This is a genomic window from Viscerimonas tarda (assembly GCF_054601255.1).
Window position 1 is genome coordinate 1 of sequence record NZ_BAAHWV010000018.1, and the last position, 57,671, is coordinate 57,671.

Annotated in this window: 50 protein-coding genes, 1 tRNA gene and 1 pseudogene; 35 read left to right on the forward strand and 17 right to left on the reverse strand. The window is 43.1% G+C overall.

Features of this window, described 5'->3' with window-relative positions:
* A partial coding sequence (locus ACYPWY_RS09190; protein WP_459685233.1) for a hypothetical protein occupies positions 1-227 on the forward strand: 227 nt, incomplete at its 5' end.
* 965 nt (positions 228-1,192) lie between these two features.
* On the opposite strand, the gene ACYPWY_RS09195 is transcribed toward ACYPWY_RS09190, so the two are convergent.
* Positions 1,193-2,011 carry an enoyl-ACP reductase FabI gene (locus tag ACYPWY_RS09195; protein WP_459685234.1) on the reverse strand — a complete coding sequence of 273 codons (819 nt, stop codon included), beginning with the start codon at positions 2,009-2,011 and terminating at the stop codon, positions 1,193-1,195.
* Between the two features lie 288 nt (positions 2,012-2,299).
* Here ACYPWY_RS09195 and tig point away from each other — a divergent pair, with 288 nt between their 5' ends.
* From tig to ACYPWY_RS09225, 6 genes are all read left to right on the forward strand, one after another.
* Complete coding sequence (gene tig, locus ACYPWY_RS09200; RefSeq protein ID WP_459685235.1) at positions 2,300-3,664, forward strand: trigger factor; 1,365 nt, start codon at positions 2,300-2,302, stop codon at positions 3,662-3,664.
* A gap of 198 nt (positions 3,665-3,862) precedes the next feature.
* On the forward strand, positions 3,863-4,525 hold the full coding sequence (gene clpP, locus ACYPWY_RS09205) for an ATP-dependent Clp endopeptidase proteolytic subunit ClpP (protein WP_459685236.1): 663 nt from the start codon (positions 3,863-3,865) through the stop codon (positions 4,523-4,525).
* A 3-nt stretch (positions 4,526-4,528) separates the two neighbouring features.
* The gene (clpX, locus tag ACYPWY_RS09210) at positions 4,529-5,761 is read left to right on the forward strand and encodes an ATP-dependent Clp protease ATP-binding subunit ClpX (RefSeq protein ID WP_459685237.1); all 1,233 of its coding nucleotides are present in this window, start codon (positions 4,529-4,531) and stop codon (positions 5,759-5,761) included.
* Between the two features lie 130 nt (positions 5,762-5,891).
* Positions 5,892-8,075 (forward strand): DNA helicase RecQ, encoded by a 2,184-nt coding sequence (gene recQ, locus ACYPWY_RS09215; RefSeq protein ID WP_459685238.1) that lies wholly within the window; start codon positions 5,892-5,894, stop codon positions 8,073-8,075.
* A gap of 1 nt (position 8,076) precedes the next feature.
* Positions 8,077-8,532, forward strand: coding sequence for a pantetheine-phosphate adenylyltransferase (coaD, locus tag ACYPWY_RS09220; protein ID WP_459685239.1), 456 nt, complete (start codon positions 8,077-8,079; stop codon positions 8,530-8,532).
* A gap of 101 nt (positions 8,533-8,633) precedes the next feature.
* Positions 8,634-10,238: a S41 family peptidase gene (locus ACYPWY_RS09225; RefSeq protein ID WP_459685240.1), complete on the forward strand. Its 1,605-nt coding sequence runs from the start codon at positions 8,634-8,636 to the stop codon at positions 10,236-10,238.
* Between the two features lie 204 nt (positions 10,239-10,442).
* Here ACYPWY_RS09225 and ACYPWY_RS09230 read toward each other — a convergent pair whose 3' ends face one another.
* The 7 genes and pseudogenes from ACYPWY_RS09230 to ACYPWY_RS09260 form a co-directional block, all read right to left on the reverse strand.
* Positions 10,443-10,835, reverse strand: a complete 393-nt coding sequence (locus ACYPWY_RS09230; protein ID WP_459685241.1) for a type II toxin-antitoxin system VapC family toxin — start codon at positions 10,833-10,835, stop codon at positions 10,443-10,445.
* Positions 10,817-11,035: a hypothetical protein gene (locus ACYPWY_RS09235; RefSeq protein WP_459685242.1), complete on the reverse strand. Its 219-nt coding sequence runs from the start codon at positions 11,033-11,035 to the stop codon at positions 10,817-10,819. Before ACYPWY_RS09235 ends, ACYPWY_RS09230 begins: the two co-directional genes overlap by 19 nt.
* A gap of 93 nt (positions 11,036-11,128) precedes the next feature.
* Entirely contained in the window at positions 11,129-12,304 is a 1,176-nt protein-coding gene (locus ACYPWY_RS09240; protein ID WP_459685243.1) for an ABC transporter permease, read from the reverse strand.
* Positions 12,301-12,945 carry an ATP-binding cassette domain-containing protein gene (locus tag ACYPWY_RS09245; RefSeq protein ID WP_459685295.1) on the reverse strand — a complete coding sequence of 215 codons (645 nt, stop codon included), beginning with the start codon at positions 12,943-12,945 and terminating at the stop codon, positions 12,301-12,303. Before ACYPWY_RS09245 ends, ACYPWY_RS09240 begins: the two co-directional genes overlap by 4 nt.
* Before the next feature lie 17 nt (positions 12,946-12,962).
* The gene (locus ACYPWY_RS09250) at positions 12,963-14,591 is read right to left on the reverse strand and encodes a DUF4836 family protein (protein WP_459685244.1); all 1,629 of its coding nucleotides are present in this window, start codon (positions 14,589-14,591) and stop codon (positions 12,963-12,965) included.
* A gap of 21 nt (positions 14,592-14,612) precedes the next feature.
* Positions 14,613-15,770 (reverse strand): annotated as a pseudogene (locus tag ACYPWY_RS09255) (THUMP domain-containing class I SAM-dependent RNA methyltransferase); the annotation flags it as partial.
* A gap of 46 nt (positions 15,771-15,816) precedes the next feature.
* On the reverse strand, positions 15,817-17,349 hold the full coding sequence (locus ACYPWY_RS09260; protein ID WP_459685245.1) for a glycoside hydrolase family 10 protein: 1,533 nt from the start codon (positions 17,347-17,349) through the stop codon (positions 15,817-15,819).
* A 237-nt stretch (positions 17,350-17,586) separates the two neighbouring features.
* On the opposite strand from ACYPWY_RS09260, the gene ACYPWY_RS09265 reads away from it, so the two are divergent.
* The 12 genes from ACYPWY_RS09265 (at position 17,587) to ACYPWY_RS09320 (ending at position 30,304) form a co-directional block, all read left to right on the forward strand.
* Positions 17,587-18,834 carry a metallophosphoesterase family protein gene (locus tag ACYPWY_RS09265; RefSeq protein ID WP_459685246.1) on the forward strand — a complete coding sequence of 416 codons (1,248 nt, stop codon included), beginning with the start codon at positions 17,587-17,589 and terminating at the stop codon, positions 18,832-18,834.
* A 101-nt stretch (positions 18,835-18,935) separates the two neighbouring features.
* Positions 18,936-19,253, forward strand: a complete 318-nt coding sequence (locus ACYPWY_RS09270; RefSeq protein WP_459685247.1) for a type II toxin-antitoxin system RelE/ParE family toxin — start codon at positions 18,936-18,938, stop codon at positions 19,251-19,253.
* Positions 19,254-19,260: 7 nt separating this feature from the next.
* On the forward strand, positions 19,261-19,572 hold the full coding sequence (locus tag ACYPWY_RS09275) for a HigA family addiction module antitoxin (protein ID WP_459685248.1): 312 nt from the start codon (positions 19,261-19,263) through the stop codon (positions 19,570-19,572).
* Between the two features lie 191 nt (positions 19,573-19,763).
* The gene (locus ACYPWY_RS09280) at positions 19,764-20,903 is read left to right on the forward strand and encodes a putative phage abortive infection protein (protein ID WP_459685249.1); all 1,140 of its coding nucleotides are present in this window, start codon (positions 19,764-19,766) and stop codon (positions 20,901-20,903) included.
* Between the two features lie 160 nt (positions 20,904-21,063).
* Positions 21,064-22,083, forward strand: a complete 1,020-nt coding sequence (locus ACYPWY_RS09285; RefSeq protein WP_459685250.1) for a Fic family protein — start codon at positions 21,064-21,066, stop codon at positions 22,081-22,083.
* A 104-nt stretch (positions 22,084-22,187) separates the two neighbouring features.
* A complete protein-coding gene (locus ACYPWY_RS09290) occupies positions 22,188-23,438 on the forward strand; it encodes a hypothetical protein (RefSeq protein WP_459685251.1) in 1,251 nt (416 codons plus the stop codon).
* A gap of 11 nt (positions 23,439-23,449) precedes the next feature.
* Positions 23,450-24,100: an acylneuraminate cytidylyltransferase family protein gene (locus tag ACYPWY_RS09295; RefSeq protein WP_459685252.1), complete on the forward strand. Its 651-nt coding sequence runs from the start codon at positions 23,450-23,452 to the stop codon at positions 24,098-24,100.
* A gap of 182 nt (positions 24,101-24,282) precedes the next feature.
* The gene (locus ACYPWY_RS09300) at positions 24,283-25,209 is read left to right on the forward strand and encodes a glycosyltransferase family 2 protein (protein WP_459685253.1); all 927 of its coding nucleotides are present in this window, start codon (positions 24,283-24,285) and stop codon (positions 25,207-25,209) included.
* A gap of 93 nt (positions 25,210-25,302) precedes the next feature.
* The gene (locus tag ACYPWY_RS09305) at positions 25,303-25,806 is read left to right on the forward strand and encodes a hypothetical protein (RefSeq protein ID WP_459685254.1); all 504 of its coding nucleotides are present in this window, start codon (positions 25,303-25,305) and stop codon (positions 25,804-25,806) included.
* Positions 25,807-25,919: 113 nt separating this feature from the next.
* On the forward strand, positions 25,920-27,254 hold the full coding sequence (locus tag ACYPWY_RS09310; RefSeq protein ID WP_459685255.1) for a DUF3329 domain-containing protein: 1,335 nt from the start codon (positions 25,920-25,922) through the stop codon (positions 27,252-27,254).
* Positions 27,255-27,537: 283 nt separating this feature from the next.
* Positions 27,538-28,953 (forward strand): DUF3329 domain-containing protein, encoded by a 1,416-nt coding sequence (locus ACYPWY_RS09315; RefSeq protein WP_459685256.1) that lies wholly within the window; start codon positions 27,538-27,540, stop codon positions 28,951-28,953.
* Positions 28,954-28,966: 13 nt separating this feature from the next.
* A complete protein-coding gene (locus ACYPWY_RS09320) occupies positions 28,967-30,304 on the forward strand; it encodes a dihydroorotase (protein WP_459685257.1) in 1,338 nt (445 codons plus the stop codon).
* A gap of 104 nt (positions 30,305-30,408) precedes the next feature.
* Here ACYPWY_RS09320 and ACYPWY_RS09325 read toward each other — a convergent pair whose 3' ends face one another.
* Entirely contained in the window at positions 30,409-30,906 is a 498-nt protein-coding gene (locus ACYPWY_RS09325; RefSeq protein ID WP_459685258.1) for a DUF4251 domain-containing protein, read from the reverse strand.
* A gap of 271 nt (positions 30,907-31,177) precedes the next feature.
* Between ACYPWY_RS09325 and ACYPWY_RS09330 the strand changes: the two genes are divergently transcribed.
* The 8 genes from ACYPWY_RS09330 (at position 31,178) to mtgA (ending at position 39,875) form a co-directional block, all read left to right on the forward strand.
* A complete protein-coding gene (locus ACYPWY_RS09330) occupies positions 31,178-32,593 on the forward strand; it encodes a DUF6242 domain-containing protein (RefSeq protein ID WP_459685259.1) in 1,416 nt (471 codons plus the stop codon).
* Positions 32,594-32,667: 74 nt separating this feature from the next.
* Positions 32,668-33,369 carry a type IX secretion system protein PorG gene (gene porG / locus ACYPWY_RS09335; RefSeq protein WP_459685260.1) on the forward strand — a complete coding sequence of 234 codons (702 nt, stop codon included), beginning with the start codon at positions 32,668-32,670 and terminating at the stop codon, positions 33,367-33,369.
* Positions 33,370-33,395: 26 nt separating this feature from the next.
* The gene (locus ACYPWY_RS09340; protein WP_459685261.1) at positions 33,396-34,136 is read left to right on the forward strand and encodes an isoprenyl transferase; all 741 of its coding nucleotides are present in this window, start codon (positions 33,396-33,398) and stop codon (positions 34,134-34,136) included.
* Between the two features lie 59 nt (positions 34,137-34,195).
* A complete protein-coding gene (locus ACYPWY_RS09345) occupies positions 34,196-36,829 on the forward strand; it encodes a BamA/OMP85 family outer membrane protein (RefSeq protein WP_459685262.1) in 2,634 nt (877 codons plus the stop codon).
* Positions 36,830-36,913: 84 nt separating this feature from the next.
* Entirely contained in the window at positions 36,914-37,429 is a 516-nt protein-coding gene (locus tag ACYPWY_RS09350; protein WP_459685263.1) for an OmpH/Skp family outer membrane protein, read from the forward strand.
* 54 nt (positions 37,430-37,483) lie between these two features.
* Positions 37,484-37,981 (forward strand): OmpH/Skp family outer membrane protein, encoded by a 498-nt coding sequence (locus ACYPWY_RS09355; protein ID WP_459685264.1) that lies wholly within the window; start codon positions 37,484-37,486, stop codon positions 37,979-37,981.
* A 130-nt stretch (positions 37,982-38,111) separates the two neighbouring features.
* A complete protein-coding gene (locus ACYPWY_RS09360) occupies positions 38,112-39,110 on the forward strand; it encodes an FKBP-type peptidyl-prolyl cis-trans isomerase (protein WP_459685265.1) in 999 nt (332 codons plus the stop codon).
* Positions 39,111-39,185: 75 nt separating this feature from the next.
* A complete protein-coding gene (gene mtgA / locus ACYPWY_RS09365; RefSeq protein WP_459685266.1) occupies positions 39,186-39,875 on the forward strand; it encodes a monofunctional biosynthetic peptidoglycan transglycosylase in 690 nt (229 codons plus the stop codon).
* Here mtgA and ACYPWY_RS09370 read toward each other — a convergent pair.
* Positions 39,862-40,671 (reverse strand): TrmH family RNA methyltransferase, encoded by an 810-nt coding sequence (locus ACYPWY_RS09370; RefSeq protein ID WP_459685267.1) that lies wholly within the window; start codon positions 40,669-40,671, stop codon positions 39,862-39,864. The genes mtgA and ACYPWY_RS09370 overlap by 14 nt on opposite strands.
* Before the next feature lie 1,210 nt (positions 40,672-41,881).
* Between ACYPWY_RS09370 and nspC the strand changes: the two genes are divergently transcribed.
* Complete coding sequence (gene nspC, locus ACYPWY_RS09375; protein ID WP_459685268.1) at positions 41,882-43,024, forward strand: carboxynorspermidine decarboxylase; 1,143 nt, start codon at positions 41,882-41,884, stop codon at positions 43,022-43,024.
* An 86-nt stretch (positions 43,025-43,110) separates the two neighbouring features.
* Here nspC and ACYPWY_RS09380 read toward each other — a convergent pair whose 3' ends face one another.
* Complete coding sequence (locus tag ACYPWY_RS09380) at positions 43,111-43,941, reverse strand: RsiV family protein (protein WP_459685269.1); 831 nt, start codon at positions 43,939-43,941, stop codon at positions 43,111-43,113.
* A gap of 287 nt (positions 43,942-44,228) precedes the next feature.
* Complete coding sequence (locus ACYPWY_RS09385; protein ID WP_459685270.1) at positions 44,229-44,432, reverse strand: hypothetical protein; 204 nt, start codon at positions 44,430-44,432, stop codon at positions 44,229-44,231.
* A gap of 85 nt (positions 44,433-44,517) precedes the next feature.
* On the opposite strand from ACYPWY_RS09385, the gene rpe reads away from it, so the two are divergent.
* From rpe to ACYPWY_RS09420, 7 genes are all read left to right on the forward strand, one after another.
* Positions 44,518-45,171 carry a ribulose-phosphate 3-epimerase gene (rpe, locus tag ACYPWY_RS09390; protein WP_459685271.1) on the forward strand — a complete coding sequence of 218 codons (654 nt, stop codon included), beginning with the start codon at positions 44,518-44,520 and terminating at the stop codon, positions 45,169-45,171.
* A 19-nt stretch (positions 45,172-45,190) separates the two neighbouring features.
* A complete protein-coding gene (locus ACYPWY_RS09395) occupies positions 45,191-47,152 on the forward strand; it encodes a ComEC/Rec2 family competence protein (protein WP_459685272.1) in 1,962 nt (653 codons plus the stop codon).
* A 43-nt stretch (positions 47,153-47,195) separates the two neighbouring features.
* On the forward strand, positions 47,196-48,236 hold the full coding sequence (locus tag ACYPWY_RS09400; protein ID WP_459685273.1) for a DHH family phosphoesterase: 1,041 nt from the start codon (positions 47,196-47,198) through the stop codon (positions 48,234-48,236).
* Entirely contained in the window at positions 48,237-48,845 is a 609-nt protein-coding gene (locus tag ACYPWY_RS09405) for a DUF4827 family protein (RefSeq protein WP_459685274.1), read from the forward strand.
* Between the two features lie 76 nt (positions 48,846-48,921).
* Positions 48,922-50,307 carry a phosphoglucosamine mutase gene (gene glmM, locus ACYPWY_RS09410; RefSeq protein ID WP_459685275.1) on the forward strand — a complete coding sequence of 462 codons (1,386 nt, stop codon included), beginning with the start codon at positions 48,922-48,924 and terminating at the stop codon, positions 50,305-50,307.
* 554 nt (positions 50,308-50,861) lie between these two features.
* Complete coding sequence (locus ACYPWY_RS09415) at positions 50,862-53,495, forward strand: rhamnogalacturonan lyase (protein WP_459685276.1); 2,634 nt, start codon at positions 50,862-50,864, stop codon at positions 53,493-53,495.
* Positions 53,496-54,073: 578 nt separating this feature from the next.
* Positions 54,074-54,301, forward strand: a complete 228-nt coding sequence (locus tag ACYPWY_RS09420) for a hypothetical protein (protein WP_459685277.1) — start codon at positions 54,074-54,076, stop codon at positions 54,299-54,301.
* Positions 54,302-54,348: 47 nt separating this feature from the next.
* Here the strand turns inward: ACYPWY_RS09420 and ACYPWY_RS09425 are convergent, their stop codons facing one another.
* The 5 genes from ACYPWY_RS09425 to ACYPWY_RS09445 form a co-directional block, all read right to left on the reverse strand.
* Positions 54,349-54,927 (reverse strand): C40 family peptidase, encoded by a 579-nt coding sequence (locus ACYPWY_RS09425; RefSeq protein WP_459685278.1) that lies wholly within the window; start codon positions 54,925-54,927, stop codon positions 54,349-54,351.
* A gap of 1 nt (position 54,928) precedes the next feature.
* On the reverse strand, positions 54,929-56,131 hold the full coding sequence (locus ACYPWY_RS09430) for a hypothetical protein (RefSeq protein ID WP_459685279.1): 1,203 nt from the start codon (positions 56,129-56,131) through the stop codon (positions 54,929-54,931).
* A 52-nt stretch (positions 56,132-56,183) separates the two neighbouring features.
* Complete coding sequence (locus ACYPWY_RS09435; RefSeq protein WP_459685280.1) at positions 56,184-56,897, reverse strand: tRNA1(Val) (adenine(37)-N6)-methyltransferase; 714 nt, start codon at positions 56,895-56,897, stop codon at positions 56,184-56,186.
* A 368-nt stretch (positions 56,898-57,265) separates the two neighbouring features.
* Positions 57,266-57,517, reverse strand: a complete 252-nt coding sequence (rpsT, locus tag ACYPWY_RS09440) for a 30S ribosomal protein S20 (protein ID WP_459685281.1) — start codon at positions 57,515-57,517, stop codon at positions 57,266-57,268.
* Between the two features lie 44 nt (positions 57,518-57,561).
* A tRNA-Glu gene (locus ACYPWY_RS09445) sits at positions 57,562-57,633 on the reverse strand.
* Positions 57,634-57,671: the final 38 nt, after the last annotated feature.

Sequence of the window (57,671 nt, forward strand, 5' to 3'; positions counted from 1 at the left end):
GCAGCAAAGAAACTTACGAGGGTGCAGATGAATGGAAGAATTTCACCCATATACAAGATGATATTGTATCGTCCGTTGAGGCTATCATTTCCAACGATCCCGTTATTTCCGCGCAATATTACAATCTGCTTGGCGCAAAGGTATTGCATCCGCAGCAAGGCCGTATTTATACCGTGAAAAAATCGCACCAATCTGGTAACCAATTAATTAGAAAATTGATATATTAGTAGAGACGTGGCGTGCCACGTCCGTTATTTACTTCTGACGCACAGGCTTGCAGCTTGTGCTCCAGCAACGAATTGGCAAAAACACGAACAATATTTCCAAGCCTAAAAATGTAACCTGTTGATTTACAGAATACTGCAAATATTAGTAAAATTGTATCTTATAATTATAGATAAATGAATATCTATAATTATAAGATTTTTTGCAGCTAAATAATATGCTGTAATCACTCTGATAAATTATATATGATATATAGTTACACCTGTTTCTATAATTATTTGTAATAAATTGATAATAATATTATTACAGCAATATAAAATGTTGATTTTAGAAGAAAATTAAATTACATAAATTGTATATATCTACTTATAGGAATATATAGAATAATAAGAGAAAAAAGGTTTTTGAAGATACATCGTTTAAACCCGCATAAATCCCTACAAGTTCATTGGCGATTTTAAATATTAAAACCTCAGATGATTAAAAACAGGGGATAATCCTTTATCGGATTGGCCTAGCGTATTTATTGTAAGTGGGTTATCTATGTGAAAGCAGGTGATAATTCAACAGCAAATTGCCATATAGAACATGGGCAAGAGTGGCTGTATTGAAAGTATTTTTGAACGCTAATTACGCAGATTACGCAAATTATCGCAATTTATTTATTGTTGAAATTCAATTAGATAAGAAAAAGATATAGTAGTTTATTTGCGTAAATTTGTGTAATCTGCGTAATTAGCGTTCTTTTGCGCGCAGCTTTTGTGCAAAAAATAAAAAAAAGGCTGTCTCAAAAGTCTTTTTCTGAGCTTGTCATTGGCTCAGGCCGATTTACGCTCCGCTCCAATTGCGGGCTCCGACCCGCAATCTCCTGACATTCAGCTGATGTTTGTTAGGAGATCCCGTGTCAAGCACGGGATGACAGACTTATGAGACAGCCCCTTCGCTATTTTGTAGCGATATAGTTGCCTTATTGTTTTTCGATATAATCGGTAACAACTGCCGATGTTAGCCCCATGTTGGAGAACCCTCCATCGTGGAACAGGTTCTGCATGGTTACTTTGCGCGTGAGGTCGGAGAACATGACGATGCAATAATCGGCACATTCTTCGGCGTTGGCATTACCCAGCGGCGACATTTTTTCGGCAAAATCGAAGAATGCGTTCATGCCTCCAATACCTTGTCCGGCAGTGGTGAGCGTAGGCGATTGCGAAATGGTGTTCACCCGCACGCCCTTGTCGCGTCCGTAAACATAGCCGAAGCTACGTCCGATTGATTCCAACAGCGCCTTGGCATCGGCCATGTCGTTGTATCCGGTAAATGTGCGTTGAGCGGCAATGTGCGTTAAAGCCAATACCGATCCACCATCGGCAATGGCATCCAGTTTTTTGGCTACCTGCATCATCTTGTGGAAAGAGACAGCCGAGATATTCAGGGTTTTATCATAAAATCCATAATCAAGGTCGTCGTAGTTGCGTCCTTTACGCACATTCGGAGACATTCCGATGGAGTGAAGCACGAAATCAATTTTTCCACCTAATATTTCCTGCGACTGAATAAAAACTTGTTCCAAATCTTCCACGCTGGTTGCATCGGCAGCTATAACCTGCGCATTCAACTTTTCGGACAAAGCGTTTGTTTCACCCATTCTCACAGCTATTGCCGTATTGGACAATGTTATTATAGCGCCCTGTTCAACGGCCTTTTCAGCAACCTTCCATGCGATTGATTTATCATTCAAGGCGCCGAAAATAATTCCTCTTTTTCCCTTTAATAAATTGTAACTCATTTCTTTGTATCCTTTTAATGTGAATAATACCTTTATCTTTTTGAAATAAAATCAGCACAAAAGTAGTAAAAATGTGCAATAATTTATCTTCTTTGGAAAAATATCCGTGTTTTGCAGATTCAACTTCTAAATTTTGTTTATATCTACAGTCATTCAAAAAACACCAAATAAATTTGAATATTGCAGGAATAAGGTTATTTTTGCAGCCTGTAAAAATTTACAGTCGGAAAGCGAAAGCTCTGATAATCAAATTTGGAATAATAATTATACAATTAATATATAACGAAGATGAATACATCTCTTACTAATGTAGATAGTGTTAATGCTATCATTCAAATCACCATTAACAAGCCCGACTACGAAGAAAAAGTAGAAAAATCATTGAAAACATTCCGTCAGAAAGCAACTGTTCCGGGTTTCCGTCAGGGACATGTTCCGGCGGGAATGGTCAAAAAGATGTATGGAAAATCTATTTTGTCGGAAGAAATAAACAACCTGGTCGGCGAAACTTTATACAAATATATTCAAGACAACAAATTGAATGTTTTGGGCGAGCCGCTTCCCAACCTGGAAAAGCAACAGCCAATTGATTTTGAAGCAGGCGAAGATTTCGATTTCTTTTTCGATTTGGCTTTGGCTCCCGAAATAAAATTGGCTCTCAGCAAAAAAGATAAGGTCGATTTCTATAAGATTGCTGTTGATGATGAGTTGATTGACAAACAAATAGGCTCATTCAAAGCGAACTATGGAAAATACGAAACCATAACAGACGAAGCTGCCGCAGAAACCGATTTGCTGAAAGGTGAAATCCGTGAACTGGAAGATGGACAAGTTAAGGAAGGCGGCATTTTTGTGGACAATGGCGTGCTGATGCCCTCGTATGTGAAAGAAGAAACCGAAAAAGCCAAGTTTGCAAATGTCAAGCTGGGCGATGTTGTGGTTATCAACCCCGGAAAAGCATACAATGGAAACGAAGCCGAAATAGCCTCGTTCCTGCACATCGAAAAAGACAAAGTAGAATCTATCGCTCCCGAATTTTCTTTTACCGTGAAAGAAATTACACGTTACAAAGAAGCTGAATTGGGACAAGAATTGTACGACAAGGTGTTTGGCGAAGGCATTGTTACTACTGAGGCCGATTTCAGACTGAAAGTGAAAGAAAATATCGCCGAACAATTTACTCCCGAAAGCAACTATAAATTCTTGATTGATGCGCGTAAACTGCTGGAGAAAAAAGCAGGCGATGTACAATTCCCCGATGCATTCCTTAAAAGATGGTTGCTGGTTTCGGGAAAAGACAAAACCCAGGAATCGGTAGAAGCTGATTATCCGAAAATTGTTGAAGACCTGAAATTCCACCTCATCAAAGAACAAATAGTAAAAGACAACGACCTGAAAATTGAGGAAGCAGACATGTTGGCTGCTGCACAGAATGCAACCAAAGCACAATTTGCACAATACGGCATGATGAATCTTCCCGCTGACATACTCGAAAACTATGCCGGCGAAATGCTGAAGAACAAAGAAACAGCCCGCAACCTGGCCGACCGCGTTATAGAAGAAAAAATTACAGGGGTCTTGAAATCGACTTTAGGACTAAATGAAAAAGAAATTTCGGTTGACGATTTCAAAAAACTCTTTGAAGAAGCTTGATAAACTTCGATAAAAGAGCCTGAATTTTTCGAGAAGAGAGGTTTTAGACCAAATTTTTTTTATATTAGCAAAGTTTTAATTTGTTTGTTTCAATTTTTTATTCATAACTTTGTTTAATAGAGAAAAGGATTGGCATAAAACCTTTCTTTGTATCTTGACATTCGATAAAAATAGGACTATTAAAAAAACGATACAACGATGAATGATTTTAAGAAATATGCAACAAAGCATCTGGGACTGAATAGCTTAGGTCTTGAGAAATATATGGATATAACCAGCAGTTATATCTCGCCGACAATTATTGAAGAACGTCAGTTGAATGTGGCGCAAATGGATGTGTTCTCCCGATTGATGATGGATCGCATTATTTTTCTGGGAACAGCTATCGACGAATACGCCGCCAACGTTATTCAGGCACAACTCCTATACCTCGATTCTGCCGATTCGGGGAAAGATATATCCATCTACATCAATTCGCCCGGAGGGTCGGTGTATGCCGGTTATGGCATATACGACACCATGCAGTTTATCGGCAGCGATGTATCGACTATCTGCACCGGTATTGCCGCATCCATGGCAGCAGTGCTTTTGGTGGCAGGACAAAAAGGAAAACGCTTCGCGCTGAAACATTCGCGGGTTATGATACACCAACCACTGGGCGGCGCACAAGGCCAAGCCTCCGATATTGAGATTACGGCGCGCGAAATAGCAAAAGTGAAGCAGGAACTGTATCAAATCATCGCCGATCATTCGGGAAAACCGATAGAAGACGTTGCCAGAGATTCGGACCGCGATTACTGGATGAATGCTGTGGAAGCAAAAGAATATGGTATGATTGATGATATATTGACACGGAAATAAGACATGGCAGCAAAAAAAGCGAACGATTACTGCAGTTTCTGCGGACGCAGCGACAAGGAGGTAAACTTATTAATTGCCGGCATTTCGGGTCATATATGCGATAGCTGTGTGGAACAGGCCTACCTGATTGTAAAAGAGTCGTTGGAGGCCGAAAACAATACGGGGCTCGACAAAAACAACCTGCCCACGCCTCAGCAGATAAAAGAATTTCTCGATTCTTATATCATTGGGCAAGATGATGCGAAGCGATACCTGTCGGTGTCGGTTTACAACCATTACAAGCGTTTGATACAAAACGCCGATGACGATGGCGTTGATATAGAAAAGTCTAATATTATTATGGTAGGGCCTACCGGAACAGGAAAAACCCTGCTGGCGCGTACCATAGCGAAAAAATTGCATGTACCCTTTGCCATTGTCGATGCAACCGTGCTCACCGAGGCCGGATATGTAGGCGAAGACATCGAAAGCATCCTGACCCGTTTGTTGCAGGCTGCCGATTATGATGTGCCCGCTGCCGAACGTGGTATAGTTTTCATCGACGAAATAGATAAGATTGCCCGCAAGGGTGATAATCCCTCCATCACCAGAGACGTGAGCGGCGAAGGCGTGCAACAGGGCTTGCTGAAATTGTTGGAAGGTTCGGTTGTGAACGTGCCCCCGCAAGGCGGACGTAAACACCCCGAACAACGCATGATTGCGGTTGACACAAAGAATATATTGTTCATTTGTGGCGGAGCTTTCGACGGCATAGAGCGGAAAATTGCGCAACGCCTCAACACACAGGTGGTAGGTTATGCCTCATCGAAAAAGAATGCCGATATAGACCGAAGCAACTTTTTGCAATACATCACGCCTCAGGACTTGAAATCGTTTGGCCTTATCCCCGAAATTATCGGGCGATTGCCCATACTAACCTATCTGAATGCGCTCGACAGGGCTGCTTTGCGGAGAATATTGACCGAACCCAAAAACTCAATCATCAAACAATACGTCAAATTGTTCAGGATGGACGATGTTGCATTGACATTCGATGAAGAGGTTTTTGAGTACATTGTCGATAAGGCGGTTGAATATAACCTGGGGGCGAGGGGATTGCGCTCGATTGTGGAAACCATTATGATGGATGCCATGTTCACCATTCCTTCCACAAAAGAACAGAAGCTGTATGTAACAAGAGAATATGCGGAAGAACGTCTCGAGAAGTCGCACCTGAATAGATTAAAAGCCTCATAATAAACCCCGAAGAAAAAGGGTTGAAGAGATAAATATATTTTAACAAATATTATTTGCATTCTAAACGTAAAATATACTAAATTAACTGGCCGAAAAATAACAACCTTAAATATCGGGAACAGCATTGTTTATGCAAGATAAAAGCGACATACTCATACAGGAAGTAAAAAAATATTTTGGATTTGATACCTTCAAGGGAAACCAGAAAGCTATCATTTACAATATTTTGGAAGGTAATGATACCTTTGTCCTTATGCCCACCGGCGGAGGGAAATCGCTTTGTTATCAATTGCCGGCGCTAATGACCGAAGGTACAGCCGTTGTTATTTCGCCGCTGATTGCCCTGATGAAAAATCAGGTGGATGCAATGAGGCACTTTAGCGAAGAGGATGGAATTGCCCATTTCATCAATTCATCGCTGACAAAAGGCGCTATCGAACAGGTTAAAGCCGATATTGTGGCAGGGAAGACAAAACTGTTGTTTGTTGCACCCGAATCGCTCACAAAGGAAGAAAATGTAGATTTTCTCAAAAATGCAAATATTTCGTTTTATGCCATAGACGAGGCGCACTGTATTTCGGAATGGGGACACGATTTTCGTCCTGAGTACAGGCGGATACGGCCTATAATCAACGAAATAGGCAAGCGTCCTATCATTGCGCTGACAGCTACGGCAACCCCAAAGGTGCAAAACGATATACAAAAAAATCTCGGAATGATTGACGCTAAAGTGTTTAAGTCGTCATTCAACCGCGAGAACCTGTATTACGAAATTCGCCGTAAAACCGAGAATATCGACAGGGACATTATCCGGTATATCCGTTCTCAACCGGGCAAGTCGGGCATTGTATATTGCCTGAGCCGGAAAAGAGTGGAGGAGTTTACCGAAATTCTGAAAGCCAACCAAATTAATGCCTTACCCTATCACGCAGGCCTCGACAGTAGCATCCGCGGCGAAAATCAGGATGCCTTTCTGATGGAAAAAGCCGATGTGATTGTTGCCACCATTGCCTTTGGTATGGGCATCGACAAGCCGGATGTGCGCTACGTGATTCATTATGATATTCCCAAAAGTCTGGAGGGATATTATCAGGAAACAGGGCGTTCGGGACGTGATGGAGGCGAAGGCCGGTGTATTGCATTCTATGCATACAAGGATTTGCAAAAACTGGAGAAATTTATGCAAGGCAAACCTGTCGCCGAACAGGAAATAGGTAAGCAACTATTATTAGAAACGGCTGCATACGCCGAAACGGCAGCGTGTAGAAGAAGAGTTCTTCTGCATTATTTCGGCGAAGAATACAATCAAAGTAACTGTGGTAATTGTGACAATTGTTTAAACCCTAAAAAGCAGGTGGAAGCACAAGAATTATTATTAACTGCAATCGAAGCTATCGTTGCATTAAAAGAAAAGTTTAAATCGGAGTACGTTATAAATATTTTAAGAGGAAAAGAAACTTCTGAAATAGAAACTTACGGCCATCAAACCCTCGAAGTTTTCGGCTCGGGAGACGATGTCGACGAAGATACATGGAATGCCGTGATTCGTCAGGCGCTGGTAGAAGGCTATCTTGACAAAGACATCGAAAACTACGGTTTGCTCAAAGTGTCGAAAAAAGGAAAAGCTTTCCTGAAAAAACCGGTCTCCTTTAAAATTGCCCAGGAGGAGGATATGGATGAAGACGACGGCGACGATGTTGTGGTAAAAAACGGAGGTATCTCCGCTGTCGATCCTGTTTTGTTCTCTATCATGAAAGATTTGAGGAAAAAAATGTCGAAGAAACTGAATGTTCCTCCCTACGTTATTTTTCAGGATCCCTCGCTCGAGGCCATGGCAACTATCTATCCGATTACGCTGGATGAGCTTCAAAATATTCCGGGAGTAGGCGCCGGTAAAGCAAAAAGGTATGGCGCCGAGTTTGTGGCGCTAATCAAAAAGCATGTCGAGGAAAACGAAATAGAACGTCCCGAGGATTTAAGAGTAAAAACCGTAGCCAACAAATCGAAACTGAAGGTGGCTATTGTTCAGAGCATCGACCGGAAAGTCGCCCTTGATGATTTGGCCGAATCCAAATGCATAGAATTTTCCGAACTCTTGGCCGAGGTGGAAGCAATCGTTTATTCGGGTACAAAAATAAATATCGACTACTTTTTGGAGGAAGTCATCGACGAAGATCATATTGCCGACATTTTCGACTATTTTCAGGAAGCGGAATCCGATGATTTGGAGAGCGCTATAAAGGAACTTGGCATGTACACCGAAGACGAAATACGCTTGGTCAGAATTAAGTTTATCTCCGACATGGCCAACTAAGATGAAGAAAAAAGCTGTTTTTCCGGGAACATTCGACCCGTTTACGGTCGGCCATTATTCGCTTGTCGAAAGAAGCTTGCAATTGGTGGACGAAATTGTGATTGCCATTGGCATAAACGAAACGAAGAAAAGCTATTTCCCCCTCGAAAAACGGATAGAGATGATTCGGAATCTTTACGCCCAACATCCCGGGGTAACAGTAGATACATACGCCGGTTTGACGGTTGACTTTGTGAAAAAAACAGGCGCTTGTTGCCTGATCAGGGGAATCAGAACGGTAAACGACTTTGAATACGAAAAAACCATAGCCGATATGAACCGCCAGTTATCGGGCATAGAAACATTGGTCTTGTTCACCGAACCCGGATTTACGCATATCAGTTCTACTGTTGTAAGGGAACTCCTGTCATACGGACACGATATTAGCGATTTTATTCCGAAAGGAATGAAATTGTAAAGACAAAATATTTTGTTACTTTTGTAAACCTAAAAACATCAGTTAGTTGCGATTGATAAAACAAATCAATGTGGATGCTTGCTGTACTTATATAAACAAAGATGAAATATAATTCAATTAAGTCGCTATGTATTGCCATTTGTTTTGTGGGATGCAGCCATGTAGCTTTTGCCCAGCAGTTCGGAATAAGTGAGGCTATCCAAAAACTAACCACCGCAGCTACTATTATAGAAAGAACATACGTTGACGATATAGATAACGACAAACTGTCGGAAGATGCCATCATAGCCATTCTGGAAAAGCTCGATCCGCATTCGAGTTACATCAAAGCCAGCGAACTGAAGGAAGTAAACGAACCCTTGGAAGGCAATTTCGACGGCATCGGCGTTTCGTTCAATATGGTGAGCGATACGCTTTTTATTATTGAAACCATTGCAGGCGGCCCTTCGGAAAAGGTAGGCATCTTGTCGGGAGACCGCATTATTCAGGTGGAAGATTCGATTATCGCCGGCGTAAAAATGACGACTAAAACCATAATGAAGCACCTCCGCGGCCCCAAAGGCACTGTTGTGAACATAAAAGTATTGCGGAGAGGCGTAAAAGACCTGTTAGATTTCCGAATTACACGCGATAAAATACCCATTCATAGTTTGGATGCTTCTTATATGATAGATTCCAAAACAGGCTATATAAAACTGAGCCGTTTTGGGGCAAATACTTACAGGGAATTTAAAGATGCTTTCATCCAATTGCAACAAAAGGGAATGCTGAATCTTGTACTCGATTTGCAGGGTAATGGCGGCGGCTATCTTCAAACGGCCATAGACTTGGTGAATGAGTTCCTTACCGAAAATAAATTGATTGTATATACCGAAGGCAAGCATCAGTTGCGTGTAAGCGAATATTCTAAATCGAAGGGTGTATTTGAAAATGGAAAACTGGTGGTCTTGGTCAACGAAGGCTCGGCATCGGCTAGCGAAATCCTTTCGGGAGCCATTCAGGATTGGGACAGAGGCGTGATTGTCGGACGCAGAACTTTTGGAAAAGGGGTGGTACAAAGGCAGTTCCCCTTGCCGGGCGGTTCGGCCATGCGTTTAACCGTAGCCCGCTATTACACCCCTACGGGCCGGTGCATCCAGAAACCTTATACAAACGGGGACAAAGAATCGTACAACGAAGACCTTATCAATCGCTACAATCACGGCGAAATGATGTCGGCGGACAGCATTCATTTTCCCGATTCGTTGAAGTACCAGACAATGGTAAACAAACGCACCGTATATGGCGGCGGCGGCATTATGCCCGACTACTTTGTGCCGATAGATACCTTGACTACATTTCATCAGCAACTTATAGCAAAAGGCTTGATTCATAAGCTTTATCTGGCCGAAGCAGATAATCACCGCAAAGACTTGCTGGCAAAATACCCCTCTATTGAGGCATACCGGAAAAACTACACCACCGGTAAAGCTGTTCTGGATAAACTGCTGAGCATGGCCGAAGAAGAGAAGATTAACATAAATAAAGCGGAGTTTGAACAGTCGAAATCCTTAATATCGCTGCAAATAAAAGCGCTAATCGCTCAAAACCTGTACGAAAGCAGCGACTATTACAAAATAATGAACGAAGAAAATCCCATCTTCCAGAAAGGCCTGGAAGTGATAAACAACGATAAGGAATACCGGCATTTGTTGGGCGGAAAATAAGAGGGAGCTCGAAAAAATATCAGCACGCAGATAAGCGGATTCAATAGAAAAGGGGCTGTCTCATAAGACTCTACCCAGGCTTGTCATTGCGGGATCCGACCCGCAATCTCCTGACCGTCAGATGATATTGTTAGGAGATCCCGTGTCAGGTACGGGATGACAGACTTTTGAGACAGCCCCTTTTTTGGAATCTTCTTACCTCACCTATTGTTCTTCATTTTGCCAATCGTATGGATTTGTCAGTTTTAAATCACGGATTTTTTTAAAATCGGAAATGTTGTGAGTTAGCAATATCAAGTCGTTTTCTATTGCTGTTGCTGCAATAATAGCATCCGGCAATTTGATTTTATACAATCGACGAATTTCTATCGTTTTGGAAATGACAGACCTGTCAATATTTAGAATATCAGCTATATCAATAAAATCCTCAATTTGTTGAGGAACAACTGAGAACCCCAACAGTTCTATTTGGGTAATAGCAGATATTACCGGACTGTTATCCAGAATTTCTGCAACCCTACGAGAACTACTTGAAGTAAACCTTTGTTGGGAAAAATCAATAATAACGTTGGTATCAATCAAATATTTCTCTCCCATTCCCCACGCATTTGTTCCAATTCACGATGCATGATTTCTGCCTGTGCCGAAGTAATCGACCCTGCTAATCGTTCCGATATTTTAGTGTTGGATTTTACTTTCTTTTTGCTGCGAACAATAGCCAATAAATCCATGTCTTCCAAATCTTTCAGCAATCTGAATGTCTGTGGGTCTTTGATTTCAATTGTTAATGTAACCATAATCAATGTTCAGATTTTAATTGTTTGATACGAAGATATATATAATCTTTGTACAAAACAAATCTTGCAGATATTAATGAGAATTTGAGATTTCTACCTCACCTTCTTCCTGATAATAAAAACATTAAATGCCGAAAGAACAATAAATATAGCCAAACCTATAAGCGTTGTATGGAGCAATCCGGCAGGCTGAAAATCGGGTAATACTTTTGATACCAGTTCCGAGTAATTGGCTTTTGCCACTACCACAAGCAGAAGCGACAGGACGAGTATGCCCAGATTGATGCTTGCGATAAGCCACTCGTAGGGTTTGGCTACCGATGATTTGCTGTATCCTATCAGCCTCAATTTCTGCAATTTACTCATATTTTTTTCGAGCAGCAGATAGACGCTGAGCGTGAGGATGGTTATCGAAAGGATGCAAATAATTGCTCCGATTACAACGACAAGGCCTACCAGCATTTTCAGAAATAGCGCCATTCGGCTGGCGGCAGTATTTTCGCCTTCTATTTCGTAGCCCTTGTCCTTGAAGTATTGTTCGAGGCGGGGGTCGGCAATATTTCCGATTTCGAGCATTAACCGCGAGGGGTTTTTAGAGGCGTTATTCCCGTAGCTTTGGTTTGCCCAAGTCATAAATGTTTCGGGGACAAGAATAGTATTGATCCGGTTCGAGAAGCCTGCAATACGTCCTTTCAGTTGTTTACGGCCTCCACGTCCGAAGATAGTAACATCAAGGGCAATCAAGCCAATCATTCCCTCCGATATTTTCGGCATCGAGCGCGATTCGGCAAAGCCAAAATTGTATAAGTCGAGGTAGTTTTTCGGCAGGATTATGGGCACCGAATTATCCAGGGGCGAGAACCGCCAGTCCTCTGTTTTTACATCAATAAACTTGTCGGGCACCGATTCAAAAAACATTTCGGCGCCAAAAGCTGTGCCACCTTGCCTTATTCCCGCATACACACCGTATTGCGAGGGCGTAAAGGCGCCTGCATCTTTCACGAAGCCTGTCTGTTTCAGGTCCTCAATTTCTTTTGGAGTGAAGCCTGTTGAATTGGAAGACAAGGCGTTCAGAAATCCCACTTTTTTGGTAATCGTCAGAAAATAATTCCTGAACAAATCATCTTTACCCGAAAATAAGGGGTTTATATCGAAATAGAATTGGGCGGCAATAAGGATTATTGTCATCCCGGCAAGATTGGCAACGAAGAACCCTCCCAGCTGCACTTTGCTGACATTCTCCCGAAGCAGTTTCCATACTAAATTCATAACAAAATCTTTTTTGAATAATCCAGGGGCAACTGTTTGCCTATTGAGGTAACAATGATGCCGGCCTGTTGCCGGTTGGCTTCTTCCTGTACCAACGAGGCAATGATAGACGCATTGTCGTCGTCCAAGTGGCTGACAGGCTCGTCCAGTATAATAAAGTCGAAAGGCTGGCAGAGGCAACGAATGATGGCCACCCGTTGTTGCTGTCCCCACGACATTTTTTCCACTTTCTGATGCTTGCGGTTCGTGATGCCCAGTCTATCAAACATGTCATCTATTTGGGCGGCATTTTTGTAATGCGTCAGGTTATTTTTCAGCCATACATTCTCCAGCGCCGTCAGCTCGGGAAAAAGATTCAATTCCTGAAACAGGAGGCTCAATCTTTTCGTTCTTATCGTATCCCAGGTTTTGGGCTTGAATGACTTGATATTGGCGGTGTCGAAATATATATCGCCCAGGTAATCCTCCCTGTAGCCGTAAATATAGCTACAGAGAGAACTTTTTCCTTTGCCCGAGACCGCCTCGATAAGATACGAATTTTCCCGTTCAAACTGAATGTCCTTTTTCCATACGCCGGATTCAAAATCCTTCTCGCCGGAAAAGACAGCGGGCAGCAGATTCTTTAATGAAATTCTTCTTATTTCGCCGGTATTCATACTTAAAATGGAAGTTCGCTATTCAACGAAGTCAATGTTCTGTCAATAAATTGGAAAATGGAGGCCAAGCTGTTTTGGCTCTTGTCGGTCATTTCTATTTTTCCCTGACTGCTTTCGTTATTTGATGTAACATTATATGTGTCGAACAAATTGATAAGATCGCTTACGATAACCGAGCCTTTTTTATCCGAAATTTCGTTTAAAGCAATCTTTTCCAATGGTTTGATGTCTCCACCGACAACCAAAACATTACCCTTAGCCAGTTTAGCCAATTTGTTTGAGTTGTCTTTTTTCGCTTTAATGTTATCCAACCCGAGCTTGCTGTTTGTCAGGAAAACAGTATTGCCTTGTACGCCAAAGTAATATTCCGATCCACTTACGCTCAACGAATAAGTTTTCGCGTCAATTTCTTTCAGGGCATCGGTAGGGAAAGGGAATGTGGTTTTTACAAAATCGAGGGCTTTTTTACCGTCCTTGCAATCAATTTGTACGGTATATTCGGGTTTAGTGTCATTGTATTCATACGTTTCGCCATCGCTGTAAGAATGAGATTTTTTCACGGAGACAATATTATTGATAGCAAATGTTACATCGCCGTCAACTTCATTGAGAACGGTATTGAGAAAATCTTCCGTGTCGTATTCTTTGATGCGCGGAAGCAGATTCAACTTGCCTAAATAATTGTACATGCCTGTACCTTTAATGTTGGTCGATACCGCAAAAATAGCATTCACCGGAACAGATTTCAATTGTTCGCCTTTCAATTCGCCCACCAACTGTTCAGCAAGTTCTTTGTATTTCTTTTCAGCATCGGAAGTCGCGTAATAAACTTTAGCCGTTGTTTTTATTTCGCCCTTATCAAATGAAATATGGGAAGCAACTGTTGCGCCATTTAAGTCATCTATTATACTGATTATTTCTTTTGGCAATTCCACGCCACCATACAATTGACCTAATGCTTTAAAGTTTTCGGCTGAGTAGGTATAAAAGAACGAAATATCTTTCTTTTCCTCCAGGAATTTAACAAAGCCAGGATTCGAGTTAATGCTTTCCTTTTCGTCTTGTGCCAGCTGCTTTACGGCCAATGCTTTTAAATCAACGGCTTCTTTGGTTTCATCATATCGGTGAGCATAAGGATTTACTTGTCCCAATAACAAGAATTTGTCCGAAGTCCAGGCAGCAACAAAAACGTCGGTTGGAGCAAAAACAGAGGTTCCATTTTCGGTTTTGATACCATCGGCATCGGTTAGCGAGAGGTTGATGAGCGCATTTTTAATTTTTTCGGCATCGTTCACCCCCAACACCACTCCGTAATATGTGTAGTCGGTATAGACGTAGCAATCGCCTTTCAGGTTCAGACCCAACGAATTGACGTCTTTTGTGAAGGCTTCCAACAAATCAACGGCTTCTTTTTTACCCAACAGGCCCTTGCCCAGATTTATTCCTCTAAGAACAGTTTCGTTTTGGAAAATATCATAATTTGATTTTTCCACCAAAGACTTCACATCCACACTTGCCACGTAAGACGCATTCGCCGGTATAACATTGGTCAAACCATCCGAAGATTTTGAACACGAAGCAAAAGCAATAGCTATTATTGCAATCGCCAAAAACAGTCTTGTAATTTTCATAATCATTTTTTTAAGTTAATATTCATTATTCTTTCTGATCGTCTTCTTGTAATCGTCTCTTTTTCCGTCAAAAATCTCGTATTTGCGGAACTCACACTCCAGCGCGCCGTTCAGCAGTTGCTGTATCCTTTTCGATGGTTTCAGCCCTATCCTGTCGAAGCATTCTTTCCTCGAACTCAGTATCCAGGCCGTGTATCCTGCAAAGACATGTTTCAGCCGTTCGCCGATAAGTTCGTAGAGCACAAAAATATCGTCCGGTCTCAGTCGCTCGCCATAAGGCGGGTTGGTAACCAAAATACCTTTGGGTGCGGGGGCTGCATCGTATTGACCGATAGACTTCACATTTAGCTTGATGTCGCCGCTCAAGCCTGCGCTTTTTATATTCTTGCTGGCAATGGCAATCGCTTGCCCCGATATGTCGGAACCGTATATTTTGTACTTAAATTCACGCTCCGCACTGTCGTCGTTGTATATTTCTTCAAATAAGTCCTTGTCGAAATCCGGCCATTTTTCAAAGGCAAAGCTGCTGCGGTATATCCCCGGAGGAATGTTTCGGGCAATCAAAGCCGCTTCAATCAGCAGTGTTCCCGACCCGCACATCGGATCCACAAAATCCGATTCGCCTCTCCAGCCGGTTTTCAGAATCAGCCCGGCGGCCAGTACTTCGCTGAGCGGCGCTTCGGTTTGATCTTCTCTGTATCCTCGCTTGTGCAGCGATTCACCCGAACTATCGAGCGAAAGCGTACATTTGTCGTGAGCAATGTGTATATTAATCGACAAATCGGGATTCGCCGTGCTAATGGAGGGACGAAGGCCTGTTTTCTCGGTAAAGAAATCGACTATTCCATCCTTAACACGGTAAGTTACAAACTTTGAATGGCTGAAAATATCGGAAAAGACCACCGAGTCGATAGCAAATGTGCTCTTCACATCCAAATAGGGTGTCCAGTCGAATTGCTTGATTTCGGCATATATTTCGTCTGCGTTTTTTGCTTTAAAGGTATGTATCGGTTTCAGTATCCGCAAGGCCGTCCGGCAGCAAATATTTGCCTTGTATAACAGTCCGGTGTCGCCTTCAAACGAAACCATCCGCAGCCCGATCTCCAGGTTATTGGCTCCCAGTGCGATAAGTTCCTCTGCCAGTACATCTTCGAGGCCTGCCATTGTTTTGGCTATCATAGTAAAGTTTTTCCGGCTCATATTTCTCTTCTGGTAAATTGAATCATTATAATGTTAGTTTTTTCGCTTTTCCCTTCGACTCGTTATGAAAGGCATCAACCGAGGTAACCACGTACTTGTATTTGTTCTTGCCGCCTTCGTATGGCAGAATATAGCGGTTATCGCGGGTGATGGCTACAATGTTTCGCACATCGTTCAAATCTTCTTTTTGCCCCTGTGCAAACCTGTATACCACATAGTATTTCGCCGTTTCGGGATTAGCCGCATCGGCATTCGACACCCATTCAATGTAGTGGCTTTTTTCGGTATAGATTTCGTTAATTTTTGTTACATTCCTGGGCGATTTGTCGTGCATGTGGGTATAGGCAGGAATCAACGAAGGATATTTGTGATAATCGGATTGAAGCCTGTTCGCCACTCCCTTGTAATTTTCCATAATGGTATATCCTGGCCAAAAACAATTGCCATCCACAGTCGTAAAACTTCTCGAGAGCCGCATCTTTTCAAACAGTTGGTCATCGCCCGATGGCATGGCGGCATCCATGGTTCGTTTAACGTCCTGCCCGATATACAGGGGTTGTTTGAAGTTGTTGTCCGCCCACCAGTTAATCAAGGTGGTGTAATCGGCCAGTTTATGACCAATTTCCCAGTATATTTGCGGCATATTGTAATCTATCCAGCCGTTTTTCACCCACAGTTTTATGTCGGCATACAAATCGTCGTAGTTCTGAAGCCCGTTGGTTTCGCTGCCCGAGCCATCCGGCGTACTTCTTTTATTGCGATAGATGCCAAACGGACTTATCCCAAAGCGCACCCAAGGTTTGTTTTTGGCAATGGCCAACTTCAGTTCGCGAATCAGCTTGTTCACATTGTCTCGCCTCCAATCATCCTTTGTCCTTTGCCCCGAACCGTATCTGCTGAAACTGTTATCATCGGGAAAAGCCTCTCCTGCCACCGGATAAGGGTAGAAATAATCGTCCATGTGAATGGCGTCCACATCGTAGCGGCGAACAATATCTTCCACCACCCGGCAAATGTGCGCCCTGTTTTCAGGAACACCCGGGTCGAAATAAATCTGCTTGGCATACACCACAAACCGTTCGGGATACTTATAGTAAATATGGTTGGAAACAAACTGCTGGTTGGTGAAGCCCACCCGGTAAGGATTGAGCCAGGCGTGAAGCTCCATGTTGCGCTTATGACATTCCTGCACCATAAAGGCCAGCGGATCGAAACCTCCGGCAGGCGCTTTCCCTTGTGTACCGGTCAGGTAACGGCTCCAGGGTTCTATTTCGGAATAGTAGAAGGCATCGGCCTGCGGGCGTACCTGAAATATGATGGCATTGATGCCCGTGGCACGCAAATCGTCGAGCATTTTCACAAAATACTGCTTCATCTGATCGGGATTCATCGACTGGTACTGACTTTGTGCAACGGTATGAATCCAAGCGCCCCTGAATTCCCGTTTAGGATATTTCAGGTTAGCAAACCGAAGCTGTTCTTTTCTCGTTCCACACGCATTTAAAATAAAAAGTGTTACCACCAAAAGGATTGCATACTCCCGACCAAATTTTCTCATTCAAACAAGTATTTCATAAAAAACGAACTACAAATATACTAATATTACGCATATTATCTCATTTTCTTCCTGTGTTTTCGGTATTTTAGCGGTTTATTTTTTAAATTTGCTGATGTGCTGATTTGCTGATTTGCTAATTGGCGCAAAGCGACAACAATTTCATTATCCACATTGGCATATTATTCACATTAGCACATTAGCACATTAGCACATCAACACATCAGCAAATTGATTAAAATGAAACAACTATTTATACTGACATTCACTCTCTTGCAATTCTCCTGCTGCATATCCCAGCCATTGAAGCTTGGGGTGATTTCCGACATACATTACCTGTCCGAAAACCTGATGGATGAGGGTGTTGCCGCCAATAAATACGCCGAAGAGGGTGGGCGGAACCTGAAAGAAACGCCGGTCATCCTGAACAAGGTCATCTCCGATTACCTTGCGTCCGGCATTGATGTGCTCCTGATACCCGGCGACATCACCCGAAACGGGGAAAAGCAAAGTCATCTCGATTTTGTAGCCAAATTGCGTCCGCTGATGGATAAGGGCGTTCGTGTATTTGTGGTACCGGGCAATCACGACATCAATATGCCCAACTCCGTTTGTTTCAAAGGCGCGGATGTGCTGCCTGTCCCCACCGTTTCGCCCGCCGAATTTGAGCAGATATACCAGGTTTGTGGCTATGCATCGGCCATCAGGCGCGACACGGCATCGTTGAGCTATGTGGCCTCGCTGGACGATAAAACCTGGCTGCTGGCCTTGGACGGTTGCCGCTACAAAGAATACACCAACACCAGCATATCGGCAGGTAAACTGTCAGCCGCTACCGAAAGCTGGGCAGTGGAAGTTCTGGAGGAAGCTAAAGAGCAGAACATCAGGGTTATATCCATGATGCATCACGGGTTGGTCGAACACATTATCTATCAGGATATGCTTTTCCCGCAATACCTCATCGACGACTGGAAACGATTGGTCGGCTTGTTTGCCGACAAGGGTCTGAAAGCCGTGTTCACAGGCCACTTTCATGCCAACGACATCACCGGATTTACCTCGGACAACGAGCACAAAATTTACGACATCGAAACCGGTGCGCTGTCCACCTATCCCTATCCCTACCGCTTTGTGGAACTCTCGGACAAAGGCATGGATATTTCGACCAGAAAAGTAAAATACATCCCCTCGAATCCCGATTTAATCAAGACAGGAAAAACAAAACTAAAAGACTGGGCGCAAAATCTGGCCGCGACAAAAATCAGGGAGCGAGGCTATACGCTACCCGACGAAACACTGTCGCAATTGACTGATATTGTAGCCGATATTATGGTATTGCACATGGAAGGAGACGAAGTAGTAAACGAAAACCTGCAACAAAAAATCAAAAAACTGGCCGGTGAACTAGGCAGCCCCATATCGCTGCCGCCATCCGCCATCCAACTCGATTTTCCTCCGGCGGATGGGGATGTTTATTTGAGTTTTTGAATAGGGTAGGGCAAAGGCGAATTTACCTTGGGGAATAGTACACTTTTTTTGTGTATAATTCTAAAAATAGAACTATCTTTGTATTTAATAAATAAATCAATATGGAAATTGTTTTTGAAAAAAAATATCTGTCGGAACTCTATTACAAGGGGAAGACATCGGATAAGAAACACCGATTTCAACCACAAGTAATCGAGAGATACCAACAGCGTATTGATGCTCTTGAGGGTGCAACTTGCGTTGAGGATTTATTTCAAATTAATGCACTTCATTATGAAATGTTGAAAGGCGACAAAAAAGGTATTTCATCCATTAGGGTAAACGACCAATATCGTATTGAGTTCACAACAAGTAAAATAGAATCGGAAACTATTGTAACTGTATGCAATATTTTAGAATTGTCAAATCATTATAAATAACACAATTATGGGAAATTTAGGATATGGATTCAGACCAACCCATCCGGGTGGATTGCTGAAAGAAGAAGTTGAGTATCGAAAGATTCCACAAAGTACTTTAGCAAAACAGATGGGAATTCCATACACCGCTTTGAATGATATTCTGAACCAAAGGCGACCAATCACCGCCAATACTGCCATGTTGTTTGAAGCAGCATTGGGCATCAATGCCGATATGCTTATGCGTATGCAGTTGAAATACAATATGCATATTGTACGACAGGATAAAACCCTCGCTCAACGGCTTGCCGAAATACGCAAAATTGCAGCTGTACTATAACAAAACCTCCGGCAGGTTTTGCAGGACGTGGAAAACAGAAAAATATTGAAATAAAGTTATCACGCAGATGACACCGATTGGACAAACAGGTAAACGCAGATTTTTTCATTCTGTTAGGAATGAATCGCTCGGTCGAAAGAAAAAACGATATAACATTTGCAAGCCGTAGGTTTGCAATCAAAAAAGTTTATATGGATAAAAAATTAGAAAAAGAAAAATTAGACAAAATATCAAAAGGCTTGATAATCTTTGCAGGAATATTTATTCTTGCTTCTTTTGTATTACCTTTTCTTTTTACGCATTTTTCATTTATAGATTTCACAGGAACGGAGGAAATTGGCGATACAATTAGTGGGATAATGAATCCATTTATCAGTATTGCAAGTATTGCTGTTATGTTCTTGGCTTTTTATATGCAATATAAAGCCAACCAACTGCAAAGAGAACTTTTCAACGAGCAAATGCAAAGCGACAAAGAACAATTCAAAGAAGAAATTACAGAACAAAGAAAACAATTTGAAAAAAATCAGTTTGAAAATCAGTTTTTTGAAATGCTTAAAACACACAAAGAAAATATAAATGAAATTTCAATAGAAACTATTTATTATACCTATGATGGTTATAGTGAGAAAAACATAACACACACACAACTTCTATTTGGCAGAAACGTGTTAGGATATATTATTGAAGAAATAAATATTGCATATTACATTCAAAAAGCATTAGAAAATGATAATTCAAACTTTAGTAATAGTAATTTCAGTAAAGCCTATTATTTTGTGTGGAATGGAATAGAAAACGAAAAACAAGGGAGTATATTGGATACAAAAACTTTATTAGATTATCTTATTATATATCGAAACAATGTTAATCGTAATGATAAAAAATCAATATCGGAAATTTTATACGAATACAAATTTTCTGGACAACTCGAAATATCTTACTCGCCCAATAAAAGAAATTTTATTCCATTTAACAATCATTCTTCTACATTAGGTCATTATTATAGACATTTATTTCAAATGGTAAAATCGGTTGTTTCAAAAGATTTTTTGACATACGAAGAAAAAAGAAATTATTTGAGAATTTTAAGAGCACAAATGTCTAACGCAGAACAGGTTTTATTATTCTATAACTGGCTATCTGGTTATGGTAGTAAATGGGAATGTGAAACAAATCATTTTCTTACAGATTACAGAATGATACATAATATTTGGCAAGAAATGATAATTGAAGATTTTAATTTGGAAAGAATTTTTAACGCAATAAATCCGAATTATTTAAAGGAAAATGGTCGAAAAAATGATTATTTATTTGAATTTGAAGATTGAGAAGAAAGAAGGTTGCATTCCTACGGAATGCCCACTCGTATGGAAAATCACATTTTTCTACCGAGCGATACAAACCTAACGGCTTGCAAATAAAATAAAAACTATGAATAAAAAAGTAGAATAATAATGTTATTTTGCGCCTCAAAACACAGAATAAATCATGAATACCCCAGTTTACACCATAAGCACAAAAGCCATTGACCTCGTGGCAAAGATTGCCGAAAAGGTCGGCGAACTGAAAGGGTCGGGCGAGTACAGCCGCAATTTGCGGTTGCGGAAAATCAATCGCCTGCGGTCTATTCAGTCGTCATTGGCGATTGAAAATAACACGCTTACGCTTGGACAGGTAACCGATATTATTGAAGGCAAACGGATTTTGGGCTTGCCTCACGAAATTCAGGAGGTGAAAAATGCGTATCAGGCTTATGGGCATATACTTGAATATGACCCTTACAAAGTCAAAGATTTTTTGAAAGCCCACCAACTTATGACCATACAATTGGTTAAAGAGGCAGGTCATTTTCGCTCACAGGGAGTTGGTGTGTTTGAAGGCACGAAACTGATTCACGCAGGCGCAAGTTATCAATTTGTACCGCAACTGATTACTGATTTGCTTACTTGGGCAAAGAAAACAGACATACACCCGCTAATTAAAAGTTCTGTCGTACATTTTGAAATCGAATTTATTCACCCGTTTATTGACGGCAATGGCAGAATCGGGCGCCTTTGGCAAACGATTATCCTTTCAAAATGGAACGAACTTTTTGCTTGGTTGCCGGTAGAAACTGTTGTGTATGAAAATCAACAGGGCTACTACGATGCTTTGGCAATTTCACAAAAAGCAGGCAATTCAGAATCATTTATTGAATTTATGCTCAATGCTATTTTGCAGGCTTTGGAAGAATTGCCCACCCGCAAAATTACCGATATATTTACCGATATAAATACCGATAAACTGACAAAAGCCGAGTTGGAATTTTTGGAACAAATTGCCGGTTACGTAGATAAGAACGGCGAAATAACCAACTATCGCGCCCAACTATTGACAAATAAATCGGATGTAAGCGTGAAAAAATATCTTGCCAAATTTGTGGAAATGGGCATTTTGAAAATGGAAGGGAAAAATAAGGGAAGAAAATATTTGATTGAAAGCATGAAAATCTTTGTTAAGCCAAGTTAAGGCTGAAAGCCCTTTTCATACATTTGCCCTGAGAAAATAACTCGCCAAGAACAAATATCAATGCTAATTTAGTATCTTTGTGTGTGGTTACAGCTTAAAAGAAAATGGATAAAACTTCGTCCTTCGTTCGGTACAAAAAAGTGAAAGATAAATTCGATTATACTTACAAGGGGTATAATTTGAAGCATCTTATTCCGGGTTATCTGAATTTTGCGTTCGATAATTTAATTCCTTCTACGAGGGAAGTCGTTAAGGAGTTTTATACAAGCAGGAGTTCGTTGGATTTAAGAAAGGCGGTAGCTACTCGGTCCGAAACCCTGATTACTTACCTCATCAACCGCTCCGATTACAGGAATCTGGCATTGGCCGCTCAATCGTACTATTCTAATTCCGAGGTGGTTAATTTGTCGGAATTGCCGACTGTAAAAATCCCTTTTGCTTCGCCCGGGTATATCGGCTATTTGCTGAGAGCCTTAAGAGTCGTATTTTTTCGTCAGCTGGATTTGCCGGTGCGCTCGAAGCTTTATCTGGCGGCTGTACTTGTGAAAATATTCTACCAAATCGGCTTGCTTGAGGCTGTAAAACCTGCCGGAAGTATCAAAAAATACGCCTGCTTCAATTCGGCCTACAAGGAAGAAAGTTTGCTGACGGCGTTTTTCAACAAACAGAACGTTGAAACAATCACCCTGCAACATGGTATTTTTTGCAATTTCAAGTTCTTCATTCCCTTCGATTTCATCAACTTCGATAACTTTATCGCCCAAAAAATGCTCTGCTGGGGACAATCGACCATCGACTACCTCACCGCCAACGGCATCAACCAATCGAGGCTGATACTGATGGGCAACCTGAAATATAAAGGGCTGAAAATCGAAAAAGTGAACCAGAACTTTAAAAAATGCCTCGTGCTGTTGGGACGGGGATTGTACATCGACACAAACAACAAACTACTCGAAACTTTATCGGCCTACAATAAACAACATTCCCCCAACATTGTTTACTACATAAAGAAGCATCCGTTTTTGATGGATGAGGAGCATAAGCAATTTGCCGATATTGCCAACAATATCATTTTTTTGGGACGAGAGCACGCTGTGGAGGAGGCGCTGAAATCGTCCCTGGTCGATTTCTCGATTGCCGTAAACACAACCGCCTACTACGAATCGCTGGCGCTGGGGAAACCCTGCTTGCGCTGGACGGAAGCCGAAAATGAAGAATTTTATGGAATGGACGACAAATTTGCCTCGCTAGAAGAATTGGACAACAAAATAACAGCCCTGAAAACAGCCGATGAGCAGGCTATAAGAAAAGAGATGCAGGATGTTATTAAATATATTTTTAACCCCTCAATATAAACATTAAGTATATGAAGATAAAAGCATTAATAGCAGTCAGGTCGGGTTCGGAACGTGTGGTGAATAAAAATCTGAGGCCTTTTGCCGGTTCTAATTTGTTGGAATTAAAAATTCAGCAACTAAAGGCCATCAAGGAGTTCGACGGCATCGTAGTTAATTCAAACGACGACCGGATGTTGGAAATAGCCGGCAATTTGGGCGTGGAAACCGTGAAAAGAGACCCGGAATTTGCAACAAGCAGCGTCTCGATGAGCGATGTTTACAAGAACATGGCCGAAAACTTCAGCGGAGACATCGTTGTTTATGCCAACGTAACCAATCCGCTGGTGAAAAGCGAAAGCTATGCAAATGCCATCAAAACATTCAGAGAAATCCGCAACAAATTCGACTCCCTGAATTCGGCGCACCTCATCAAAGAGTTTATGTTCCTCGACAACAAGCCCATCAATTACGATTTGGAACATCAACCCAGAAGTCAGGACCTGCCCAATATTTATGCCCTGAATTTTGCTTTCTCGATATTAACAAGGGAAGACATGATTAAGTACAAAAATGTGGTAGGCCGCCGCCCTTACATGTACGAACTCACCGAAACAGAGGCCGTTGACATTGATACCGAATTCGATTTCGATATTGCAGAATTTTTGTACAGGAAAAGATAAAAGCCCCCCCACCCCCCGTAGGGGGGATTTAGAAGCCTCCCCTACGGGGAGGTTGGAGGGGCTTCCCTACGGGGGGTGGGGGGACTTTGGTTAAAATATTCAGCCCTTGATGGGTGTTGATAATTATTTTAGTATTACTTTTACGGCAAAAGTTCACAAGAGAATACAAATACAGCTAAAAGATGGATAAAATATCATTGGTCATACCCTGTTACAACGAAGAACAGGCATTGCCTTTCTTATACGAAGAACTGAACGCTGTTGCCAGGACAATGAAAGATCAGGCCTTCGAGTTTGTTTTTATTAATGATGGTTCGCGCGACAAAACCCTGAGCATTGTAAAAGGCTTCCGTGAAACCGATTCACGCGTTCGCTACGTTTCTTTTTCGCGCAATTTCGGGAAGGAAGCGGCTATCCTTGCCGGACTAAAAGCCGCAACAGGCGACTACATCGCCATGATAGACGCCGACCTGCAAGACCCGCCGGCGCTTATCGTAGAGATGTACCGCTCGATAAAGGAAGAAAGTTACGACTGTGTGGCAACGCACCGTATCGACCGTAAAGGCGAACCGGCTATCCGGTCGTTCTTTGCCAGAAACTTCTATAAACTGATAAACAAAATATCCGATACCAAATTGGTGGACGGCGCGCGCGATTTCAGGCTTATGACCCGGCAAATGGTGAACGCCATTCTGGATATGCCCGAATACAACCGCTTCTCGAAAGGGATATTTGAATGGGTCGGATTCAATACCAAATGGATTTCGTTCGAGAACATCGAGCGGGTGGCCGGCGAAACAAAATGGTCGTTCTGGGGACTATTCTTCTATTCCCTCGAAGGCATCGTTGCTTTCTCTACCCGTCCCTTGGCTATTGCTTCGTTTTTCGGCTTGCTGTTTTTCCTTATCTCGCTGGTAATGATATGTGTTATCATCGCTAAAACCTTGATTTGGGACGACCCTGTCGCCGGTTACCCATCTACCTTGTGTATTATATTCTTTATCGGAGGCATTCAGCTGTTTTGCCTGGGAATACTGGGTCAATACCTGTCCAAAATGTATCTGGAAACAAAACACCGGCCTGTTTATATTGTAAAGGAGGAAGAATAACGGTTCAAAGTTTCAAGTTCAAGATTCCAAGTTCAAGGGGTGAAACCCGAAACTTTGAACTATTAAATATTTGTCGAAAAAAAAACCACAAAAATGAAAAGTAAAATTTTATTATCGGTCTTCGTCGTCCTGGCATTTATGTCATGCTCCAATGGGAGCGAGGTGGCTTATAATGAACAAGCAGCCGCTTTGTATTACAGTGCAAGCGACGATTTTGAATTTTGTTACGAAAAATTTAAAGACGGAGGTTTCAAAACCAAGTACGAAAAAGGAGAATTTGACTTGGAAGGCTTTGGCGTCGAAAGTCTGAAAAACAAGCTAACCGGTTGCCAGAATTCGCTGCATTTGCTGAAGCCGAGCGAAAAAGCCCAAGCCTTTCACAGTAAATTGGATGAGTATTTTCAACTTATTGGCGTTGATTTTGCAAATGCATTGCAGGCATACACCGATTTGGATTGCGATTGCCCCGAGAAAAAAGATTCACTGAGACGGAATGTTAACAACCTCTATAAACGTATCTCAGAGCTTGAAGAGCAATGCTTGGAGGTGCAGAAAGCATATATAGAATCTGTTGGAGGAAAAGGCAAAGCACGCTAGATTTAACAACCACGGAGTTGAAATCAACTGATTTGAGTGAAATAAATTAAAATTCGATGTGGGAAAAAATAACAAATAAACCGGCTTCAACAATAAGGAAAACTTATTTGGGTATGGAAAAGATGGACGCTAAAGTCGCAGGTCGAAATAAAGTGCAACTCGTACTTATTCTGCTGGCCTTGGTGTTTTTCGGGGCAGCGGTTTTTGTGCTGAACGTCAAGACGCCTTTTCAATGGGACGATTTTCGCCTGACCCAGATATGGCCGAATGAGGATGGGTTGAAAGTCAAGAGTTTCCACGATATTTTAACCTCGCAATACAATCATTACTACACATGGGGAGGCCGGACGCTGGTTCACATTGTGGCGCAATACCTCGTGTATATTCCTCCGCTGAAAGCCGATATTCTCAATACGCTGGTTTATTTGATTTACGCAACGCTCATCTATTTCCACATAAAAGGCAAGACAAAACACGATTTGTTGCTGTTTGCAGGCGTCAATTTCCTGATATACTTTATGCAACCCGTTTTCGGCGAAACAATCCTTTGGCTGACAGGGAGCGCCAATTACCTCTGGGGAACATCCCTCATCCTGCTGTTTATGCTGCCCTACCGGATGTATGACGGACAACGACCGCCCAAATACACCCTCCCAAAGTGTGCAGGCATGTTGCTGCTCGGAATGATGAGCGGCTGGACAAACGAGAATACGGCTGCTGCCATGATTCTTATGCTGGTTCTGTTTGTCGTCTGTTACAAAATACGGAAATGGAAAATTCCGGCATGGTCGGTGGTTGGAATAGTCGGCGCCATGGCAGGCTACCTGATTATGATTACCGCCCCGGGCAATTTTATGCGCGCCGACCTGCGAACAGGCGGTATGACCATGGACTTATTCTACCTGAGTTACCGCTTCCTCACCAGTACCGAACTGCTGTTCCAGTACTTGGGCGTGTTGAATTTACTCGGATTTATTCTGCTGCTGCTTTTTCGGCAACATTCAAAAAGCGATAAAAACTATTCCTACACCAACTTGTTGATTCTGCTCTATTTCATTGGGACTATTGCCTCGGTGTATGTGATGTTGTTTTCGCCATTCTTCCCGCCCAGGGCTTGGTTTGGTTCTGTAACCTTCAATATCATTGCGTTCGGCATTATTTTCAAGAATCTGAATTATTCGCTGGCATTCCTTCGGAAAATAAGAATGGCAAGCTTTTTCTTCGGGCTGATTCTGTTTGCATTCACCTATTACGAAGCCATCAGGGACGTTATCTATATCGACAATCTGTGGAAAGAACGCACCGGACAAATAAAGCGCCAACAGGCAACAGGAGAAAAATCCACTTTCCATTATACCAATTCAAGAACCAAGTTTGCAATAAGCGACCCCCCATTTTTAGGAAAATGTTTTAGGTGGTATTATGGTTTGGAGGTGGATGTGGAGTGAATTATGTTACCCTTTCAGGGCGCAATCGGCATGTTTGGCATTTTACCCAAGGCGTTGCCGTTGGGCTGGGTTATATAAGGCTTTCAGCCTATTACTTCAGCATTTTAGCGTGAGGAAAATGGGAATAGTGTGGAGAATTTATCCGGTAACGCCGTGAAGCGGCAGTATAACCTAGCCCAACGGCAACGCCTTGGTAAAACATCCAACATACCAATGAATCCCTGAAATGGCAGCATAACCCATCCAAGCATAACCAATTAATAACCAGCAAAATATATTACAAATGAAATATATAAAAGACATAGAATTGTTTGCGAAGGGTTTGTTTTACAAACTCGACAAAATAACTATCAATCCGGTTATTCACAGGCTTCTTTTCGGCTTCGTCATTGCTATATCCTTCACCCTGATTTATATTTTCAACGTCCTTCATCCGCTTTTTGGCGACGATTGGATGTATAGCGTTACCGAAACGGGGCATGTAAACTCCTTCGGCGATATTTTGCGCGAACAATATAAGCATTATTTTGAATGGGGTGGGCGTTCGGTGGTGCATGTCATTGCTCAGAGTTTGCTTTTGGCGGGGACTTGTGTGGGCGACTTGCTCAACAGTCTGGCATACGTTTTGTTTACGCTTGTCATCTATTATCTGGCTATCGGAAAATGGCAACTGAATGTGTCGCTCTTGATTGGGGTGAATATGCTTGTTTGGTTTTTTCAACGCGAATTTGCCGCCTCTACCTTATGGATTACCGGAAGCGCCAATTACCTGTGGGGAACATTAATCGTCGTCGCATTCCTCATCCCCTTCCGTCAACTTATTTTTAAACAGGGAAAAACGAATGACGGCTACCTGAAATGTATTTTGCTCTTTCTGGCGGGAATCGTTGCCGGATGGACAAATGAAAATACCGCTATCGGTTTAATTTTCTTCTTGTCCGTGGTATTGCTTTATTGCAAACACAAAACTGGTTCTATTCCCAAATGGACTGTCGCGGGATTTGCAGGCGCTGTTTGGGGATGCATAACAATGCTTGCGGCTCCGGGTAATCAGGCTCGAAGCGAATACCTGAGAACCAATGAGGGTGTTTCCGAATCCCTTGTCGATGGGTTCGTGCGGTCGCTCTTTGGCTTTTACAACAACTCGCTCTCGCTGACTTTCATCTTCTTTTTCCTCCTGATTTTGTTTTATGCGTATGGAAAAAAGAAAAACAGATACAATTCTAAAACCAAAGGCAAGGTATATTTCATTACTGTGCTGTTTTTTACTGCTGCCATAGTGGCAACATTGGCCATGTCGGCCTCTCCCATTTTCCCCGACAGGGCTTCTTTTGGGCTGAATACCTTTATTATTATAGCGATTTGCACCTTTTACGCCAACCTGTACCTGAAAAACAAGCTTATAAGATGGCTGAGCCGGACAACGATAATTTTTGCCTTGTTGACCTTTGGCATGGATTACTACACCGGGTACAAAGAATTATCATACGCCGATAGCGTTATACAAAAGCGAATTGCGACCATAGAAACAGGGAAAAAAGAAGGCAAAGAGGCTTTCGTTTTTGAAGATAATCCCTTGAAAGCCCAAACCCGCTTCCTGCACTATTGGGAGCTATCGGCCAACCCCGAAGATTCGCCGAACAAGTGGCTTATCCGGTATTACGACATTCAATCGGTAAAATTTATTGAGAAAAAATAACACGGCATAAAATATGGCAACATTAATTCACAACGCGCTGGTAATTAACGAAGGCGAGTCTTTCACCGGCTCGGTATTAATCGAAAATGAAGTGATAAAAAATATCTTCAGGGGCGCTGTTCCGCTTTCCGTACTGGATAATTCGGACGTGATTGATGCTGAGGGTTTGTGGTTGTTACCCGGCGTTATCGACGACCAAGTGCATTTTCGCGAACCGGGACTGACCTACAAAGGCGATATTTTTTCCGAAAGCCGCGCTGCCATTGCCGGAGGGGTTACCTCCTTTATGGACATGCCCAACACCAAACCACAGACAACCACGATAGAGGCTTTGGAGGCCAAGTTTGAGATTGCTTCTCAGAAGGCTTTCGCCAATTATTCGTTTTATATGGGCGCAACCAACGATAATCTGGCTGAACTAAAAAAGGCTGATAACAAGCATGTTTGCGGGATAAAAGTGTTCATGGGCTCTTCCACGGGGAATATGCTTGTGGATAAAAAGAAGTCGCTGGAGGGCATTTTTGCCGAAATAGACATGCTGATAGCCGTTCATTGCGAAAAGGAAGAAATTATTCAGAAAAACATCGCGCACTACAAAAGCCTGTTTGGCGAAACTATCCCGATAAAATACCATCCCTTGATACGAAATACCGAGGCTTGTTACCAATCGTCTGCCGAAGCTGCCGAACTGGCCGACAAATACGGCGCGCGCCTGCATATTCTGCACCTGTCAACGGCAAAAGAAATAAGCCTCTTTGATATTAAACCGCTGAAAGATAAAAAAATAACCGGAGAGGTTTGTGTTCACCACCTGTGGTTTTCGGATGAAGATTACGAGAAATACGGCGCTTTAATCAAGTGGAATCCGGCAATAAAAACCAAAGAAGACCGCGACAGCTTACTGCAAGGCCTGTTGACCGACAAACTCGATATTATAGCTACCGACCATGCGCCTCATTTGCCCGAAGAGAAACAGGGAGGCTGCCTTCAGGCTGCATCCGGCGGGCCTTTGATACAGCATTCGCTGCAAGTGATGCTGGACCTATCGAAACAAGGAAAGATGACGAAAGAAGAGGTGGTAACTAAAATGTGCCACGCTCCGGCCACACTTTTCCGCGTGGAAAAAAGAGGCTATATCCGCGAGGGATTTTTCGCCGATTTGGTTTTGGTGAACCCGTCAAAAGAATATGCGGTTACAAAAGAAAATATACTCTACAAATGTGGCTGGTCGCCATTCGAGGGGCACACATTTTCTACTTCTGTTGAGAAAACATTTTTAAATGGCCGGTTGGCTTTCGATAAGGGTGTTGTAAACGAAATCAGAGGGCAAGCCTTGAGGTTTGAGCGGTGAAACGGTTTAAGGCGACACACACAGACGTGGCACGCCACGTCTCTACAAAACGCTGTATGTGGTCGCGGTACGCCACGACCCTACGAAACCTTGAATCTTGAACCTTATTCCAATATGCCTTCAAATCTCATCAGCGACCTCGAATTTTCTTGAATAATGAGGCTGGCCGTTCCATTTGTGAGGATGCTGAGCGTGGCGTATCTCACCGAATAAAGGTCGTTAGGCGTAAAGGTTGCCTGTATGGTGCGACCTTTCGATTTCACTTCGTACTTGAAATCCGTACTAACGAAATGGATACCCTGAGTAAGGCCGGGGACGCCCATATACGATTTTCCCATATATGGCAAGTCGGCTTGGATAGTATCTTTCGACACCTTAAAAACATACCTCGAAGTCAGATTAAAAGCGGCGGCATCCACGGCGATGTCGGTCGGCAGGGCGACTGTAGCCACAAAAGTATATTTTTGACCTTCAACTATCTCCTTCATTTGATCCAATCTAACTTGCTCATCCATCGATAATTCTTTCGGCTTACAGCCTGTGATGCCTACCACAATCAGTAGGAAACTTATTACCAATACCTTATCAATCTCTCTCTTCATAATAATTTATTATAGAAATTATACACAAAATTGTCTTGCCAATACGCAAACCCTCCTGTACAGGGCGAATTATAACACCCACAAATATAACTATAAAAGCAAGATATACATGAATTATAGAGGAGAAAAAACGCCTTTTCAATGATAATAGAAGTTAAAGTAGCAGCCGAATCAATAGATAAAAATTTATAAATATTTTTTTGATGGGGGAAAAAGTAGAAATTCTTCCTATTTTTGTAGCCTAAATAAATGTACTTCAAATTGATAAAAGATGAGATTGAGACACATAACTTACTTATGTTTAAGCTTATTGTTCATATTTTCGTGTAAAGACGATACCGAAAGCGTTACATACGACCAGTCGAAAGATGCCCAGATATATTCTTTTTCTCTGGCCGCATCGTTTTATAAAAGCGAAGATTCTATTGCAAGAAGACAGGATTCTATCCTTTTCAGGGCGTTTACAGCTGCACGCTTCGCCATTAATCAGGTAACGGGAACAATTTACAACCCCGATTCGTTGCCTTATGGATTGAAGCCAAGAAAAGTTAAACTAACACTTACCTTCAACGAGGCATACGGAGGCGTAAGCAAATTTGAAATACATGTTCCCGATTCGGCTGATTTTTATGAATGGAACAGTACCGACTCGGTCGATTTCTCGAAGATGCCTGTCCTGTTCCGAACCGTTGCTCCTTATAGCAACGTAAAAGAGTATAAAATCGACCTTCGCATCCATCAAATAGACCCCGACACGATTGTTTGGCAGCAAATGCCCGACTTTGAGGCGGAAGACGGCAAACAGAAAGTATTGACGTTAAATAATACTTTTTACGCCTATTCATTGTCCGGTTCCTCGGCATCGCTTTTCACCACTAGCAGCGCCAATCTGTTATGGGAAAATAAAGCCTTGCAAAACTTCCCTCTCTCCACCATCATTGAGAGCATTTGCATTATGGGCAACAGTTTTTTTGCCATAACCGAAGAGGGCGATTCCTACTCGTCGGTTGACGGCATCAGCTGGGAAAAACAGAATAATGGCGAAAATGTGTTGGCCATTTACGGCGTACTGCCAAGCACAAAGGCCGAAGATGACCTGTTGTTGGTCGCACTGAAACAGTCCGATGGCAAGAACTATTATGGCACAACAAAAGACTTGAAAACGATTGATGTCATAGCGAATGTTTCGAGTTCGCCGAATGACGCCTCTATACAGGCCGGATTCCCCGTAAAAGGTTTTTCGGCAATTACCAATTACAACAGGGGCGGACACTACAATCTGTTGATTGTGAATGCCGGACTAAATGCGGACGGCAAAGACTTGAATTCCACCTGGCTGGTGAGGAAATCGGCGGAAGGGCTGGAAATGGCTCCTTCGGTTAAGAACCCTTTCTTTGCCGGAAAAGGGACTTCTGCATTTTTGTACAACAACTACCTGTATGTTTTGGCCAAAGTCTCGGAAAATGGGGCGGTGAAAAATAAATTGTTCTACTCCAAATCCTGGGGCGAAATCTGGGGCGCAGTTCCCGGCAAACAGGCAACAGACCCGGCCATGCTGGTGCGTTCGGAGCAATCGGTTATAGTTGATGATAAAAATTATATATGGATATTCGGTGGAATATCTAAAGACAATGCCTATTTAAAAGACAGTTGGAGAGGGCGTTTAAACAAACTAAACGTTAATTAAACCTCTATGACAATAATTTTGTGCTGAACTTTGCGTTCTTATAAGGAAGAACTACATTATTTATACGTTGAATAATGAATATAAGAATATGTATAATCGTTTGCTTTACTGCTATTGTAACGCTTCCTTGTTTTGAACTTTCGGCACAAGAATATAAATATGAGATAGGTGGAATGGCCGGAACATCTTCTTATATGGGGGATGCGAACAAAACGGCGCTCTTTCGGGAGCCAAAACCTGCCGGAGGAGTGATATTCAGGTACAACAAGAATTTCAGGTTGGCTTACAAGGCCAGTTTGGCGTTCGGTGGTGTGTCGGGAACTACCTTGAAATCGGGAAATGCTTTTCCGAATGGCGCACAGGCATCGTTTAGCCGGACGTTTATTGAGTTGGGCGGACAGGTTGAGTTTAACTTTTTCAGTTACAGCGACAAGTACGCTTATCTGGGAACAAGAAAGATTTCGCCTTACATGTTCACCGGACTGGGAATAACGGCGGCAACAGGCGATAATTTTTTTACGGGACTAAACATCCCCTTGGGAATAGGCGTAAAATATAAGCTGAAAGACCGGTTGAATCTTGGTTTTGAATTTTCGTTCAGAAAATTATTCGGAGACTCATTCGACCAGCCTGAAAAAGAAAGATTCGGATTAAATGATCCGTACAACATAAGTAGCAGTAGTTTGAAAAATAAAGACTGGTACTCGTTAACAGTGTTCAGCATCACATGGGACTTCGGAATGCGAAAAGACCCCTGTCTGAACGATGCGCTTTAATAACAGTTACATTAAAAGAAAAGACAATGTCGTTTCGAGATCAAATAAATACAGAAAAATTACCCCGTCATATTGCCATCATTATGGATGGCAATGGGCGCTGGGCAAAACAACGCAACGAGGCCAGGTCTTTCGGGCACAAGGAAGGCGTTACTTCTGTGCGGCAAACAATAGAATCTGCGGCAAAACTCCAGTTAGAATACATTACCTTATATGCTTTCTCCACCGAAAACTGGAATCGCCCCGAAGAAGAAGTTCAGGCCTTGATGACCCTGCTGGTACAAGCAATTGTGCGAGAAACGCCCGACCTGATAAAAAATAACATTTCCCTTAAAACGATTGGCGATACAGGTCGCCTGCCCGCCGAAACAAAAAAAGCTTTAGACCAATGCATTGAGGATACATCCAAGTCCACCGGACTGACCTTGATTCTGGCGCTGAGCTATTCGTCGAGATGGGAAATCACACAGGCTGTTAAAGACATTGTTAAAGAAGTCAACGACAATACATTAAACAATATTACCGAAAGCGCGGTAAGCGCCCGCTTAGCTACCAGAGACTTTCCCGACCCCGATTTGCTTATACGCACAGGGGGCGAAAAAAGAATCAGTAACTTTTTGTTGTGGCAAGCGGCATACGCCGAACTTTATTTCACCGATACGCTTTGGCCCGATTTCAGAGAGGAATCACTGTATGAAGCAATAGTGGATTATCAGAACAGGGAACGGCGATTCGGAAAAACCAGCGAACAAATCATGAATCAATAATTGAAATTTAATTGATAATAAAAACAGATAGTTATCGGTTGAAATCAAACAAAACAAAAATGAATAGAATATTCTCAAGAAGTTTAGTTTTCCTATTTTTAATTTGTCTCATATTCAAAGCACAAGCTCAAGGTAGCGACTCGATAAGCTCTCCGGTAGAGGTAGTCAGCGAAGTAATTCCTGTTATATCATACAGCCAAAGCCCTAAAAAATACGAGATTGCAGATATAAAAATAGCCGGCTTGGTAAACTCAATGTACGAAGATTTTGTACTTGTGGGGTTTTCGGGTTTATCGGTTGGAGACAAGATAGATGTACCCGGCGACCAGATAACAAACGCCATAAAACGTTTTTGGAAGCAAGGATTGTTTTCGGAAGTGAAGATATTGGCTACAAGAATCGAAGGCGATAAGATATGGCTGGAAATAAACCTCAAAGATCGTCCCCGCATATCGGAGATTGATTATTCGGGACTGAAAAAAGGCGAAAGGCAAGACATCGAAGCCAAAATCAACCTCGTGAAAGGGAACCAGATAACTCCCAACCAGTTAGACCGGACAAAGACCATTATAAAAAGATATTTTGAAGATAAAGGCTTTAAAAATGCCGAAGTGAATGTGTCGCTAGTGGACGATTTATCGAAAGAAAATCAGGCGATTCTGAAAATTGGAGTCGATAAAAAAGAAAAAATTAAAGTCAACAATGTTACCATCACCGGCAACAAAGACGTATCGACTGCCACACTGGAGAAAGCGATGAAAAAAACACGGCACAAGCATACCTTCAAAGCTTTTGTCCGAAATTTCCTGCGTTCGACCAACTTCGTCCCCGAAAGTTACGAAGAAGACAAAAACAACCTGATAGCCAAATACAACGAATTGGGCTACCGCGATGCCGAAATATTGTGGGATACGGTGTATAGCCACAACAGCAAGAAAGTGGACGTAGAACTGAAAGTCAACGAAGGGAGCCGCTACCATATCCACAGCATTAATTTTGTGGGAAATACCGTGTATCCCTCCGACCGCCTTCAATTTTTCCTCGACATGAAAGAAGGGGATGTCTATAACCAGAAAAAAATGCGTCAACGCCTCGAAGAAGACGATGATGCCATCAAAAACTCGTTCTATTTCAACAATGGGTATATATTTACGCAGGTTGACCCGGTAGAAACAAACGTAGAGAACGATTCGGTGGACTTGGAAATCCGCATTATTGAAGGACCTCAGGCCACAATACGCAAAATACTAATATCGGGGAACGACCGCTTATACGAAGATGTTGTGCGCCGCGAACTAAGAACAAAACCCGGACAACTCTTCAGCAGGGAAGACCTGATGAGGTCGTTGAGGGAAATCGCACAAATGGGGCATTTCGACCCCGAACACCTCACGCCCGATGTGCAGCCGGATATGGAAGCAGGCGCCGTGGATATAGGCTACCAACTGACATCGAAAGCGAACGATCAGGTAGAATTTTCAGCCGGATGGGGACAAACAGGCGTTATCGGAAGATTGAGTTTGAAATTCACCAACTTCTCGATAAAGAACTTATTCAACCCCAGCTCCTACAAAGGAATTTTGCCTCAGGGCGAGGGGCAAACGCTCACCATTAGCGCGCAAACCAATGCCAGCTATTATCAATCCTATTCGGTATCCTTTATGGACCCGTGGTTTGGCGGCAAGCGACCCAATATGCTGTCGGTAGGTGCATTCTACTCGCGTCAGACGGGTGTCAACAGCAACTATTACAACAACAATTACAGCTATTATGGCTATGGCTACGGCGATAGTTATGGCGATGATTATAACTACAACTCGGCCTTAGACCCCGATAAAACCTTTGAAACAATTGGCCTTTCGGTGGCTTATGGTAAACGCCTTAACTGGCCGGATGACTACTTCCAGTTCCAGGCCGAATTGTCTTATCAATTGTACAAGATGCGCGACTGGGATTATTTCCTCGTGAGAAACGGTTCGAGCAACAACCTGAGTGTGAACCTCACTTTGCAACGGAACTCCATCGACCAACCCATCTATACCCGCAGAGGTTCTACCTTTAGCCTTGGATTGCGGGTTACTCCGCCATTCTCGCTTTTCGATGGAAAAGATTATGCCAATATGGCGAGAGACGAGTCGGGATTTGAAACCAGTGAAAAATACCGATGGATTGAATACCATAAATGGAAATTCCAGTCGAAAACATATACTTCGCTGGCCTCTATCGAGAAAACGCCGGTGTTGATGACCCGGGCCGAATTTGGGATAGTGGGATACTTCAACAAAAACAAAAAATCGCCCTTTGAAACATTTTATGTGGGTGGAGATGGTATGTCGGGATATTATTCGAACTATGCCACAGAAACTATCGGCTTGCGCGGATACGAGAATGGCGCATTGGGAAGTCAGGCAAGCGCTTACTCACGCCTGGGATTTGAGTTGAGATACCCCTTGCTGTTGGAACCAACCTCAACCATCTACATGCTGGGCTTCGCCGAAGGTGGAAATGCCTGGTACGATATAAAGGATTTCAACTTGTTCGAGTTGAAACGCTCGGCAGGTTTTGGCGTCAGAATCATGCTTCCGATGATTGGTTTGATGGGAATTGACTGGGCATACGGCTTCGACAAGGTAAATGGCGCCAGAGACAACAGCGGTGGACGATTCCACTTTATTATAGGACAAGAATTTTAACAATTAACATTATTTATACAGGTCGCATTAAACGAAGATCCTTGTTTTGCTATCTAAGATGTGTAATAACTAAATTTTGGAATTATGAAAAAGATTATTTTATTAACCGGTTTATTCATCGCTTTCACAGCGAGCAGTTACGCTCAGAAATTTGCATTAATAGACATGGAATATATTTTAAAGAATATAAGTACATACGAAACTGCAAATGAACAATTAGACGTTTTATCGAAAAGATGGCAGGCAGAAGTAGATAAGGCGCAGCAGGAAATTCAGAACCTGTACAAAACCTATCAATCGGAACAGGTCTTTTTGTCGGCAGAACAAAAAACAAAAAAGGAAACCGAAATAGTAGAAAAAGAAAAAGCCGTTCAGGAATTGAGGCGGAAGTATTTTGGCGCCGAGGGCGAACTCTTCAAACGGAGGGAAACACTTATCAAACCCATTCAGGACGAAATATACAATGCCGTAAAAGAGATTTCAAACCTCAAAGGCTACCAGTTGATACTCGATAGAGCCTCGGCCTCAAGCGTTATTTTTGCATCTCCCAAGATTGATATTAGCAATGAGGTGCTCGCAAAGCTAGGATATTCAAAATAAATACCTACTTTTGCCCTGAATTTAGAAACAAATAATAAAAAATAGAAAAACGTTATGTTGAAAAAACTCATTATCTTTTTGGTTGTTATAGCCCCGGTAAGCATTTCTGCCCAAGAAAAACTGGCTTACATTATTACAAACGAAGTGTTTACACAAATGCCCGAGCTCAAGGATGTTGAAACAAAACTGGCTACAAGGCAGGAGGAAATTAAAAAGAATATTGCTGCGATAGAGGCAGAATACAACAGCACTATACAAAAGTTTCAGAATTCGACAGATTCTATAACACAAAGTCTTGCGCTCGACCGCCAGAAAGTGCTGGAACAATTGCAGGAAAGGTACGAAACTTATGCTCAAAACAGTTCTAAAGAATTGGAAGAGCTACGGGGGCAACTCTTAACGCCGCTTCAACAAAAGTTTCAGAAAGCAGTGCAGGAGGTAGGCGCCGAACAAGGATACACCTACATTATTGATGCTGCGGCTATTATGTACGTCAATCCCAATGCGGTGAATGCCGGTAATTTTGTAAAAGCTAAATTGGGAATAAAATAAATCCTGAAAAAAGAATGATATGAAAAATCAGCTCATCGGTCGAATAATGAGCTGATTTTTTTCAACCCTATTCAGTATTGGGGCTTTTTATTACTTTTGCACAGTATTTTATAATTAAACATATTACATAATGAAGAAAATATTCCTTATCGCAATTTTCGCTGTTCTTTGCGGAAATCTTTTTTCTCAGAAGTCCAACAAAAACCTCTCCATCAAGACGGAGATAGATTCCATTTCGTATGCTTATGGAATAGGTTTAGCACAACAGGGACTGAACCAATACATCTCTCAACTTGGCGTAATTGCCGATACCACAGGCATCCGTGCTACATACAACGCCAATATAGCAGCGGAAACCAGCCCGGCCCAAAAAGCCAAACTGGAAAAAGAACTAAACTTCAAATTGGATTCGATAAACAAGGTAAATACCAAAAATATTGCGCTGTTTGCCGATGGAATCACCGCCCGCTTCAAAGCAAAAGACAACAACTCGGCTTACTTTGAAGGAACTTCAATTGGTAGCCAGTTGACCAAAATGATTCCTTCTTTTTCGGCTCAATTGTATGGCGATGACAAAAAGAACGAAATCAACAACGATTTGGTGCTTTTGGGATTAATCAGCGCGTTGAAGAATCAGAAATTGCTCATGGATGACTCTTTCAACTTTGTCGAAAAAAAGATGGCTGCCGCACAAGAAAAACTGAATGAGGAAAAAGCGGAGAAGCTTAAACTGCAATACGCCGATGAAATAGCAAAAGGCGAACAGTTTTTTCAGGGAAACAAAGCCCGGCCCGGCGTAACTACGCTGCCGGACGGACTTCAATACCAGATAGTAAAGGAAGGAACCGGCGCAAAACCTACCATCAACGACAGGGTTAAAGTACACTACAAAGGCACGCTTCTCGACGGAACAGTATTTGATAGCAGCATCGACAGAGGCGAACCGGCCATATTTGGCGTAGGACAGGTTATTAAAGGATGGACAGAAGTGTTGCAATTGATGCCCGTAGGCTCGAAATGGATCGTATTCATTCCCTACAATTTGGGCTATGGAGCAACTGGAGCAGGCGATAAAATCAAACCTTTCTCGGACTTGATTTTTGAAGTAGAGCTTCTTGGCATCGAATAAAGAAAGTTAAGATGGTCGGAGATAAGGTTTTGATGCTTTTATTGAGCGTCATTCTCTTGGCGTTGGCGTGCGGAAATGAAAGCAGGTAAAAAAATACTCAAATGGCTGCGTAACATCGTCATTGCATTTTTTGTTATCAGCATCTTGCAGGCGCTGATATTCAAATTTGTGCCGGTGTATTTTACGCCTTTGATGCTTATACGCAGTGTGGAACAATTGGCTGACGGAAAAAGCATCACTTGGGAACACAACTGGGCGCCCCTCGATGAAATTTCTGACAAACTGCCCGCAGCAGTAGTGGCATCGGAAGATAATTTATTCCTCGATCATCAGGGATTCGATTTCGAGCAAATCGAAAAAGCGCGAAAGGAAGCAGAAGAAGGTAAACGCCAACGCGGAGCAAGCACAATCAGCCAGCAAACCGCCAAGAATGCCTTTCTATGGCCGGGGAAATCATACATCCGAAAAGGATTGGAAGCCTATTATACGGCGCTTATCGAATTTGTTTGGGGCAAGGAGCGCATCATGGAGGTGTATCTCAACTCCATAGAAATGGGCGATGGTATTTATGGCGCGGAGGCCGTGGCGCAAAATCATTTCCACAAATCGGCAAAAAAGCTTTCGCGGGACGAATGCGCCCTGATTGCGGCCAGTTTGCCCAACCCCCGAAAATTCAATTCGGGGAAACCCTCCAAGTATATGCAAAAACGAAAAGGGCAGATTATTTCGCTGATGGGGAAAATAAAGCCTGTTAAGTTCGACTAGTTGCCTGAAATCCTCGTTGCCGCATGGCCTCAAAAGTGAGGATTGCCGTAGAAACAGACACATTCAACGAGTCTATCCGGCCCCTCATCGGTATTTTTATTCGGGTATCGGCATTTTCCAGCCAAAAAGCGGTTAGCCCGTCTGCTTCCGTCCCCATGACGATAGCCGCCGGTTGTTTGAAATCGGTATCCTGATACCAGCTTGAGGCTTGCAGCTCGGCGGCAAAACTGCGTATATTATTTGCCCGAAGCCAGCGCAAAGCCTCCTCCGACGGGCACACAGCCGTTTGCACGGTAAACAAGCATCCCACACTCGAGCGGATGGTATTCGGGTTGTACAAGTCGGCCAAGGGGTCGCATATTATTACGGCGTCGGCAGCAGCGGCGTCGGCAGTACGCAAAATAGCGCCTAAATTCCCCGGTTTCTCAACCGCCTCCAACACAATGATGAAGGGATTATCGGATAAATGCAAGTCGCTTAACGAATGGTTTTTAGGTCTGGCCAGAGCTAGTAAGCCATCGGAACCTTCGCGGTAGGCAATTTTTTGAAAAACGCTTTCACTCACTTCCTGTTTAATTGAATCGGGCAGCGTGTCCAGCACCTCCGGGTAATCGGTCGAGGCAAACAGCTCGGGGCAGATAAACACCGCCTGTATGCTGTAATCGCCGACCAAAGCAAGCGACAACTCCCGTCCACCTTCTATAATGAACAAGTTCTGTTGTTTCCGCTCTTTATTCTTAGCTAACTTGGTTATATTCTTAATCTTAGGGTTTTGCAGACTGCTGATTGTTTCCATTGTGTTCCGTACAATTTATAAACTGTTTCCCAAAAGTAGTAAAAAAGTTATGAGTTGACGAATGTGGGTGATGAGAATAATGAGAATAATGTGCCAATGAGACTAATATGTCAATCTTGCTGTCATTGCGGGCTCCGACCCGCAATCTTCTGGCCAATTGTCTGAACCATGATTTTAATATGATTAATAGGATTTACATGATTGTATCGTAGGGGCGTATTCGATACACCCCCTACACATTCTTCGTTGGGCAACCGAAAGGGATTGCCCCGACATTAACCAATTTCGCATAAAAATGTTAAATATAGAACATTATTAATCGTCTTGTTGTTTAATTTATAAGTTCAACTCTTTCGCAGGGCGCCTGCCGGAAGTTGGTTGTCATTAATATATTATTTATTAGTTAAACATGAAGAAGAAAGAGACTATTTAAGTGATTGAACAGTCTCTTTTTTCTTTCATAATCAGGGCTCACCAGCAAACCCCTGTGTTTAACCCTCGAAATCATAGCCCATCGGGCTTACATATCAATAGAAAACAGCCTAATCTCCCTCATAAATTGTCCGTAGGACATTCACCTGCTCATTGGTGTATCCCCTACGGGGAAAATGGCGAATCGGAATGCTATTTTTCTATTGATATGGATGTCCTACGGACAATTGTCGTAAAAATAAGTGTCGCCTCCATGCGTGGCTTGGCAGGGAAATTTGACCATCAATTCGTAAATCATGTTTCCCCTGTTCCGTTAGGAACAGGGGAAACGGGCTTTCAAAATCTAACGTACCGTCATTGTGCGGAGCGTAAGAGGGCGAATAAAATTCTTTCTGTTTAGATTATTGCCTAAACACAGTTTTGCTGGTGAGCTATAATCAGCTTTGTTTTTTATTAGGCATGATTAATGAAAAAAATAAAGCAGTAAATAAAAACGACAAAATGAATTTAATCAGGGATTTTTTATCGGTATGTCCCTCAATTAAATAATTCACAGTTGCTACCATTCCAGCGACGAACAGGGCGCTTAACAGAATTCTATATTTCCTCATAATGAACTAATATTGACGAATCGCTCTTTCATACAAATATACATGAAACTTTTCAATTTATATACAGGCGAATAAATTTGAAAAAATATACTTTTTTCATCAAAATACTTCATTGACTAAAATTTTAAACAGATTCTTAATACCTTTGGCGGGAAAATCAACGCATTATGATCGAAATCCATCAAATACCTTCGCCCTGCTACGTTATGGACGAAAGCCTGCTGAGGGAGAACCTGGCTCTTATCAGGTCGGTAAAGGAACGGGCTAAAGTCAATATCATACTGGCATTTAAAGCTTTTGCCGTATGGAAATCTTTTCCCATTATCCGCGAATATATTCCGTATTCAACCGCCAGTTCGATATACGAAGCCCAATTGGCTTATGAAGAAATGGGAAGCCCGGCTCATACTTTTTCGCCAGCCTACACCGAAGAGAATTTCCCCGTATTTCTGAAATACAGCAGCCATATAACATTCAATTCGCTCTCCCAGTTCAGGCGTTTTTATCCGCTGGTGGTTGCGGGAGGAAACAAGGTGTCGTGTGGATTAAGAATAAATCCCGAATATTCGGAAGTGAAAACCGACCTCTACAATCCGGCTATCCCCGGGTCGCGCCTGGGAATTACCAACGAACACTTGCAAGCGGATTTGCCGGAAGGTGTCGAAGGTTTGCATTTTCACACCCTCTGCGAATCGTCCTCGTACGATTTGGAGAAAACGCTCCAGCATGTTGAAGAAAAGTTCGGGCATTTGCTTGGCAAAGTAAAATGGCTGAATATGGGCGGCGGACACTTAATGACGCGAAAAGACTACAACATCGAACACCTGATAGCTTTGTTCGAATCGTTCAGAGCGAAGTATCCTCAGCTCGAAATTATTATGGAACCGGGTAGTGCTTTTGCCTGGGAAACCGGAGTACTTGTTTCGAGGGTAGTGGATATTGTGGAAAACAGGGGCATAAAAACAGCTATACTGGATGTATCTTTTGCCTGCCATGCGCCCGATTGCCTCGAAATGCCCTACAAACCACATATACAGGGCGCTTACCACGAATCGGTACCCGGTAAACCCAGCTACCGCATGGGTGGAAACAGTTGCCTGAGTGGTGATTTTATCGGCGACTGGTCGTTTGACGAACCCTTACAAATTGGCGACAGGATTGTTTTTGAGGACATGATACACTACACAATCGTAAAAACAACGATGTTCAACGGCATACCCCACCCTGCAATTGCCCTCTGGACAAAAGACAATAAGCTCGAAATATACAGAGAATTCGATTACCCGGATTATAAAAACAGGATGAGCTAAAGCCTCTCCAACCTCCCAGCCTCTATCCCCCTTCGGGGACTTTCTCCAAAAGGAGAAAGGAAAAGGTAAAAGTTTTTGGGAGGCTTTTAGTTCCCCCTACGGGGGATTAGGGGGCTCACTTTCTCCATCGGAATGCTTACTTCAATTGTGCCTTCCGAGTAGGGGGCAATCTCGTATTCGTTGTAAATATAAACCAGCTCGTCCTTATTCAGGTAGAAATTTCCGTTGGGTTGCACGTCGTCTTTATCGAAGAGTACCTCGTCAATCCGGTCGCCGTATTCCAAATTCAACGCTTCCAGAATAAGCGATTTCAATTTGGCTGTTGAGTTGGGTTTGAAAAAATTGGATTCGTCAAGCAAGGTGGCATTCCTCAAATCAATGTTGTAAATCCGCACATTGTGCGACCCGTGGGCGCCACCCATATAACTTTCTGTTAAGGTCTGCACCGTCAGAATACTGTCTATCGAATCCACTACCGCCGTTTTCACAGTTTGATAATAGTTTGCGAAGTCCGCCATATCTCCGTCCAATTCGGAGGTCATCAGGGGTAGGGATTGTTTCGTCTTGAGCAATAGCGCCATATCTCCGTCTAATTCGGAGGCCATCTCCAGGGATTCATCCGTCAGCTGCTTTTCAAAAAGTTCAAAGGCTCCCTTCGGGCTACGTCCGGCATAGTCTTCACCTGCAAAAGCCAATACAAACAAATTCTGTAACTTGTTCAGCAAGCTATCGTTACAATATGCCACCGGATAAGTGAATTCGAGCTTTAATTTCATGTACGGCTTGGTAGAATCGTTAGATGCAAAAATCTTTTTATCAACTTTCAGGGTATCAAAAGCCAAGCTCTCTTTCTTTACAGGTTCGGTACACGAAAGCAAAAAGAAGAACAAAAATAAAAACACCACAAAATTTTTCATTGCACAACAAATTAGGTAAATATTAAATACAATAAGAACAATAAAAATATAAATTAATCGTTTGAATGATAAACAATTTAATTTAAAGCCTATGAGCAATAACTCTACACTCAAAGATAATAGAATTATCAATAAAAAAGAAACTAAAGCCTCGGAAAAAGCAATCTGCTTCCTGAAAATGTTTGCGAGGGCGTATTGTATCGAGAAATCGCTGCCTTCTCCCATTAATGGGGTTTATGTGAATTGATAATTAGCTTTAATATACCAAGGCAAATGCATGAAAAAAGTTACTGCTTATGCCTTTCGGTAAAGTTGCTGATATGAGCAGGAGATTCCTCCCTTTGGTCGGAATGACTGTCTCCTTTTTGGGAGAGAGGATGAGGAAGCGGCGGCGAAGCCGCCGCTTCCTCATCCCTTAAACCACTAACAGGCGAGTCATTCCAACCAAAGGGAGGAATCTCATCCGTAATAGTGCTAGTAAAATTTTTCAAGGTTTGCCCTGATTAATTTGCTGATTCGTTTTTCGTTTCTCATTTTTATTCCCTATATTTGTTATACAAATAAAGCCGATAAAAGATGAATCATAAAATAGCTCCATCCATATTAACTGCTGATTTCTTAAATTTAGAATCGGAAATCAATCTTATCAACGAGAGCGAAGCCGACTGGATACATTGCGATGTAATGGACGGCGTCTTTGTTCCGAATATCTCGTTTGGTTTTCCTGTTTTAGACCGGCTAAAAACCGTGGCCAAAAAACCGCTCGACGTTCATTTAATGATTGTTCAGCCGGAAAAATTTATTGCGCAGGTAAAAGAATCCGGCGCTTATATGATGAATGTTCATTACGAAGCAAGTCCCCACTTGCACCGGACAATCGGCGCTATACACGAAGCCGGAATGAAGGCCGGAGTAACGCTCAACCCGCATACTCCCGTCTCTCTGCTCGATGATATTCTTCAGGATGTGGACATGGTGCTGGTTATGTCGGTGAATCCGGGCTTTGGCGGACAAAAATTTATCCCCCGGTCGGTTACAAAAGTCCGCGAGTTGAAGGAGATGATTCTGAGGAGGAACCTCCCTACCTTAATTGAAGTGGATGGCGGCGTAAACCTCGAAACCGGAAAATTGCTGCTTGATGCAGGCGCAGACGTACTGGTAGCCGGAAACGCCATTTTTGCCAATGCACAACCAAAGGAGATGATACATAAACTGAAAAGCATCCGGTAACTCCGATAAACTGCGGTGTATGCAAAATGCTTTGGCAAGGCTGCCTTTTCTCCGTTTATTGCTGCCCCTGTTAGCGGGAATCGTTTCCCAGTACTTTTTTTGTTCGCAAAATTGGGCTTTTCCTTTCCTGTTTCTGGGGCTTGTACTCATGGCCTTTTCGTTTTTTATTCGTCCGCGCGAGCACTACAAATGGCGCTGGTTATTTGGCGTCGGCTGTTATTTTTTTCTCTTTTCAATCGGGCTCATCTCAACCTCTCTCAGGCAGGCGCAATCGGCCTTCACTTTTCCTGAAGCTAAAGCCCAATACACGGGCGTAGTAGCCGATATTCCACAAGTCAAGCCTAAATCAATCGCTTGCAATCTGCAGCTCAACGGGTCGGATAAAAAAATAGTTTGCTACCTGCAACCCGGCATCCGAAGCAATAAACTGACTGTTGGCGAAGAAATCAGTTTTTCGGGTAAAATACAGCCATTCAAGCATTTCGGCAACCCGAACGACTTCGACTATCCCCGTTATATGTATAACAAAGGCTTCGCGGGAACCCTCTATTTATATTCGGACGACTGGGAATCGACAGGGCGCAAGCCTTTTTCGGTTTTGTCGTTCGCTCTACAATGCCGGCAATCTATGCTGGAATTTTATCAAAGCCTGAAACTGGATGATGAAGAATATGCCATCCTCTCGGCCCTAACGCTCGGATACAAGGATGTGCTTTCCGCCGACCTGAAACAAGCTTTTCGCGCAACCGGAACCGCCCACGTACTGGCTGTAAGCGGAATGCATGTGGGTATTATCTACGGGGTTATTCTCTCTCTGTTTGCCTTGTTTGTCCGTTCGGGGAAACATTACCGGACGTTGCAGCTGCCTATTATCGTCCTGCTGTGGTGCTATGCATTTGTTACGGGTTTTTCGCCCTCCGTCATCCGGGCGTCCATTATGCTGACTATATTTTGCGTTGCAACTATCTTCGGCAGAAAAGGGCTTAGCTACAACAACATATCGCTGGCCGCTTTTTTCATGCTCTTAGTCAATCCTTTTTCCTTGTTCGATGCCGGATTTCAATTGAGCTTTGCCGCCGTATTGTCAATCCGCTTTTTCCAACCTGTTTTATCCGGCTTGCTTAGCCCGAAAAACAACTACATCCGAAAAGGCTGGGAGCTTTTCACCTTGTCCATTGCGGCACAAATTGGCGCTTTTCCCGTTTGTCTCTACTATTTCGGCACGTTCCCCAGCTACTTCTTCATCACCAATCTGTTGGTGGTACCCTTGGTCTCCGTTTTGTTTTACGGCGCGATATGCTTATCGGCAGCGGCATTAATAGCGAGCGCTTTACCGGCTTTCTCCGGCTACATTTATTACCTGCCTGTTAGCTTCCTGAAGTTGGTAATCTCCCTTATGACAAGTCTTGTCCGGTTTTTCGAGCAACTTCCGTTTGCACTGATTGAGGACATAAAATTATCGTTTACGGATGCGGCCTTGCTGATTGCTGTCATCCTGAGCATATCGCTGTTTTTGATGCACAAACAAGCCAAATTATTTATCTGCGCTTTGAGTTTTGTTTTGCTTATATGCCTGTTGCATTTAGGCGAATCGGCTGTCTTTAAGCAAAATGAGTTGACTATTTATCAAAAAGACAAGCTACCCGTCATTGCTTGGAACACCGGAATGGTTTCACATACCATCAACAGCATAACGACAAATAAACTAATCGACTTAAAAGGGAAACGCTTTTTATCCCTCGTTTCGGACGAATGGGACGAAAAGCAAACCGCTGAGAGATACCCACTGGATTATCTGCACATTGTTAACGGCAATTCAATTTCTTTGTATTCTTTAACTCAAACCTTTTACATCCAATCGGTGATTATAGATAGCTCATTATCAACAAAAAACAGGAGGCGGATAACGAAAGAATGCGAAAAATTGAAAATACCTTATTACGATATGTCGCGAAAAGGCATTTTTCGGATAAATTTTTAGTACTTTTGCCAAGATAATATAACCGATACGTGTATATAAAGCGATGATTTCTAAAATAATAGCCCAGGAGAAGATTTCCAGAGTAGCCGACTTACTCGACAAGTACGACAAGATTGTTATCGTTACACATGTTTCGCCCGACGGCGATGCCATTGGGTCTTCCCTCGGATTATTCCATTACCTGAACGACTTGGGTAGCGAGGTTACGATTATCACGCCCAATTCGTTTCCCGATTTCCTGAAATGGATGAAGGACGCGAAGGACATTCTTAATTTTGAGAAATATCCCGATTATGCGAAGAAACTGATTGAGGATGCAGAACTTATTTTCTGCCTGGATTTTAATGTCCTCAAACGAATTTCGGGGCTTGGTAACCTGGTAGAAAACGCTAAGGCGAAAAAAGTACTGATAGATCATCATCCCGACCCGGCTGATTTTTGTGATGTTACCATATCCTATCCCCAAATATCTTCGACTAGCGAACTTATCTTCCGGTTGATTTGCAGGATGGGCGATTTTGACGCCATTAGCCGCGAGGGCGCCGAAGCCATTTATGCCGGTATGATGACCGATACCGGAGGTTTCACCTACAACTCCAATAACGAAGAAATATACTATATCATTGGTCAGCTGCTCCGAAAAGGAATTGATAAAGACCAGATATATGCCCGTGTATATCACAATTATTCCGCCGATCGCTTTCGGATGCTGGGCTTTATCCTCTCCGAAAGGATGAAGGTATATCCCGGGTTTAATACGGCCTTTATGTGGCTCCGCAAAGAAGAACAGTCGTCCTATAACGCCAAAAAAGGCGATACCGAAGGCTTTGTGAATATTCCATTGAGTATTCAGCACATCGTGTTCTCGGTTTTTATGCGCGAAGACGATGGTCTGATAAAAATCTCGTTCCGTTCATCCGGCAGTTTCCCCTGCAATGCATTTGCCTCTCAGTATTTCAACGGTGGAGGGCATCTCAATGCCTCAGGGGGCGAATATTACGGTTCGCTCGACGACGCAATCAGCATTTTTGAAAAAGCATTACCCGAATATATTAACCAATTAAAACAACAAAAAATTAGTTGAATGAAAAAGATAGTTGGATTTACACTCATTATAGCCTGTGTTTCTTTGGCGCTGTCGTGCAGCCACAGCGAAACATACGCCGATAAGCTAAAAAAAGAACGGAAAGCAATCAACAACTTTATAGATAGAAGAGGGATACAGGTCATCAAGCAATATCCCGAAAATGGCGTTTTTGGGGAAAGAGAGTTTTTTCTGGACCCTAATTCCGGCATTTACCTGCACGTTGTTGATTCGGGAAACGGACGAAGAGCCACCACCGGACGGAAAGTATATGTTCGCTTTAAGGAAACCGGAAGCCTCATCTCCAACCCCACCGATGCCGATCTGACCGATACAAACAGCGATGGAGTGGCCTATCAGGATTACCTCTACTTCACCTACGGCGATGCCTCCACCTATATCGACTATTCGCTGACCGGTAATATTACCGTTTCGAATTACCTCTATAAATCGCCGGGGATGGTTGCTCCGCTCAAGTTTGTTGGCGATAGCGCCATTGTTCAGCTGATTGTTCCTTTCAAAAACGGATCGGGGCTTCAGCAAACATCTTACGAACCGGTTTACTTCGGGTATTTATTTTACGATTTTCAGAAAGAACAAGGAGAATAAAAGCTCCTCCAACCTCCCCACAGGGGAGGCTCCAAATCCTCCCTACGGGGGGTGGTGGGGCTGCTAATTAAGAAATATGACACTAATAAAATCAATTTCGGGAATACGGGGAACTATCGGCGGAAAAGCCGGTGATGGATTAAACCCCTTGGATGCCGTAAAATTTGTTTCGGCTTATGCTACATTTATCAAAAAAACAACCACAGTAAAAGAACCTAAGATTGTTGTTGGTCGCGATGCGCGCATATCGGGTCCCATGATGGAAAATGTGATTGTCGGCACGCTGATGGGTATGGGCTTTGATGTTGTTAACATTGGATTGGCCACCACTCCAACTACCGAACTGGCTGTTGTTTACGAGAAGGCTTGCGGTGGTATTATCCTCACAGCCAGCCACAACCCCAAACAATGGAACGCATTGAAACTGCTCAACGAAAAAGGCGAATTCCTGAATGCCGAAGAAGGCGCTGAAGTGTTGAGGAATGCCGAAGCAGCCGATTTTGTTTATGCCGATGTTGACCACCTGGGCAAAGAAACAAAGAAAGATTACACCGACAAGCATATACAATCGGTCTTGGATTTGAAACTGGTGGATGTTGATGCCATAAAATCGGCGAATTTCAAGGTGGCGATTGACTGTGTAAACTCGGTTGGCGGCATTGTTATTCCCAAGCTCCTAAAAGCGCTGGGCGTGCAGAATACCATTGAGCTGTATTGCGAACCCAACGGCCACTTCCCTCATAACCCGGAACCACTTCCCGAACACCTGACCGAAATATCGGCAACCATCAAAAAGCAAACAGCAGATGTGGGCTTTGTAGTCGATCCCGATGTCGATCGCTTGGCTGTTGTGTGTGAAGATGGGGCGATGTTCGGCGAAGAATATACGCTGGTTGCCGTTGCCGACTATGTACTGAAACATACGCCGGGCGCAACCGTTTCAAACCTCAGCTCGAGCAGGGCTTTGCGCGATGTAACCCGAAAATACGGAAAGGAATATTACGCGGCTGCCGTTGGCGAAGTAAACGTTACGGCCAAAATGAAAGAAAAAAATGCCATCATCGGCGGCGAAGGCAATGGGGGAGTCATCTACCCCGAAAGCCACTACGGACGCGATGCATTGGTTGGTATCGCCCTGTTTCTGACACATTTGGCGAATGAAAAGAAAACCGTAAGCCAATTGCGCGCAACTTACCCGCAATATTACATAGCCAAACAAAAAATAGAATTGACACCCGACATCGACGTGGACGCAATACTGGCGGCTGTTAAAGAAAAATTCAGTTCGCAGGACGTAACCGATATAGATGGCGTTAAGATAGATTTCCCCGAAAAATGGGTGCATCTCCGCAAATCGAATACCGAGCCCATCATCAGAATCTACTCGGAAGCCTCCACGATGAGCGATGCCGAAAAACTCGGCGCCGAGATTATTGATGTGATAAAGTCGCTGGCGAAATAAATAGTCGTCGGCAAAGCCAAGAGGCTGTGTCAAAAGTATTTTTTCTTAGATTGTCATTGGCTCAGGCCGATTTACGCTCCGCTCCAATTGCTAGCTCCGACCCGCAATCCCCTAAGCAAGGCACAAGTTTTGAGGCTTTGCCAGGAGATTCCGTGTCAAGCACGGGATGACAGGCTTTTGAAGACTCACCGGCAACCCCCTGTGTTTATTCCCCGCAGAGACGGCGCTTTATTAACCGTATGCTTTAGTGTTTGTTGCATAACTACATGTTAAGGCTTAAAGGCTTTCAGCCTTACCTAACGGCTATCAAAATGACACTCAATTAAATCTTAATTTTTTTTAGTGGACATGTGTGTATGGCATACGCCCGCTACCGCGAATGGGGGCGACACACAACGAATTTATCCGAAATTTTTACATCTGAACTGATTTCTAGGTTATTGTATAAAAATACATTTTTCGGAAAGGAAATTGTCTCTACATTTGAGCCGGAAATAACCATCATGGATGGTTGTAGAAATAGTATTTATCATTAACCTTTACACATTGACTTCATGAAAAAAACTTTACTCCGAATGGCCGTATTGGCTATTTATTCTGTGCTTCTTAGCACAAATGTTAGTGCAAACACCAGTTTGGTGGATGTAACAGACAAAATCGCAAACCCCAGCTTTGAAGATGATCTGAACGGCTGGACAGTACAAGATGGCGTATTTACAGGTGGCGCCACGATGACCCCTCTTATTGTAAGCGGCAAAGGGAAATCGGGTTCCAAGTCGGTAAATTTCAATCTCAGTTATGGGCCGCAATTCACTACCGAATGTAGAGTTTACCAAACCATTACGGGATTAGAGCCCGGCCAATACAAATTGGTAGCTCATAAATGTTATGGACGCTGGGAAGCAAAAAATGGACTTTTTGTCAACGGTGGTCTGGGCGAATTTAAAACCAACGGAACAAGTTCAAGCACAAGTCTGTTTATCGAACATTCGCTGGTATTTACTGTCAATGCAAGCGGCACGGCCACAATTGGCGGATATGCATCCATGAGGCGTGAAGCCGAAAATCGCGCCGATAACTTCTGGATAGACGATTTCAAATTGTATCAAATTCAGGTTACTCCCGGTGGAGCTAACACAACGCGCTATATGGAAAAACTGGATCGCGGGCTGGTGGCGGTGAAAGTGAGCAGCGGCGTATATTTAAGCTGGCGTTCGCTGGGAACAGATGATCCGTTGACCTACTTCAAAGTGTATAGAGATTCAGAGTTGATAAAAGCCGGAACAACCACCGATGCTACCAATTACTCCGATGCCAGTGGAACTGCAAGCAGCCAGTACAAGGTGGAAGCATACGTTGGAGACGAGCTGAAAGATGTTTCAGCGGTAGTTACGCCATGGGCCAACCTATACAAAACTCTCACAATGAGCCGTCCTACTGCATCCGGTATTACTTATACACCTAACGATTGTAGCGTGGGCGATTTGGATGGAGACGGCGAATACGAAATTGTAGTGAAATGGGATCCCAGCAATGCAAAAGACAACTCGCAAACAGGAGTTACCGGTAATGTTTTCCTGGATGCCTATAAAATGAACGGTACGCAATTGTGGCGAATCGACTTGGGTCCCAACATTCGTGCAGGCGCTCATTACACCCAATTTCTGGTATATGATTTTGACGGGGACGGAAAAGCCGAAGTGGCATGTAAAACAGCTCCGGGTACCAAGGACGGAAGAGGAAACTATGTAAAAGACGGCGCTGACAATACCGATATTTACCGGAACAGCGATGGATACATTCTTACCGGTAACGAGTACCTGACTGTATTTAAAGGTACAACAGGCGAAAACCTGGCAACGGTGAATTACGAACCTGCCCGCGGAACAGTTGCCGATTGGGGAGATACAAATGGTAATCGCGTTGACCGTTTCCTGGCCTGTGTAGCCTATTTGGATGGCGTACGTCCAAGTTTGGTTATGTGCCGCGGTTATTATGCCCGCGCCGCCCTCACAGCATACGATTTCAGGGATGGCTCACTGACAAAGCGTTGGGCTTATGACACAAACACCAAAGCGGATGTTCAAGAATTGTTCGGACAAGGCAACCACAACCTGAGCGTTGCCGATGTGGACGGCGATGGCAAAGACGAAATTATATACGGCGCATCGGCTATTGATGACGATGGCACAGTTATGTATCGCACAAATTTAGGACACGGCGACGCCATGCACCTTTCCGACCTTGACCCCGATCGTCCGGGCCTGGAAGTATGGGAAGTGCATGAAGATGATATTGCATTTGATCATGGTTACGAATTGCACGATGCCGAAACGGGCGCTATTATCTGGAGCGGATCGGTAACTGCCGATAACGGACGTGGCATGGCTGCTGATATTACGGCCAACCATCGCGGATTTGAAATGTGGAGTTCCGCCGGTTCGGGCACTTACAATGTTAAAGGAACAAAGATCTCGAACAGTAAGCCCTCACAAAACTTCCGCATTTATTGGGATGGTGATTTACAGGATGAATTGATGGATGGATCAAGTGGCAATGCTTTATCTATAACAAAATGGAATGCAGCTGTAACTTCCTCCTCCACGCTTATTACGTTTACAGGTACATCAAGCGTAAACACCACAAAAGCAAATCCGTGTTTGAGCGCCGATATATTGGGCGACTGGCGCGAAGAAGTGATAGTATATAACAAATCGACCCCCGCGGAACTTAGGATTTATACCACCACCACGCCAACCACCTACCGCCTTTATACCCTGATGCACGACCCTGTTTACCGTATGGGCATAGCTTGGCAAAACACGGCCTACAACCAGCCGCCTCATTTGGGATTCTATATTGGCGATGGACTTGGCAATGTGCCTACACCCAATATAATTACAGTTCCTTATCTGGAGGATACAGCTACGGCAATTGAGAGCGGAGCAAGTAAACCGGATAAAACGCTGTCGGCCTATCTGGATGCTGACGGAGTACTTCGTATCGAATCGCCGGAGGCAAGTATTCAGGCTGTGAGTATTTACTCAATTGGTGGAGGATTGCTACACCAAAGCGCCAACCTGAATAGCAATGGCTATTCTTATTATGCCGCAATACCCGATAAGGCGCTCATCGTAAAAGTAACGACTACCGAAGGCGTTAAATCCTTAAAGGTAATAGGGAAGTAATCGCCTCCTCCCTAACCCCCTCCTGCTGAGGGGGCTATCTCAAAAGCTGAATTGGCACGCAGATAAACGCAGATTATTAAATAATTGATAATCTGCGTTTTATTCTGTGTGAATTTTGTTCAGACCAAAATATATTAATTTGAAAAGTTTGGTCTATTAGCAGAAAAATTGTATCCCGTTGCCGCGAATGGGGGCGACAAATAGCTGGTGCAGGCTTGCAGCCTGTGTCCAATAACGAATTGGTCGTTTAACTTTGCTGGTACCTAAGACACGGACAACATGTCCGCGCCAGCCGGAAAAAAATTAGTACTACTGTTACGAATGAGATTCCTCCCTTTGGTCGGAATGACTCGCCTGTTAGTGGTTTAAGGGATGAGGAAGTGGCGGCTTCGCCGCCACTTCCTCATCCCCTCACCCAAAAAGGAGACCGTCATTCCGACCAAAGGGAGGAATCTCCTGCTTATATCAGCAACTAAGGCATAAGCAGTAAAATTTTTCATGCGTTTACCCTTGAACTTTGAACCTTGAACTTTTTTACTATCTTTGCTCCCAATAAAACCAAACCAAAAACAACCATTATGATTATCCCTAAATTTTTAGTCGCCGACAATTCGGAGTATCCCGAAAATATATTTATTGTACATACTGAAAGTCCTCGTTTTATCCTTGATGTGGATAGCGAAGAAGTAGAATGGCTGGAAAAAGAACCCAAAACCGGGGTTGAAGGGCTTATCCAACAGGCGCTTGATTTTTACGAAAGCGAACTTGATAGTTATGAAGACTACGCCGAAGAGGACGACGAGTAGTCGCTTCTTTGTCGGGAAACTCTTTTTTCGGGCGAATTTCTGATAAATTAAAACCGCCCTCCTCTTTTCCATGCGCGGTGGTAGTATTCTTCTTCGAGGTGGCTTACAATCACGCCACGCGAAGTGGAGGCATGTACAAAATACCCGTCTTTGAGGTATATTCCCACATGATTGATTTTTTTTCTGTTATTCGACGAGGTGGCAAAAAATACCAGGTCGCCCGCGCGTAAATTCTTTTTCGAGGTGTTTTTTGTGGTTTTATCGAGCTCAACGGTGGAACGGGCGACCGCCTTTCGATAGGTATTCCAATAAATCCGGTTCACCAAGCCCGAACAGTCGATACCTTTCCGGCTCAATCCGGCATAACGATAGGGGACGCCCAACCAAACCGATGCTTCGGCATACAGCGGAATATTCTTGTCGGTATTTGATATAGGGAAGCCCATTTCGCGCGAAAGTTGTATCACTTCCACCGGATTGTAGGCTACCTGCTTTTGGCTCCGGCACGAGCTGAGCAGCAAACAACACAGCAGGAACAGCAAGCCTCCCCCAACCCCTCCGCAGGAGGGGCGTTTTAGCGCTCCCCTCCTGCGGAGGGGTTGGGGGAGGCCAGGTCTTTTTTTCATATCAAAAAGTATATCCTGCTTTAATTCCACACGACTTTAATCTATTGTTTGAAATCTTTGCCAAGAGCATTTCGCTGTTTTCGTAGGTGGCACGCAAAAATACAAAATGGGTTTTCATCACCGGATAGTCTATTCCAGCTGCCAGATAGTATGCACTGCCCGGCTTCTGATTCAGGAACTCTGTGGTAGTCGTATTATTATACGTTTCATGGTAAACATATCCTTTTTCTTTGAAAAGGTAGGAAAAACCATAAGCTAGCTCCGCATTTAGCACGATTTTGTCGAGCTTGTGCTGATAAACGCCGCCAAACTTGAATGATCCGAGTATTGGATTGTATTTAAAAACATAATATTCAACATTCCCAAGCCAATCCGGGTGAGGTTGATATTTTTCGTTTATGTTCATTTTCGCCAGAGAAAGGTCAAATAAAAATCCCAGTGATGACGATATTCTGGGCAAGAAAAGCGTACTCCTGACGCCAAGCGACGGGCCGGTGGATTTCATGTCCCCAAATTCCGGCAATTCGCTCAATTGGTAATTAAAGAACCGGATGCCGCCATACACCGAAATCCGGTATTTCATATACGTTTTGTCGGGTTTTTCATTTTCGTAAACAATGCATTCCTGCCCGGGTTCGCAAGTCTCTTCGTGGTATTTACGGGCGATTTTTATCATGGATGCCTGATTAAAATCCGAATGGTATGCCAGCTTGGCCACTTCCGGCAAATCGTAGAATGTATAGTTTAGTATGCCTCTGTACTGATTATCGACTTTTTCTATGCGCTTTGCATCGTCTATCACCGTTTTCTTTTGGGTGATTGCCGTTATTTTCCCGTCTTTGTCCTCAAAAAAGAAATAGCGGTTTGTTCCATCGTTGTAGAAATACAGATTCATCATGCCTTCTACCATAAACTCGAGGAAAAGCTTCTTCTCTACATCTTCTATCTCAATGTCGTGCGAAACGTAATACCTGCCGCTTTCGGTAAACCGGTATCCCGATATATCCTGTGGAAAATAGGTTTGAGCCGCCGCCGTTTCCCCTGATTTGAATATACATTTTTCGGAATTTGTTTTATCCGAGCGAAAATCAATCAGACCGTAAATCGTATCCTTATTGTTGGTTATGATATACCCTGTCTGAAAATCCTGCGCATGAAGTATGGATGCCGTAAACAAGAATAGAATAAGGAATAGGTCTTTCATCGGCTTGTTTTTTAGTTCAACAAAAAACAAATATATGCATTTCCCGAAAGATTTACAAATTCAAATAAAAATCTTTCACCAATTCGGTAAATGCAGGGGAGTAAACATGCCGCCCCGTCTCTATCGTCAATTCGTCCGAAACCGTTTCGCATGGCGTTGCCGATAATTCCATCAACAGCCTTTTGGGCGATGATGCAACAACCGGCAAAACGGACGTCGTTCGGGAAACAGACAAGTTATTCCTGCGGGCAAGCGAAACAAGGTAATCCTTCTCCTGAAAAGGAAAGATGAAGGAAATCCGGCCTTTTTCGCTTAACAGGCTGGCCGAAAGCTGTATGAAGTCCTCAATCAGTAACGAATCGGTATGCCGTGCCGTGCTGCGTTGTGCATCGGGCGATTTGAGCGAATAGCTGAAAAACGGCGGATTGGAAATAATCAAATCGTACTTACGGGAGCATTGTCCGGCAAAATCCTGAAACGGGATACATCGGCAGCTTGTCCTGTCTTTGAATGGCGAACGGCTAAAATTTTCGTTTGCCTGCTCCGAAGCCTCTGCTTCTATTTCGATGGAGTCAATGGCAATGCTTTGGTTACGTTGTGCCAGCATCAGCGATACCAAACCCGATCCTGCTCCTACATCCAGTACCCGTTCATTGTCATTCAACTTGGTCCAGGCCCCAATCAATACGCCGTCCGTCCCCACTTTCATGGCGCAACGGTCGTGAAATACGGTAAACTGCTTGAATTTGAAATACGGGTTGGGCATGGGGATATATGAGTTTAAAGTTCAGTTCTTAATGAGAATAATGTGCCAATGAGAATAATATTTTCGCCGGAGCTGTGTCAAAAGTTTCTTTTCTGAACTTGTCATTGCGGGTCGGAGCCCGCAATGACAAGTTATGGAATAAATTATATACATACAACCAATTCGTTGTTGTAACATGGGAACGCAAATTACGCAAATTTTCGCAAATTATATATTGTTTAAAATCAGTCAATTCATAAAATCAGTTGCGCGAATTCGCGTAATCTGCGTAATTCGTGTTCTTCCTAGGTTTGCAAGCGCCATACGCAAAAAAAGCCAAACCCATCAAGGTTTGGCTGTATATATCATACAATTGATAATTTACTCTATTAAAGCGAATTAACGTGAGCGGCCAACTTCGACTTCAAGTTGCCTGCTTTGTTTTTGTGAATCACGTTCTTCTTTGCCAGCCTGTCGAGCATGGAACAAACCGAAGGATATAATTTCTGAGCTTCAGTTTTATCGGTTATTCCACGCAATTTTTTTACTGCGTTACGTGTTGTTTTAGCAACATACCTGTTACGCAACCGTCTGGTTTGAGTTTGTCGTATTCTTTTTTCCGCTGATTTATGATTTGCCATATCGACTAATCTTATTTTTATTGTTCTATTAAATATTCGTTTTGTAGCCCATAGGGGAGTCGAACCCCTCTTTCAAGAATGAAAATCTTACGTCCTAACCGATAGACGAATGGGCCATCTGCGGGTTTTGTTCAACATTGCTGTTGCTGTTTAC

Coding starts and splice junctions, on each gene's coding strand:
- ACYPWY_RS09195 (WP_459685234.1), bottom strand. CDS start 2,011: ATGAGTTACAATTTATTAAAGGGAAAAAGAGGAATTATTTTCGGCGCC.
- tig (WP_459685235.1), top strand. CDS start 2,300: ATGAATACATCTCTTACTAATGTAGATAGTGTTAATGCTATCATTCAA.
- clpP (WP_459685236.1), top strand. CDS start 3,863: ATGAATGATTTTAAGAAATATGCAACAAAGCATCTGGGACTGAATAGC.
- clpX (WP_459685237.1), top strand. CDS start 4,529: ATGGCAGCAAAAAAAGCGAACGATTACTGCAGTTTCTGCGGACGCAGC.
- recQ (WP_459685238.1), top strand. CDS start 5,892: ATGCAAGATAAAAGCGACATACTCATACAGGAAGTAAAAAAATATTTT.
- coaD (WP_459685239.1), top strand. CDS start 8,077: ATGAAGAAAAAAGCTGTTTTTCCGGGAACATTCGACCCGTTTACGGTC.
- ACYPWY_RS09225 (WP_459685240.1), top strand. CDS start 8,634: ATGAAATATAATTCAATTAAGTCGCTATGTATTGCCATTTGTTTTGTG.
- ACYPWY_RS09230 (WP_459685241.1), bottom strand. CDS start 10,835: ATGGGAGAGAAATATTTGATTGATACCAACGTTATTATTGATTTTTCC.
- ACYPWY_RS09235 (WP_459685242.1), bottom strand. CDS start 11,035: ATGGTTACATTAACAATTGAAATCAAAGACCCACAGACATTCAGATTG.
- ACYPWY_RS09240 (WP_459685243.1), bottom strand. CDS start 12,304: ATGAATTTAGTATGGAAACTGCTTCGGGAGAATGTCAGCAAAGTGCAG.
- ACYPWY_RS09250 (WP_459685244.1), bottom strand. CDS start 14,591: ATGAAAATTACAAGACTGTTTTTGGCGATTGCAATAATAGCTATTGCT.
- ACYPWY_RS09260 (WP_459685245.1), bottom strand. CDS start 17,349: ATGAGAAAATTTGGTCGGGAGTATGCAATCCTTTTGGTGGTAACACTT.
- ACYPWY_RS09265 (WP_459685246.1), top strand. CDS start 17,587: ATGAAACAACTATTTATACTGACATTCACTCTCTTGCAATTCTCCTGC.
- ACYPWY_RS09270 (WP_459685247.1), top strand. CDS start 18,936: ATGGAAATTGTTTTTGAAAAAAAATATCTGTCGGAACTCTATTACAAG.
- ACYPWY_RS09275 (WP_459685248.1), top strand. CDS start 19,261: ATGGGAAATTTAGGATATGGATTCAGACCAACCCATCCGGGTGGATTG.
- ACYPWY_RS09280 (WP_459685249.1), top strand. CDS start 19,764: ATGGATAAAAAATTAGAAAAAGAAAAATTAGACAAAATATCAAAAGGC.
- ACYPWY_RS09285 (WP_459685250.1), top strand. CDS start 21,064: ATGAATACCCCAGTTTACACCATAAGCACAAAAGCCATTGACCTCGTG.
- ACYPWY_RS09290 (WP_459685251.1), top strand. CDS start 22,188: ATGGATAAAACTTCGTCCTTCGTTCGGTACAAAAAAGTGAAAGATAAA.
- ACYPWY_RS09295 (WP_459685252.1), top strand. CDS start 23,450: ATGAAGATAAAAGCATTAATAGCAGTCAGGTCGGGTTCGGAACGTGTG.
- ACYPWY_RS09300 (WP_459685253.1), top strand. CDS start 24,283: ATGGATAAAATATCATTGGTCATACCCTGTTACAACGAAGAACAGGCA.
- ACYPWY_RS09305 (WP_459685254.1), top strand. CDS start 25,303: ATGAAAAGTAAAATTTTATTATCGGTCTTCGTCGTCCTGGCATTTATG.
- ACYPWY_RS09310 (WP_459685255.1), top strand. CDS start 25,920: ATGGAAAAGATGGACGCTAAAGTCGCAGGTCGAAATAAAGTGCAACTC.
- ACYPWY_RS09315 (WP_459685256.1), top strand. CDS start 27,538: ATGAAATATATAAAAGACATAGAATTGTTTGCGAAGGGTTTGTTTTAC.
- ACYPWY_RS09320 (WP_459685257.1), top strand. CDS start 28,967: ATGGCAACATTAATTCACAACGCGCTGGTAATTAACGAAGGCGAGTCT.
- ACYPWY_RS09325 (WP_459685258.1), bottom strand. CDS start 30,906: ATGAAGAGAGAGATTGATAAGGTATTGGTAATAAGTTTCCTACTGATT.
- ACYPWY_RS09330 (WP_459685259.1), top strand. CDS start 31,178: ATGAGATTGAGACACATAACTTACTTATGTTTAAGCTTATTGTTCATA.
- porG (WP_459685260.1), top strand. CDS start 32,668: ATGAATATAAGAATATGTATAATCGTTTGCTTTACTGCTATTGTAACG.
- ACYPWY_RS09340 (WP_459685261.1), top strand. CDS start 33,396: ATGTCGTTTCGAGATCAAATAAATACAGAAAAATTACCCCGTCATATT.
- ACYPWY_RS09345 (WP_459685262.1), top strand. CDS start 34,196: ATGAATAGAATATTCTCAAGAAGTTTAGTTTTCCTATTTTTAATTTGT.
- ACYPWY_RS09350 (WP_459685263.1), top strand. CDS start 36,914: ATGAAAAAGATTATTTTATTAACCGGTTTATTCATCGCTTTCACAGCG.
- ACYPWY_RS09355 (WP_459685264.1), top strand. CDS start 37,484: ATGTTGAAAAAACTCATTATCTTTTTGGTTGTTATAGCCCCGGTAAGC.
- ACYPWY_RS09360 (WP_459685265.1), top strand. CDS start 38,112: ATGAAGAAAATATTCCTTATCGCAATTTTCGCTGTTCTTTGCGGAAAT.
- mtgA (WP_459685266.1), top strand. CDS start 39,186: ATGAAAGCAGGTAAAAAAATACTCAAATGGCTGCGTAACATCGTCATT.
- ACYPWY_RS09370 (WP_459685267.1), bottom strand. CDS start 40,671: ATGGAAACAATCAGCAGTCTGCAAAACCCTAAGATTAAGAATATAACC.
- nspC (WP_459685268.1), top strand. CDS start 41,882: ATGATCGAAATCCATCAAATACCTTCGCCCTGCTACGTTATGGACGAA.
- ACYPWY_RS09380 (WP_459685269.1), bottom strand. CDS start 43,941: ATGAAAAATTTTGTGGTGTTTTTATTTTTGTTCTTCTTTTTGCTTTCG.
- rpe (WP_459685271.1), top strand. CDS start 44,518: ATGAATCATAAAATAGCTCCATCCATATTAACTGCTGATTTCTTAAAT.
- ACYPWY_RS09395 (WP_459685272.1), top strand. CDS start 45,191: ATGCAAAATGCTTTGGCAAGGCTGCCTTTTCTCCGTTTATTGCTGCCC.
- ACYPWY_RS09400 (WP_459685273.1), top strand. CDS start 47,196: ATGATTTCTAAAATAATAGCCCAGGAGAAGATTTCCAGAGTAGCCGAC.
- ACYPWY_RS09405 (WP_459685274.1), top strand. CDS start 48,237: ATGAAAAAGATAGTTGGATTTACACTCATTATAGCCTGTGTTTCTTTG.
- glmM (WP_459685275.1), top strand. CDS start 48,922: ATGACACTAATAAAATCAATTTCGGGAATACGGGGAACTATCGGCGGA.
- ACYPWY_RS09415 (WP_459685276.1), top strand. CDS start 50,862: ATGAAAAAAACTTTACTCCGAATGGCCGTATTGGCTATTTATTCTGTG.
- ACYPWY_RS09420 (WP_459685277.1), top strand. CDS start 54,074: ATGATTATCCCTAAATTTTTAGTCGCCGACAATTCGGAGTATCCCGAA.
- ACYPWY_RS09425 (WP_459685278.1), bottom strand. CDS start 54,927: ATGAAAAAAAGACCTGGCCTCCCCCAACCCCTCCGCAGGAGGGGAGCG.
- ACYPWY_RS09430 (WP_459685279.1), bottom strand. CDS start 56,131: ATGAAAGACCTATTCCTTATTCTATTCTTGTTTACGGCATCCATACTT.
- ACYPWY_RS09435 (WP_459685280.1), bottom strand. CDS start 56,897: ATGCCCAACCCGTATTTCAAATTCAAGCAGTTTACCGTATTTCACGAC.
- rpsT (WP_459685281.1), bottom strand. CDS start 57,517: ATGGCAAATCATAAATCAGCGGAAAAAAGAATACGACAAACTCAAACC.